The following is a 57671-nucleotide window of genomic DNA, read 5'->3' as shown; positions in this document are numbered from 1 at the left end:
TGTGTTGTCTCAGTCATTGGCGCAGGCGTATCGGTTACTGGCATATAGTGTGGTTCTGCTGACAGACACCACTGTTGATAGCGCTGATAAAGTTGCTGGTAGCGAGCAACCTGGCTGGCGTTCGGTGTCAGAGTGCGCTCAATCTTACAGGCCATCTGACGCTGCGCAGCAGGGACATCGCTATATATGCCTGCGGCCACGGCAGCAAAAATTGCCGCTCCCAGCGCACAACATTGATCAGAGGCAACAATTTGCAGAGGCCGATTCATCACATCGGCACAAACTTGCATGATAACCGGTGATTTACGCGCGATGCCGCCCAATGCCAGCACGTTCTCAACAGGAATATCCTGCTGTTCAAAACACTCCATAATAGCGCGCGCACCAAAAGCGGTCGCTGCGATAAAACCACCAAACAGAGTAGGGGCATCGGTTCCTAAATTCAGATCAGCAATAACCCCTTTCAAACGCTGATTCGCATTTGGCGTGCGGCGGCCATTGAACCAATCCAAGACCACTGGCAAGTGATCCAGTGAAGGGTTCTTTGCCCATTCAGCTGTGAGTGACGCGAGGAGGGTAGACTCAATCTGCTTTAACTGGGGTTGCAATTCAGGTTGTGCTAAGGCAGCTTGACGTAATGGCCAACTCAGTAAACGACTGAACCAGGCATACATGTCACCAAAAGCTGACTGACCCGCTTCCATACCAATCCAACCGGGTACCACGCTGCCTTCGACCTGACCGCAAATGCCGGCAATGGCGCGTTCACCCACCAATTTGTCATCGGCAATCAGAATATCGCAGGTAGAAGTACCGATAACCTTGACCAACGTATAAGGTTGAGCACCCGCGCCCACGGCACCCATATGGCAATCAAACGCACCACCAGAGAGCACCACGCCGGTCGGTAGCCCCAAACGTTCAGCCCATGCAGCAGTAATCAAACCCACCGGCCGTTCAGCCGTGTAGGTATCAGTAAACATCGGGTAATTAAGGTCGTCCACCAGATGGGTATCCAGTGCTGCCAGGAATTCACGCGGCGGCAAACCACCCCATGATGGATGCCATAGGCTTTTATGGCCCGCGCTGCATCGCCCCCGTTGAATATCCTGTGGGGCAGTGGTGCCGGATAACAGTGCCGGTACCCAATCACACAGTTCAATCCACGATACCGCAGCATCGCGCACGGCGGCATCGGCGCGTGTCACGTGCAGGATTTTTGCCCAGAACCATTCAGAAGAGTAGACACCGCCAATATAGCGGGAATAGTCGGTAAACTCACCACTGCGGCATAAGCGATTGATCTCTTCCGCTTCTTCTATTGCCGTATGGTCTTTCCACAGCACAAACATCGCATTGGGATTATCTGCAAATTCAGGGCGCAGAGCCAATACCTGCCCTTGATCATCAATTGGCGCGGGTGTCGACCCCGTGGAGTCAACACCAATCCCGACGATTTGCTGGCGCTGCTCTTCTGACAGGCGGCTGACGACCTGACGGATCGCCTGTTCCATCGCTTCTATATAGTCCAGGGGATGATGACGAAACTGGTTTTGTGCGGCCTGACAATAAAGGCCCTGCTGCCAGCGAGGGTAGTAGACAACTTCGGTATCGATCTCGGTGCCATGTTGACAATCTACCGCCAATACCCGGACGGAATCGCTGCCAAAATCTAATCCGAGCGCTATAGCCTTATTTGTCGACAAAGGACGGTCTGCCGATACAACGCTGGTTGTCATAGTGGTTGCTCCTAACATTTGCAGAAAACAGGAATTCATTGCCAATAACCATAGGAGTGAGTGACGGCAATATGTGAGGAGCAGATAGCTGGAAGTATGCACTTTTCTGCTTCCTACAGTGTTTTTGTGATGTCAGTCAAAAGTTAGAGAGAGGTTAAATTTGCTGAATATATGGATAAACAAACTGTAATTCCTGGATGTGATAGCGCTCTACATTCTGAAGCATAATTAACGTTAAAACTGTCACCGTCTTACTGGGTGTGGTGAGGTTAGGTGGCTTTTAATAAAGCATACAACTGCACTGGAACTGAAAAACAGCATTGATAACGTTTCCACTAAAAATCGAATGATTTAGGTGGTTGATGATTAAATGCACAAAAAACATCTCTTCCTACAAAAATAGTTCGGAGAACACTATGCATAAATTAACTAAGGCGCTGGCAGTGGTTGGGTTAGCGGCAGTTATGTCACATTCAGCTATTGCCGAAAGCATGAAGTTGGGTTTTCTGGTAAAGCAACCTGAAGAACCTTGGTTCCAGACCGAATGGAAGTTTGCAGATAAAGCAGGGAAAGATTTAGGTTTTGAAGTGATAAAAATTGCAGTGCCCGATGGCGAGAAAACCTTGAATGCTATCGATAGTCTCGCCGCCAGTGGTGCGAAAGGCTTTGTTATCTGTACACCTGATCCGAAACTGGGGCCGGCCATTGAGGCGAAGGCGCGCAGTTATAACCTGAAAGTGATTGCGGTAGACGACCAATTTGTGAATGCCAAAGGCAAGCCGATGGACAGCGTTCCATTGGTCATGATGGCGGCGACCAAAATTGGTGAACGTCAAGGGCAGGAACTGTGGAAAGAAATGAACAAACGCGGCTGGCAACCGGGTGAAACGGCGGTAATGGCAATTACCTCTGATGAACTGGACACGGCGCGCCGGCGTACCAGTGGGTCAATGGACGCGCTGAAAGCCGCTGGCTTCCCAGAAAAGCAAATCTATAAAGTACCGACCAAATCCAATGATATCCCTGGGGCATTTGATGCCGCCAACTCCATGTTAGTTCAGCATCCTGAAGTGAAAAACTGGCTGATTGTGGGCATGAATGACAACACCGTGTTGGGCGGCGTTCGTGCCACCGAAGGTCAGGGCTTTAAAGCACCAAATGTGATTGGCATTGGTATCAATGGTGTCGATGCGGTAAGTGAACTGTCCAAAGGCCAGGCCACGGGTTTCTATGGCTCCCTGTTACCAAGCCCGGATATTCATGGTTATAAAAGTATCCAGATGCTGAATGACTGGGTGAGCAAAGGTGTTGAACCACCGAAATTTACCGAAGTGACTGATGTGGTGCTGATCACTCGGGATAACTTCAAAGTCGAGTTAGAGAAGAAAGGCTTGATGTAATTCCGCTATACCTAACGCCATTGGCGTGGCAGTTAACACCCATTGCCGCGTCAAGTTTGAAGGGTATACAGACTATGGCGCACGGGGGCAGGCTACCGCTTGCCCCAATGGACCACGCAGACAGGTGGTGCCGTGCGAACCAAACTTTATAAGGAAGCCATCATGTCAGCACTCCATTCTGCGTTACAAGCCGAGCTGGAAGCCGAACAGTCACCTTATCTGGCTTTTTGTGGCATCGGAAAAAGTTTCCCCGGTGTTCAAGCGCTGGATGATATCAGTTTTACCTGTCAGGCCGGGCAAATCCATGCCCTGATGGGAGAGAACGGCGCAGGGAAATCTACCCTGCTGAAAATTCTCAGTGGTAACTATTCACCGACTCAGGGTGAAATTCACATTAAAGGCAAAGTGGTTAACTTTGCCAATACCACTGATGCGCTTGATGCGGGTGTCGCGATCATTTATCAGGAACTGCATTTGGTACCGGAAATGACTGTGGCCGAAAATATCTATCTGGGCCAATTGCCTACCAAGATGGGCATGGTTGATCGCAAATTACTGCGTTATGAATCCAGTTTGCAGCTCTCACATTTGGGGTTGGATATTGACCCCGATACCCCACTGAAGTATCTCTCCATCGGCCAATGGCAGATGGTGGAAATTGCCAAAGCGTTGGCCCGTAATGCCAAAATTATTGCTTTTGATGAACCGACCAGTTCGCTCTCTGCCAGAGAGATAGAACAATTGTTCCGGGTGATCCGCGAATTACGCGCCGAAGGGCGGGTCATTTTGTATGTTTCACACCGGATGGAGGAGATTTTTGCACTGAGTGATGCCATTACGGTGTTTAAAGATGGCCGTTATGTGCGCACGTTTGACGATATGTCTCAGGTGAATAACGACTCTCTGGTGCAAGCCATGGTTGGGCGCAATTTGGGTGATATTTATGGTTATCAGCCGCGTGAAATAGGGCCAGAGCGCCTGACACTACAAGAAGTGAAAGCCATTGGTGTGAAATCACCGATCAGCCTGACCGTCCGCCAAGGGGAAATTGTTGGCCTGTTTGGTTTGGTGGGGGCGGGGCGCAGTGAGTTATTAAAAGGGTTGTTTGGTGGTACCAGGCTGACAAGTGGTCAGGTTTTGCTGGATGGCAAGGCACTGACGATTCGCTCACCCATCGACGCCATCACCGCCGGGATCATGTTATGCCCGGAAGACCGCAAAGCGGATGGCATCATTCCAGTCCATTCGGTACAGGACAATATTAATATCAGCGCACGGCGCAAAACACTGACGGCTGGCTGTTTAATCAACAACCGCTGGGAGCAGGAGAATGCGGCACTGCGTATTCAGTCCTTGAATATCAAAACACCTGGCCCCCAGCAACTGATTATGAATTTGTCTGGCGGCAACCAGCAGAAAGCCATTTTGGGCCGCTGGTTATCCGAAGACATGAAAGTGATCCTGCTGGATGAACCAACCCGTGGCATCGACGTCGGGGCTAAACATGAAATCTATAACGTGATTTATCAACTGGCGAAACAAGGCATTGCGGTGCTGTTTGCGTCCAGTGATTTGCCAGAAGTTCTTGGGCTGGCTGACAGGATCGTGGTGATGCGGGAAGGGGCAATCTCTGGTGAGTTAGAGCACGGTTCTGCCACTGAAGAACAGGCGTTAAGTCTGGCGATGCTACGCACCCCGAATATTACTACTGATGCCGCGCCTGCGGTTGCTTGATTATGAAGGAGTTATCCATGTCCAGCGTTACTTTGAGTTCTGATAAGAAGAACCCGGCATCAACCGAGTTAAAAGGTGGAGCACACAATAGCCAGTCGCAACCACCACAGGATACAGCGGCCAAGGGTGGGCTGGGGCTATCCCGTATTTGGGATAGCTACGGGATGTTGGTGGTTTTTGCCGTGGTATTTATTGGTTGTGTGATATTTGTGCCTAACTTTGGCTCCTTTATCAATATGAAAGGGTTGGGATTGGCTATCTCGATGTCGGGGATGGTGGCATGTGGCATGTTGTTTTGTTTGGCATCCGGTGATTTTGACTTATCTGTCGCCTCGGTGATTGCTTGTGCGGGGGTAACGACTGCGGTTGTTATCAATATGACCGAAAATATGTGGCTGGGTGTGGGCGCAGGTTTGTTACTGGGTGCGCTATGTGGGCTGATTAATGGTTTTGTGATTGCCAGATTGAAAATTAATGCCTTGATAACCACGCTGGCGACGATGCAGATTGTCCGTGGCCTGGCTTATATCATCTCTGATGGTAAAGCGGTGGGTATCGAAGATGAACGTTTCTTTGCGCTGGGTTACACCAACTGGCTCGGTTTGCCCGCCCCTATCTGGATTACCATTGCCTGCCTGGCGTTGTTCGGCTTCTTGTTAAACAAAACAACCTTTGGCCGCAATACTCTGGCTATCGGGGGCAACGAAGATGCGGCGCGTCTGGCGGGGGTGCCGGTAGTTCGCACTAAAATCATCATTTTTGTTTTATCAGGGTTGGTATCGGCGGCGGCAGGGATCATTTTGGCATCGCGGATGACCAGTGGTCAGCCAATGACCTCGATTGGTTATGAGTTGATTGTTATCTCGGCCTGTGTGTTGGGTGGGGTATCACTGAAGGGCGGGATCGGTAAAATTTCCTACGTTATCGCCGGTATCCTGATTCTGGGTACAGTGGAAAATGCCATGAATCTGCTTAATATCTCGCCGTTCTCACAATATGTGGTCCGTGGTTTGATCCTGCTGGCTGCGGTTATCTTCGACCGTTACAAACAGTTGGCTAAACGGACGGTATAAGCTGCACGGTGGCAGAAAAGTCCATAAAAAGCCTATCTGGCTCACAGTTCTGTAATCACTATCGGGCAGCGTGAATTCTGCCCGATAAACTGAAGTAAGCACCATGCGTTTGAACGCCAATCAGATCAGGACACCAAGGAGGCTAAATGTACCATCGAATGGTTCAGGAACCGCAACCCAATCCCTTGTTACCAGGCTATACCTTTAACGCCTATCTGGTCGCAGGATTAACCCCGATTCTGGCCGATGGACCACTCGATTTTTTTATCGACAGGCCGGGCGGTATGAAGGGTTATATTCTAAATCTGACCATTAAGGGACAGGGCAAGATTTTTGACGGCGAAAATACTTTTTACAGCAATCCCGGTGATTTGCTGCTCTTTCCCCCTAAGGCATCGCACTATTATGGTCGCTCACCGAACAGTGATTGTTGGTATCACCGTTGGGTCTATTTCCGGCCACGGGCATATTGGGCTGACTGGTTGGAGTGGCATAGTAAAACGCATGAGGTTGGGCGGTTATCTTTGCCTAACAACAACTTATTACTGGAATTTGATCGCCTGTTTGCCAATATCGAACAGACGCAAAAATCAGGGCGGCGTTTTGGCGAAGAGTTGGGTATGAATCTGCTTGAGCGCTTGCTGCTGCGCGCAATGGAAGAAGATCCTCTTAGCCCACAACGGATTATGGACCCACGCGTCATTGAAGCGTGCCAATTTATTACCGGCAATTTAGCCGGTGAACTGCGCATTGACGAGGTAGCACGCCATGTTTGCTTGTCTCCGTCGCGCTTGGCGCATCTGTTTCGTGAGCAAGTTGGTATCAATATATTGCGTTGGCGTGAAGACCAGCGGGTTATTCGGGCTAAGTTATTACTGCAAACCACACAGGAGCCGATTGCCACTATTGGCCGCGTGGTAGGTTACGACGACCAACTCTATTTCTCCCGCGTTTTTCGTAAGCGTGTCGGTGTCAGCCCCAGTGATTTCAGGCGTCGCAGCATTGAAACCAACTACCCGCAACGCAACCTTCGCCAGCCAGAATGGCGGGACAATGCAGAGGCCATCGTGCGGCTTTAGCCGCGGCGTTGAACGTTAAGTCAAAAATTACCTCTTGTCGCGGGAATCATGATGGTGTCAAATCGATTGATCGACTGATATCAATTGGCAAATATGCTGCGCGAGAGGAAATATGATGGCTGAAAAAATCAAAGTGGGTTTACTGGGCTATGGTTATGCCAGCAAAACGTTCCATGCGCCGCTGATTATGGGCACTCCGGGGCTAGAGCTGGTAGGGGTTTCCAGTAGTGATGCCAGTAAAGTACATGCTGACTGGCCGACAATGACGGTGGTTTCTGACCCCAAAACGTTATTTGATGATCCTTCAATCGATCTTATCGTGATTCCAACCCCGAATGACACTCACTTCCCGCTGGCTCAGCAAGCCCTGGCTGCCGGTAAACATGTGGTGGTGGATAAACCGTTCACCGTGACACTGTCACAAGCAAATGAGTTGAAGAAACAAGCAGATGAGGCCCACTTATTGCTTTCAGTGTTCCACAATCGCCGCTGGGACAGTGATTTCCTGACGCTAAAAACACTGCTGGCTGAAGGCTCACTGGGGAATATTGTCTATTTTGAATCTCATTTTGACCGCTATCGCCCAGAGATCCGCCAACGCTGGCGTGAACAAGCCGGTGCTGGCAGCGGCATTTGGTACGATTTAGGCCCACACCTGTTGGATCAGGCGTTACAACTGTTTGGTTTGCCGCAGACGCTAAATGTTGATTTAGGGATGCTGCGCCCAGGCGCGCAATCTGTTGATTATTTTCACGCTGTTCTTAGCTATCCAGGGCAACGGGTAGTGTTACACGGTACGGTGTTAGCTGCGGCAGAAACTGCCCGTTATACCGTGCACGGCATGCAGGGCAGTTACATCAAATTTGGTCTGGATCCACAAGAAGATAGGCTGAAAGCGGGTGAACGTTTACCACAGGCTGATTGGGGTTACGATATGCGCGATGGAATAGTGACACTGTCACGCGATGGTGTTCTCGCTGAGAAACCGTTACTTACGTTACCGGGTAATTATCCTGCTTATTATGCGGGGATCCGTGATGCCATTTTAGGTACTGCCGCTAACCCAGTGCCGGCCTCGGAAGCGATTAAAGTAATGGAACTGATTGAATTGGGCATTGCCTCTGATCAGCAGAAAAGAACGCTGCCGGTATCGCCAGCAAGCTGATTTTCACCTCACAATACGATTATTTGATAAAAGTGATAGCCAAAGTCATTGGTGTTGCAGCCAGGTAGCCAGCAGATTTGCACGCTGTGTGCCTTGTGAGGCTCAGGGATGGGCCGCGCAACGCACACAGCTTACCCTCCTGCAACGTCAAGAACCAAGGCTATATTCAAGGAATACAGTGGCATGTCATGGTTACAACGCTTACGGATAGATAAGTTTTTATTAGTGCTGATTCTGGTGGTTATTATCGCTTCCATTTTTCCCTGCGAAGGGGAAGTTAAGGTGTGGTTTGAACACCTGACGACAGCGGCCATCGCATTATTATTCTTTATGCACGGTGCCAAATTATCTCGTGCCGCCATAGTTTCAGGCATGGGGCATTGGAAGCTGCATCTGGTGGTGTTCCTCAGCACCTTTGCCTTATTCCCGCTGTTAGGGTTGGGAATGAATGTGTTGGTTCCCGGCGTGTTAACACCAACGCTGTATCTGGGTTTCCTCTATTTGTGTGCGTTACCTGCTACGGTTCAGTCGGCGATTGCCTATACCTCTGTCGCGGGGGGTAACGTGGCGGCGGCAATCTGTAGCGCCTCGGCATCCAGTATTCTGGGGGTTTTCCTGTCACCGCTGCTGGTGGGCATGCTGATGCACACCCAAGGCGGTGATACAGATACGCTGCATGCGATAGGTTCTATTATTATGCAATTGATGGTGCCGTTCATTGTTGGGCATTTATCGCGCCCACTGATTGCAAAATGGGTTGAGCGCCATAAAAAACTGGTAAATATCACTGACCGGTCATCAATTCTATTGGTGGTGTATGTGGCTTTCAGTGAAGCCGTGGTGCAGGGGATTTGGCATCAAATTGATGGTTGGTCACTGCTGGCAATTCTGGTCTGTTCGATGGTGCTATTGACACTGGTATTAGTTATTAACACCATAGCCGCCCGCTGGCTGGGCTTCAATACTGCCGATGAAATCACCATTGTATTTTGCGGTTCGAAAAAGAGCCTCGCCAATGGTATTCCGATGGCTAACGTGTTGTTTCCTGCCTCTGTGGTTGGCGTGATGGTATTACCCTTGATGATATTCCATCAGGTTCAATTGATGGTATGTGCGGTTCTGGCACAGCGTTATGCGAAACGTGTCGCCAGAGAGCGTGCCGAGGCGACTGAATCTGTGGCATCAACGGCACGGATAGAAACCAAGTAGTCGGTTACGGCTGGCAATAAAAAACGCCCGTACTTCTATGAAATACAGGCGTTTTCCGTTAATTTCTGGCTGATTTAACCACGAATTTTATCACGCAGTGCTTGTTTTTCCTGTTCAGAGATAAATGCCATCGTCAGACCATTTTCTTGTGCCTGGCGGATTTCTTGTGGTGTTAGACCGGCAGCCGGGGCGGCGACATGATATTCATCAGCAATTTCAATCCCCTGTACCGCAGGATCATCGGTGTTGATCGATGCTATCACGCCATGGCGCAAGAAGGTGGTCAGCGGATGAGTGGCTAACGAAGAGACAGTACTGGTCTGAATATTAGAGGTCAGACAGGATTCGATGCCGATTTTGTGTTCAGCCAAATAATCCATCAATTTGCTATCTTCAACGGCTTTCACACCGTGACCAATACGTTCAGCACCTAACTCACGGATAGCTTGCCAGATACTTTCCGGGCCAGCGGCTTCACCGGCATGGACGGTAATACGCAGGCCAGCATCGCGCGCGCGATTGAAGTGACTGCGGAACAAACCGCCAGGGAAGCCCAGTTCGTCACCAGCCAGATCCAGCGCAGTAATCCCCTCGCGATGAGCCAGTAAAGCATCAAGTTCTTGCAAACAGGCTTGTTCACCAAAAGTGCGGCTAAGGATCCCGATCAGGCGGATATCAATATCAAAATCGCGACAACCGGACTGCACACCATCAATGACTGCCTCGACCACACCGGCGACCGGCAATTGGTGTTTCATTGCCATATAGAAGGGTGAAAAGCGCAGTTCAGCATAATGTAAACCCGCATTAGCGGCATCTTCGACGTTTTCGTAGGCCACACGGCGGCAGGCATCGAGTGAGGCCAAAACCGCAACTCCCCAATCCAGTTTTTGTAAAAAGCTGACCAGATCTGGCTCAGTTTTGGTGATTTGCACATGCGGTCGCAGTGCGGCTAGTTCATCAGCGGGTAGGGCCAGATTAAATTGGCGGCCCAGATCCAAAATAGTTTGCGCGCGGATATTACCATCAAGGTGGCGGTGAATGTCGGTCAGGGGGAGGCGGGGATCAATCATGCTGTGCACTCACTTTTTATCAGAAGTAGATTCTTGTAGGTAAAGTGCAGAACATTATAAAAACAAATGAATGAAAATATCCACTGCGTTGCATAAAAAAGTGATGTAAATCACTAATTGTTATGGCGGACAATATCGCCCGCCCATGACGCTGGCTTTAATTTCAACTAGTTATTGCGATTCAACTGCGACCAATCTTTTCTCAGTGCGCACTACCAGCAGATAAGTGAGGATAAATGACAGCCCAAGTGACAAGGTGACCCCCAACAGGATGTAGATAAAGTAAGGGCCAATATAGGCCGGTAGACTGAATATGCTCGATAGAATATAGCCATACAGCCTTACGCCGAAAAAGGCGATAAATGCAGAAGCAATCGAGCTGCTTATTGTCGTGGCAATAAACGCTTTTTTGTATTTGGTTAGCACGCCAAACAGTGCGGGTTCCGTAATACCCAATAAGCCAGAAACAGCAGCAGACAGCACAACGGTTTTTTCTTGCCGGGTTTTGACATGGAAATAGATCGCAAAAGTTGAACCCGCGATGGCCATGTTTGCCATAAACATCATCGGCATTAACATATCAAAACCCTTGTCGGTAAAGTTTTGCAATGCAATGGGGGTCATGGCGTGATGCATACCGGTAAGAATAGCAATCGGGCGAATGGCTCCGACAATAAAGCCAGCAAATACCGATGAGATATCAAATAATCCCTGAATACCCAATGCCAGCAGTTTGCCTAAATAAATGCCAGCAGGGCCGATCAACGTCAATGAAACCAATGCGGTGATAAAAAGGGTTAGCGTGGGAGTAAATACTGTTTTCAACACATCGGGCATAATTTTATCGACCCAACGGTGAATATAACTTAGCGCCAGAATTGAGAAAATAACGGGAATAACACTGGCAGAATAGTTAAATACCGATACTGGCACGATATCCATAAAATAGATGACATTCACCGCGCCTGGGGTATGCGTGGCGAGTGCTTTGGCAGCATCAATGAGTGTGGGGTACATCAGGCATGCTGCCACTGCCGCCGCCAGATATTCGTTAGTTTTAAATATCTTCGCCGCAGAAACGGCAAGGAAGAACGGCAGGAAATAGAATACACCGCTGGCAATTAAATCGATAATCATCACCGTGTCGCTTTTGGCTGAGATAATTTTTAAAGCGATTAACCCTGCCAGTAAGCCTTTAATCATCCCCGCTCCTGCAATCGCCGGAACGATAGGGCCGAACACCCCAGAAACGGTATCCATAAACAGTGAAATTAGACTTTTCCGTGCTTTAGGTTTTATTGCGGCAGTCGTGGCTGAGGGAGCATTATTTTCAGGTGACATATTATCAACAATATCTTGATACCAGGCATTCACCTGTGGGCCGATAATAATTTGTACCTGATCACTCTGATTTTGCGCCCCTAATACACCCGGCAATTGTTTGATTTTCTGCCACTCGACTTTACTGTCGTCAATTAAATCAAAACGCAGCCGTGTCATGCAGTGCCAGACTTTATTTATATTATCCTGACCACCGACCAATTTAATTATTAACTGACATACCTCAGTCCTTCCCATAAAACCCTCGTAGCTGAGCCATTATTTTTATTCACTGCGAACGATAATAAGTTTACTGAAAGTTAAAAACAAACCAATAAATCATGTTCTGCATCACATTATTCTACCGTTAGGGTGTTGTTGGGTGCTTTTTCTATAAATTGGTATGGTTTTTTACAGTAATTAGCACGTTTCACGAACCAAAAAAAACATTTAAATTTTAGGTTTACAAGGCCAGTGTAAATAAGGTGAAATTAGCGAATATGACATACGGATTTATTTATTTTTGCATCATCGATTGCCACGTTGAAGCGTCGCAATCTGAGTGTTGTAAAGGAGCATTACATGCAACCCACGTTGATAACTGGCATTGAATGTCAGATAACCCGCCCCGATCGCCATAATTTAGTTGTGGTTAAGATTGAAACTAATAAAGGGATTGTTGGCCTGGGCTGTGCCACCTTTCAGCAGCGCCCCCTTGCCGTTAAAGTGATGGTGGATGAATATCTCCGGCCACTATTACTGGGGCGTGATGCTAATAATATTGAAGACTTGTGGCAGATGATGATGGTCAATGCCTATTGGCGCAATGGGCCGGTGATCAATAACGCGATTGCCGGGATTGATATGGCGTTATGGGATATCAAGGGCAAGCTGGCAGATATGCCGCTCTACCAACTGTTTGGTGGCAAATCAAAAGATGCCATTGCTGCCTACAGTCATGCCGCCAGTGACTCGCTGGATGGGCTGTATGGTGAGGTAGACCATTTGCTGGCGCAAGGCTACCGGCATATCCGCTGCCAGTTGGGATTTTATGGCGGTAATGCTCAGGATCTGCATGCAACCCGCCAGCCAACACTGGGCGCATACTACGATCAAGACCAATATATGGATAACACGTTGGCGATGTTTAAAGCGCTACGCGAAAAATACGGCAATCAATTCCATATTTTGCATGATGTGCATGAGCGCCTATTCCCACAACAAGCGGTTCAATTTGCCAGGCAGCTAGAAGCGTATCGCCCTTATTATATTGAAGATATTTTGCCGCCGAATCAGAACGAATGGCTGGAGCAGATCCGTAATCAAACTGCGGTACCACTTGCCACAGGGGAGTTATTTAATAATCCGGCAGAGTGGAAAGACTTGATAATCAATCGCCGGATCGACTTTCTGCGTTGCCATGTATCACAGATTGGCGGAATTACCCCGGCACTAAAACTTGGGAGCTTCTGTCAGAGTTTTGGTGTTCGGCTGGCCTGGCATTGCCCGCCGGATATGACCCCAATTGGTGCTGCGGTTAACACCCATTTAAATATCTATTTGCACAATGCGGCAATTCAGGAGTTCGTGGCCTATCCAGCTAATACCCTTAGTGTATTTCCGGGAGCCGTTCAGCCGGAGCGGGGCTATTTATATCCGATTGAACAGGCGGGGATAGGTGTTGATTTTGATACTCGCTTAGCTGATGAATTCCCGGTGGTTTATCGGCCTCATGAGTGGACACAAAGCCGTTTGCCAAACGGGGCTATTCATACGCCATAATGAACTTTTTGCCAGAGTTGATGCGGGCCTGATTCATCTCTGGCGAAATTTCAGGTTATCCTGATTGAATGGAATAACATAGGTGCAGGAATAGTCGATATCCACGATATCGCTGAAGGTATATACCCTGCCATCCTGCAAAATCCCTCGGTTTAGAATATGCATGGCGGCAATGCCTTTTTTGCATCCGAGTAGCTCAGCTTGTTCTTTATTGATATTAATCGCCTGATAGTGGGTTAACGCATGTGACAGGCGATAGCCTTTGCTAAGAATATATTGCTGTATCGAGCTTTCGATGACTTTTTGGCTTAAATCAGGGAACGCGGATACCGGCATGCGTGAGTTCTCAATTTGAACCTTACGATTATCAATGTAACGCAAGCGTGAAAATGCCCAGATAAAATCATCCGCCGTAAGGTTGAAGATTTGTTGTTCTTCATTGTCAGGGCGACGTTTATGCAGATTAATCAAACGGAAGCTGATTTGGTTAAATTTCTTTTCCGTAATTGAATTGTATACCAGCGGGTTATTACCCACACCGGGGTTAATAAAGATCCCGGCACCTTGTACCATATGCACGGCACCAATGGCTGCCAGCTTCTCTAACGCTTTACGAATGGTAAAGCGTGACACGCCATATTCCTCTGCTAACTGGCGTTCTGGCGGCAATTTCTCAGGTAATTTCTCGCCATACTGATACATTTTACTCAGCAAGTCTTGAGCAATAAATTCTTTCTTTTTCATTCGGTTGTCCAACACATGTAACCCCTGCGGCGTGGTGGCAGTATACCCTTTATTGGTGTTATCGGCAGGGGAGAAATGATATTGGATAGGGAGATAAACGCCACTCAAGGGATTGAGCGGCGTGATACACGATATTGTTTTACTTAACTGCCGTTATTGTCCTGCAAAAAAAGAATGCCGTTAATCAGCTTATCCATACCGGCTTCGACCTTACTGCGGGAACAGCCTACATTAAAGCGTAGAAAGCCACGCCCCTCTTCGCCATAGGTAAAACCGGGCATAATGGCGACTTTCTCCTTCTCAATCAGCACCTCTTGCAACTGGTGGTCATCAATGTTCAAGGGGCGTAGGTCTATCCATGCCAGATAGGTTGCTTGCGGCGGCTGCCAGTTTAATGCCGGGAATGCCGCATTAAGGCGCTGTGCCACATAAACCAGATTGGCTTGCAAGTAACTGCGTAACTCATCCAACCACGGTTGCGCCTGCTGGTAAGCCGCAATATGCGCCACGATAGCCAGTACCGCTGGAGAGGATAGCCCATCACGGCCTTTCAACATTTGGGTGTAGATATCACGGGTTTCACTGTCACTGATTAAACCATAGGCACCCGTTAAGGCGGGGATATTGAATGTTTTGGAACCTGAAGTCAGCAACGCCCATGGGGTCTGACCTACCTCACTCCATGGTGTATGCACCTGATTGCCCCAGGTCATATCCATATGGATCTCATCGCTAATAACGCGAACCTGATGGCGTTCACACAGTTCGGCCATTTGCGCCAACTCTTGTGGTGTCCAGACTTTTCCGGTTGGATTATGCGGGCTACACAACAGCAGCACTTTTGTCTGTGGCCGCGCCAACAGCGCTTCCAGATGTGCCATATCGCATTGCCACTGGTTATCCACTTTGTGCAGCGGGCAGCTAAGTAGTTGGCGCTGATTACCGAGAATAACTTTGTAGAAAGCATCATAGGCAGGGGTGTGAGTAACGACGAAATCACCGGGTGCAGACCAACAGCGGATTAGCTGAGCGACCATATAGATAACCGACGGGCCGTAGACCGCCATTGAGGTATCAATGTGGCAATGAAACCGTTGCAGATACCAATGACGGATTGCACCAAGGAAATCTTCATGCTGCCAGCGGCTATAGCCCAACACACCGTGGGCGATACGCTGATTCAGCGCTTGCAAAATCACCGGTGCGGTAGGGAAGTCCATATCCGAAATGGTAAAAGGCAACAGGTCAGCAGCGCCAAAACGGTCTGCAATATAATCCCATTGGGTACACCAAGTGCCGTGACGATCGACAGGCGTTGAGAAATCAAACATCAGCATCTCGCTTATCAAAAATACCCTTGGTTCTTGAAGCCGCAGAGTGGGAGCTGCACACGCACCCGAATCACTTAACTGCGTAAGCTTATCGGGATGCGTTTGCTGGCGGCCTGGCTGCAACGCCAATAACCTTGGGTATAGTTTTTTATGTAACGTGTATTTAGGTAGCGGTATTTAGCGAATTACCGCCCTAAGGTGTTGCAAATTGAGCACTGCTTATCAGTGAGTCTAATTCATCTTTCACCGATTGCACCTGTGGGCCAATAACAACTTGCAGATTATGATCATTCAGTTGAATTACGCCAATGGCGCGGTTGGCTTTTAATGCTTCTTTATCCACCAGATTCATGTCTTTAACTGACATCCGCAAGCGGGTAATACAGTTATCCAACGAGACAATGTTATCCGCACCACCCAGGGCATGAAGAATAGCAGGGGAGTTATAACCAGATTTACCGGTCGCAGCGCCATAAGCGGCTTTTTCTGCATTACTGCTAGCGGTGGTTTCGCTCTCGCGGCCGGGTGTTTTGATATTGAAGTGCTGAATAGCAAAACGGAAAATCATGTAGTACGCCACGAACCAGATCCCGGCAACCACGGGTACCCAATACCATTTAGTCGCGGTGCCATGCAGAATACCAAATACCACGAAATCAATAATATTACCGTCGGTGTTACCAATGGTCACACCCAGCAACGCCATCACAGTAAAGCCCAAACCGGTCAGGATCGCATGGATCAAATACAGGAACGGTGCTACAAACAGGAACAAGAACTCAATCGGTTCGGTGGTGCCACCAATCACACAAGCCACAACACCGGAAATCAACAACCCTTTAATTTTATGTCGATTTTCAGGCTTGGCACAGTGATACATCGCCAGCGCAGCACCTGGCAGACCGCCGAGGAAGGCGGGCATTTTGCCTTGAGACAGGAAGCGAGTCGCACTTTCTGAGAAGCCGGTGGTGGTTGGGCAAGATAGCTGAGCCTGGAAGATAGTCAGTGCGCCACTCACGCTATGACCACAAACATCCATAGTTCCGCCCGCTTCAGTAAAGCGGATCAGTGCCACCAAAATATGGTGCAGGCCGAACGGCAGTAATAGACGTTCGCCACTGCCGAAAATCATCGGCCCGAACATGCCGGCACCGTTAATCAGGCGACCCAGACCGGTGATACCGGCGGCGAAAAACGGCCAGATCAGCGGGATCAACAACCCCACCAGCCCGAGCACGACCGTCGTCACGATCGGGACAAAGCGGGTGCCGCCAAAGAAGGCTAATGCATCAGGTAAGCGAATGGTGTTGAAGCGTTCATGCAGTAAGTAAACAATGACCCCGACAATCACCGCACCCAGGATCCCGGTGTCGATCGACTGAATACCTAAAATATTTTGAATGTTATGCGTTTTCAGGACTAATGGATCGGTGGTTGGCAACACACCACTGGTGGTGAGGTAAAAGTTGGTCGCCAGATTCAGCACGGCAAAGCCGACGAAACCAGAGAACGCTGCCACGCCTTTATTTTCACGCGCCATCCCTAGCGGGATAGCAATGGCAAACATCACGGGCAAGAAGCTAAAGGCAAACGAACCCACTTTGCTCATCCAGGTAAAGAGCAACTGGAAGGCAGGATGGCCAATTACCGGCAATAGGGTGATGACATCTTTACTGCTGAGCGAGCTGCCGATACCCAGCATGATCCCACAAAAGGAGAGCAAGGCGACCGGCAGCATGAAGGTTTTCCCTAAACTTTGGAAAAACTCCCACAGCGTAATTTTTTGTTTTTTTACCGCTGACATAGTGACTCCTGTTTTTCAAAACGCCTGATGTTAGAAATGTCTGCTCTAACCACCGCAGTTGTTAATCACGGTTTGTTTATCGATAAATGGCGACTATTTCGCCTCCCTGTCTGGAGGTTAAACAAGATAAAACGTTTAACCCAGATAATATGAGCGATATGTCACAATTACTGATGCTACTTCTGTATTAGAGTAAATCATCAGATTAAACGTTTAACTTGGCTTGTTTATCAGCGGTTATGACCATTAAAAAAATCACAATTACCGATGTGGCTAAATTTGCCGGTGTTTCAGTGGCGACCGTTTCATTAGCTATTAGTGGCAAAGGGCGTATCTCAGGGGCAACCGCAGACCGGGTCAATCAGGCAATCGAACAGTTAGGTTATGTGCGTAACCGCCAGGCGGCACAATTACGCGGTGGCGAGTCCGGCGTGATTGGCTTGATTGTGCGCGATATCGGCGATCCGTTTTATGCCGCAATGACGGCGGGTTTAAGTGAAGCAATTGAAGCCGAAGGCAAATTGCTGTTTCTGACGCAAAGTGGTCGTGAGGGCAAGGGGTTATTACGTTGCTTCGATACACTTATCGATCAAGGTGTTGACGGCTTGGTGTTGGGTGGCGGCGCCAAACGTGAGATGGGATTGCAGGAGAAGGCGGCAGAGCATGATATTCCATTGATTTGCGCGGCACGGTCTAATGTGTTGGAAGGTGTTGACGTTGTACGCCCAGATAATATGCAAGCGGCTAAAATGGCTACTGAGTTTTTGATTGGCCGTGGTCACCGGCAAATTGCCTATCTTGGTGGGCACTCGCACTCATTGACCCGCGCAGAGCGGTTGGGGGGCTTTTGTGCCACGTTAGTTCAATATGGCCTGCCATTCCGTTCTGAATGGGTGGTTGAATGCGATGGGCAACAGCAGGCGGCGGCAGATGCGGCACAAGAGTTGCTACGCTATCACCCCAACGTTAGCGCCATCATCTGCCATCAGGCGTCGGTGGCGTTGGGCGCTTACTTTGGTATTTTACGCACCGGACGGACTATTGGTAGTGCTGGGGTAGACACCTATCTGGATCAGCAAGTGGCACTGATTGGTTTTGGCGATGTGCCGGAAGCCGAGTTAACTGAACCGCCACTCACGTTTATCACCAGTTCTGCCAGAGAAATTGGTTACAGTGCAGGGCAGCGGTTACTACAGCGTATCGCCGGTGTTGACCTGCAACTGCAAAATGTCATTTTACCGCCGGTATTGATCCGCCGAGGGTCAGCATGATCATGCTTGATCTTGGGGGTTATTCACTGACGCCAGAGCATCGACATTGCCTGCGGTAATCAAGTGTAGGTTGTGGCTGATATCTTCTATCGGCCAGTCCCACCACGCAATAGCCTCGAGTTTAGCTATCGTCTCCGGCGGGAAGCGGCTCTTAATCACGGTTGCCGGGTTACCGCCCACAATGCTATAGGCCGGTACATCACGCGTCACTACGGCACGCGATGAAACGATGGCACCATTGCCGATAGTCACACCCGGCATGATAAGCACGTCATAACCAATCCAAACATCATTTCCAACCTGGGTATCGCCCTTATAGGGCAGTTCATCCATTGATGGCGTGACACGCTCCCAACCATGACCAAAAATATTGAAAGGGTACGTCGAGATACCTGAAATTTTATGATTGGCACCATTCATGATGAATTGAACCCCGCGTGCCAGTGCACAGAATTTGCCAATAATCAGTTTGTCGCCAATAAACGGATAGTGATAGAGCACGTTGCGCTCGAAGTTTTCCGAATCTTGTGGATCGTCGTAATAGGTATAATCCCCGATAATAATATTCGGGTTTTTCGTCGTGTTTTTGATAAAGCAAACCTGTGGGAAGCCCGCCATAGGGTGCTTGCAGTCGGGGCTGGGGCAGGTCATAAGTTTATTTTTCATTGCACCTCCCTACGTACTACGTGGTTCAATAGATAAAAAAAACGGAGCCATCATCAGGCTCCGTTTTACATTTTATGGTTGCTACTTATTGTGCAGGAACCACTGGTTCTGGCATTGCTTCTGGTGCGCTGCCGGTATCTTCTTCAGCAGGAGCACCACCAAACATACCGAACAGGCCAACAAACTCTTGCAGTGACATTTTCTGACCATTCAAATTGACCTGATTATCAGCGAAATGGAAGCTGCTGCTGATAACATCATCTTTGGTGGTGGTCAGTTTAAACATCTGGCCCATAGCGGCAACGCCTTGAACTTGTTGTTGTGCCAGCTTCTGAGCTTCTTCCGGGCTGTAGCCTTGCAGGCGTGCGGCCTGTGTGGTCAACTCAGTTGCCATTGCCATCGGGATAGTCAGGGTTGCGTCAACTTTCTTCACTGACTGCGCTAACAGTGGTTCAGCGCTCGCTTTAGCCTGCGCCGGATCAACCAAGTCGATATTTAAGGTAAAAGTACTTTCCCCTTTGGCGTTTTTCCAACTCAGTGGCGCAATGCTCACAGTTGGATTGCCTTTCAACAGCGCAGGGATGTTGGCTGTCAACATTTCGGTCATTTGCTCTTGATAAGCAACAGGATCGAGGTTTTCGCCAGCCTGAACGGCTTTCAGCACTTGCTGATTATACGCGCTGGTGAACTGTTTCAAACTCTGACCATCAAGTTTGTCAAAGGCAAAGGCCAACTTACCGGAACCAAAATCATTACCTTGAATTTTTAATGCATCCAGGGTGTAGCTCAGTTTGCCGTTCAAGTCTTTATCCGTTTCACCCAATTGGGTATTCAGGTTAAAGCCAACCAGTGTTGCCATTTCTTTGCCATCGACACTGAAACCAATTTGCTTGATGGCAGCTTGTTGGTCCCCGATGCTGAGATCAAATTTACCCATTTTGCTGTCACTTTTCAGCGTCAGGCCCTGCACACTGAATTGTTCCAGTTGGTCCCACTGATTCTTGCTGGTGAAGACGATATTTTCGCTGCTACCGCTCATCTTCACATTACGCATATCACGCGAAACATCGGCATCGATGGTGGCACCAGAGAATTTCATGCTGGTGGTGTTTTGCTGATAGTCGATAGGAATAAAGGTAATGGCGGAAGAAGTATCACCACTGTAGGAGATACGTGAGTCAGCGGTAAACGGTGACTGACCTTTGGTAACTTCAAACAGTTTTTTCAATGCCGGGGTATTGGCAAGTTCGGTATGTACCGATGCCATGCTCGGGATCAAATTGAATCTTTTCAACTGTGCGAATGGGAAGGGGCCGTGGTCGATAGTTTCGATAAAAGCGACTTCATCGCCGTCTTTTAAGGCTTTTTCACCGGCAACGCTGCTATCTGCTTGCAGCACATAGCGAACCTGGCTACGGAATAAACCCCGTTGGTAATCGGTATAGGCGAGTTTGACACCGGCTTTAGGCAGCAATGTTTTGATCTGCCCGTTTGCGTTGTTAACCAGTTCGCCCATTCGTTGTTCAATCAGTTTGCCGGTATACCATGAGGCTCCAGTCCATGCTGCGCCAAGTACGACAATGACGCTGACAGCCACTAACGATTTTTTCATTGTTCTGTTCATCCTTTTCTAATACACCAAATTCACTATGTTGAACGCGGTAATGAGTTGCTGGTGAAAAATCACCCAAGAGAATGCCTGAAAACAGTATTCACCAAATTAATATAGGCATAGATTAACCGGACACAAATATTATTGCGACGATAACCACCCGAAAATGACACGCGTGTATTCTGTGTAATAACAAAACCCCGCCATTGCGACTATGGAATCTATCTATCGCGACAGCAAAAAGCCAGTAATTGACAACAAAATGAGTCACTTCGTTCAGTCTGCGTTGTAAACACGCGCAATTGAGCCAATCCCATGCACTGTAACCGGTGATTCATTCGCCGGGATAAAACAAGATTCGCCCGGTTGTAACGTAATTTCTTGCTGCTGTTTTCTCAACACGGCCTGACCCTGTACACAGAATACAATCGCTGCACTATTTTGTGCCAACTGTTGAGGCTCAGGGGTGAGTGTATGCAGAGAAAAAGCAAAATCCTCTACTGGGATCGGGAAGGCCAGTTCGTTGCCTTGCTGTTTTGGTGTGGTCAACAGCGTATCCGCCGGTTTGGGGATAAATTGCAGATTGGCCATCAGTTCAGGAATATCGATAAATTTAGGTGTCAGACCCGCGCGTAATACGTTATCGGAGTTTGCCATCACCTCTAGTGCCACCCCATTCAAATAGGCGTGCGGGGTTTCAGCATACAGGAACATCGCTTCACCCGGTTGCAGTGTCACGACATTGAGCAACAAGGGGGAGAACAAGCCACTGTCATCCGGGTAGAAGCGCGAGATGCTGCGGACAGTATCCCAAGGCTCACCTAACTGATTATTCAAAGCCGCTTTCAAAATCCCCAGCGCGAGCGTTTTTGACTCGCCAGCCAGACTCAGTAAACTGGCAAACAGGGTTGCTAAGTGTTCGGTATCCGGTTCGCGCAGGAATGCCGCGATATCGGGATGCGCGGCCGCCAGCGGTTGGAGTAATGCCTGAATATCTTCCAAGGTACGGAAACCATTCATTGCCTGAAAGGGTGTCAAGGCATAGACCAGCTCCGGTTTATGGTTGGCATCTTTATAATTTCTTTCGCCGGCATCCAGTGGGATACCCGCCTGATTCTCTTTGGCAAAACCCATTTCGGCGGCTTTTTTGCTGGGATGAACCTGAATCGATAACGGTTGTGCCGCACAAAGGACTTTGAACAGGAAAGGCAGCTCACCAAAACGGCTGAAAACATCATGGCCCAGATTAGCATCAGGATCTTGTTCGATCACATCACGCAATGAATGCCACTGGCCGTTAGCATCAGCCACCTGAGAACTGCTCTTCGGATGAGCACCCATCCACAGCTCAGCCATAGGTTTTCCGTGCGGATTCGCTATACCATAAAGCTGAGTGAGGGCATCAGTACTGCCCCAAGCGTAGTTTTGTACTGCATTCTTCATCTTTTGCATGTTTACGTTCTGCCGTTTGTTAAGGGCCAAAATTAAGGGGTGCACACAAATTAGCTATTTTATATGGCTAATCGCGCGTAGCCCTGCCGCCCAATAAAATTGTCCCTTAGTAAACAATGGCGCTACGGGGGTTGCAAGAGGTAATCGGGAGATAGTCTGACCGCCTGGCTCTTCATGACGATATTGATCACAAAATGATATAAATGCGAATCAATCGCATAAAGGTGGCAGCAAATATGCCATGATAGCTATCATGTACCAGTGAGACTGGTATGACATACTCAACTGTTCAGTTCTACATGCTAAGGAGACCGTGATGGCGACCACCCGCAGTGAAAAAGACTCTATGGGGCCTATCGATGTACCGGCAAATCAATTATGGGGCGCGCAAACCCAGCGCTCACTGGAGCATTTCCGTATCTCGCAAGAAAAAATGCCGACGGCACTGATCTATGCTCTGGCACTGACCAAACGGGCAGCGGCGCAGGTCAACATGGATTTAGGGCTACTACCCGCTGAACGGGCAAAGGCCATCATGCGCGCCGCAGATGAAGTCTTGGATGATCGTCATCCGAGTGAGTTTCCGCTTTCTATCTGGCAGACCGGATCTGGCACCCAGACCAACATGAATATGAATGAGGTTTTGGCGAATCGTGCCAGTGAACTGTTAGGCGGCGAGCGCGGAAACAATCGGTTAGTGCATCCTAATGATGATGTGAATAAAAGCCAAAGTTCAAATGATGTGTTTCCAACGGCGATGCATGTTGCTGCGGTTATCGGGTTGCGGCAACATCTGTTACCGGAACTGAAAGTATTGCAGGAGACACTGTCACATAAAGCGGGCGCTTTTCGCGATATCGTGAAGATTGGCCGGACGCATTTGCAAGATGCCACGCCATTGACTTTAGGGCAGGAGATCTCGGGTTGGGTGGCGATGTTATCCCACAGCGTGCAGCATATTGAAGCTATCATTCCTCATCTGTGTGAGTTGGCGTTAGGGGGGACGGCGGTAGGAACCGGGCTGAATACGCATCCTGAATATGCCGTGCGAGTAGCCAAAGAGATTGCGGCGCTTACCCATCAGCCATTTATCACTGCGCCGAATAAATTTGAGTCATTAGCGGCTTGTGATGCATTAGTTCATGGTCATGGGGCTTTAAAAGGACTTGCAGCTTCATTGATGAAAATTGCTAATGATGTGCGTTGGTTGTCCTCCGGCCCTCGCTGCGGCATTGGTGAAATCGCGATCCCTGAAAATGAACCCGGCAGTTCAATCATGCCCGGCAAAGTGAATCCGACACAGTGTGAAGCCATGACGATGTTATGCGCACAGGTTATGGGTAACGATGTGGCCATCAATATTGGTGGAGCATCCGGTAATTTTGAGTTGAACGTCTTCCGCCCGTTGGTTATTCATAACTTCCTGCAATCAATCCGTTTGCTGGCCGACGGTATGCGTGGTTTCAATGAGCATTGCGCAGTGGGTATTGAGCCAAATCGTGACCGTATAGCGCAGTTACTGAATGAGTCTTTGATGTTAGTTACCGCGTTGAATACCCATATTGGCTATGACAAAGCTGCCGAGATTGCCAAAAAGGCTCATAAAGAAGGGCTTACACTCAAAGCTGCCGCCTTGAAATTAGGCTATCTGACCGGAGAACAGTTTGATGAATGGGTCAAACCGGAAGAGATGGTTGGTAGTATGAAGTAACCACCGGCCAAACAAACGATTAACGCCGGTCCTTATGACTGGCGTTTTTTACAGATACAAAGAGCGGCTAAGCACCTAAAGGAGACAGAGATAGTACCGGAAGTGATCTTGGTAAAGCATTATTTATTCAACGTCGATATACAGATGCAGTCTTGGCACCAGTAACCGCAGTGGTTTGGCATCCGGCTTATATTTATGCTTAATTTGGTTGATATCGTAGTCTGTTAACTCACCTAATTTAGGCAATTCCGCCGCTGATTGTTCCTGGCAAAAAGCAATTAACGGCATAGGGCAGGGGTGTTGTACTTGCTTTTGCTGTTCCTGATACCAAACTCGCGCTATAGGTTGCACTTTTACCGGCCGCTTAATCTTCAGGCGGGTATTTTCAGGTAAACGTTTCACATCATTAATTTCCAAGCTAATTAACGCTACCCACTGTTCGCGGCTAAAAGGTGGCACCGCGCGCCCGGCATTGAGGCTTTTATTCAATTGAGCCAATATCTCTTCACGGGTGACATTCTTAATTATATGTTTGTTGGCCCAGCCGAAACGCACAGAACTTGGATTGATGAGTGGCGTAATGGTGCGGTAAGTATTTAAGGTAATCAGCCCGTGCAAATGGGTATGCACAAACTCGAAACGTTGCTCACTCGGTAAGCCCGATTCGACGGTAATGATATGTTCCAACTCACTTTTCAACTGATTAATCTGATAAATAGTATTTTCACATTCCCCCAGTTGCTTGTCACTCACAGTGAAACAAAGTACCCCAGGTAAGCGCAGGGCCGCTTTACTACTCGTATTTTGTCCCTGATGATGAATAAACAACCGCTGGTAATGCTGTAACCCCAGATCTTTTGCCTCATTACCTACTTTCGCAGTAACGGTGATTTTCTCAATGGGTTGATGTTCTGTACCTTTTTCAATTTCAGGTAGCAAAAATACGCGGGCGGCGAGTAAGGGGAGCGTATTAAGTTGCTGGTGGAGATGCTGTAATGCAATTTCCAGTGCAGCAAAGCTGCCATTCATTCGCTCAATCAAATCATACTTAGCCATTATCTTTTCCAATTCAGCTAATTTTAGTTACAACATACATTATGTTATATCAGTAAAAAAAGCACCATGAAAGCCTGTTGTTAACTTTGATAAAGGGGAGATCTATGGGTAGTGGCAAAAGATTCAACAGCGCGGTTTTTCAGGGGGCAGGTTAATACGGGGCATTAATATCAATACCCCAGACAGATAATCAGGATAGGTGCGCTAACACAATTTTGGTGGCCGCGGCTAAAACGTCACGGCGTGGTTCTGCTTCTTTCTTAAGCTGCGTAAAGTAAATCACTAAAACCAGTGGCGCGCCTTTAGCCGGCCACAACACCGCGACATCATTTGTCGTACCATAATCACCACTGCCGGTTTTATCACCAATAACCCAATCAGTCGGCGCACCTGCACGGATAGTTGCCGCTCCTGTGGTATTTCCTTTTAACCACAAGGCTAACTGCTCCCGTTGCGGTGCGGCTAGGGCATCTCCCAGTACCAACTTGTTGACACTGGCCGCCATAGCTGCGGGGGTTGTGGTATCTCGGGGATCATTTGGCAGGGCAGTATTTAACTCCGGTTCCCAGCGATCCAGTCTGAAGGTTTGATCGCCAATACTCCGTGCAAACTGATTAACCATTGCTAGCCCGCCCAACTGTTTGATTAACAAATTGGCTGCCGTGTTATCACTATACTGAATAGTCGCTGCGCACAGCTCTGCAACTGTCATCCCTTGTGCTAAATGTTTGCGCGTAATCGGTGCATAAGCGAGTAAATCACTTTCATGATATGTAATGTGTTTACTGAGTAGATTTGGCTGAGATTGGCTGCGACCCAACACTGCGGCGGCCAGCATTAATTTAAACGTACTACAGAATGGGAAGCGTTGGCCGCCACGATAGTGAATCTTGGTACCTTTGCCGGTATTAATTAACGCTAGCCCTAAGCGGCCATTTGACGATTTTTCAAGTTCAGCGAGTTGATTATCTAATGACATTTTTGCCCCAACCGCCCAAGACGGTAGCGCAAAATTGAGCAATGGCACGGTGATACCGGCTAATAATAGCGAACGCCGCAACGGTGAATGTTTCATTCCTGAATCTCGCAAATAGTAAGCTGTGGTGAGCATTATAAGCACGATGGTAAAAGTGCCGCAATTCGGGATAAACCGTTTGATTGGAAGGGCATTGCTGTACAGGGGAAATCGACAGTAAAGGCTAAATGACCGGATAAATGGCACTTAGCCTTTTGTGATGAGGCAAATATCAAGCCAATGCTTTGGCTTTCAACTGCTGGTATTCGCTTTCGGTTATCGTTCCTTCATCCAATAATTTTTTGGCATCAGTAATCTGTTCTGCTGGTGATTTCCCCGCAACCTGACGGATATAATCATTGGTCTCAGATACAGATTTTTGTACCGTAGCGCGATAACGCTGCGCCATGCCCTTGCCTCGGGTAACAAGATACAAAAGAGAGGTTAAGAGTGGGATGAAGAGCAGAAATATAATCCATATCGCTTTATAAAAACCACTTAACTCATGGTCTCTAAAAAGGTCAGAAATGACTTGAAACAGAATCAGTAAGTAAGCAATAAAGAAGAAAATTGAAAATGTTGTCGCCAGTATGTCCCAAAGAGTAAGGAAGTGACTTGCCATATGAACTCCTGAAATCAAATAAATGAAGAAAATATTTTCGTAAAAATCCCTAAATACGTTAGGTACTTAATTTACACGCTAACCAATCGTAACTTTGTATTAAGTTTCATATTAATAATAGGTACATACCCAACAGGACGTCAAATTATAGTTTGGCTATCCTGTCGGTTTTATTTCGATAATTAAAGATTAAATTCGTGCGGCTTCTGGCAACTTACGTAATTGTTGCCCAACATACAGTGCCAACAGCAGAAGTGTCGTAATAAATACCACAACCCCAGTCCAGCCTAAATTAAGCCAGAAGATGCCGCCTAATGTTCCCGCCACGCTAGAACCAGCGTAGTAGCAAAATAGATAGAGCGATGAGGCTTGCGCTTTCGCGCGTCGAGCGCGGCGACCAATCCAGCTACTGGCAACTGAGTGGGCGGCAAAGAAGCCAGCAGTAAATATCATCATGCCGAACAAAATCGTAATCACTGGGGTAAAGCTGGTAATAATAACACCCATCAGCATCATGCATATTGAGGCTAATAATACTGGCCCACGACCATATCGGCTGGTGAGCGAACCTGCTTTCGGTGAACTATAAGAACCCGTTAGATAGACGATTGATAATAACCCCACCACCGCCTGGCTCATATAATAAGGCTGAGCCAGCAAACGATATCCAATGTAATTAAATAAGGTGACAAAGCTGCCCATAATCAAAAAGCCTTCGGCAAACAGCAGTGGCAAACCGGGATCACGCCAGTGTAACTTGAAATTGATCACCAGCGTTCTTGGCCGTAATAATGTTGGCCGGAAATGTTTAGACGGCGGAAGAATTCGCCAAAACATACAGGCGGCAGCTAAAGCGAATAAGCCAATAACTGCCAGTGCAATACGCCAGGAAAAGAAGTCACTCAGCACGCCCGTAACCAGGCGGCCACTCATCCCTCCGATGGAGTTACCGCTGATATACAAGCCCATGGAGAGTGCGACAAAACTCGGGTGAATCTCCTCACTGAGATAGGTCATAGCCACGGCGGCAACGCCGCTTAAGGACAGACCAATCAATGCCCGCATCAACAAAATCCCTTGCCAACTGGTCATAAAGGCACAAATTAAAGTACAGATAGCCGCCAGCATTAGCGCAACGACCATAACCGACTTACGTCCAATGGCATCGGAAAGTGGGCCAGTAAACATCAGGCCGAACGCCAACATCCCAGTGGCGACAGAAAGCGATAAGCTGCTGCCCGCAGGTGAGATATTAAAGTCTTGAGATAACAGTGGCAGGATGGGTTGTACACAATAGAGCAGGGCGAATGTAGCTAATCCTGCTGAAAAGAAAGCCAGAGTCACACGGATAAATTCGGGTGTACCACGTTGAATATATGGTCGTTTAGTTAAACGTGTAACTTCGGGGGGCGGAGCTAACGAAGTTGCATCATCATTTGCTGCGGATGTCGGCGCTACGGTGGACGTAGTGCGCAAAGAGGTGGTCACGGTATTTCCTTATCAATAACCCAATTAAAGACTGTCTGTTTCGATCTAGCCACTATTTAGCTCAATAAGAAGAGCATAGAAATAGCCAAGTTTTTTGTCTAATATATTAATCATTAGAAATGAGACTTTAAACATATCAATGGAGCGCAATGAGTATTGAACTCAGACATTTACGTTATTTCATTGCCGTAGCAGAAGAATTGCACTTTGGTAGAGCGGCAGAGCGCTTGCGCATTTCTCAGCCGCCACTCAGCCAGCAAATTCAGAGTTTGGAAGAGCAAATTGGTGCCCGACTCTTTGCACGTAACAACCGTAATGTCAGCCTGACCCAAGCCGGCGCCTTGTTTTTAAAGGAGTCTTACCAAATTTTAGCCCAAGTGAATTCGGCATCAGAAAAAGCGGGGCGTTTGCATCGCGGCGAATCCGGCGAACTGACTATCGGTTTTACTTCATCGGCACCTTTTATTAGCACGGTATCTAAAAATTTACAGGCATTCCGGCAACTGCATCCTCAAGTGCATATCAAAATGCGGGAAGTTAACAGTAGACAGCAAATTGAACCTTTACTGGATGGGCGGCTTGATCTTGGCGTAATGCGCAATACACGGCTGCCGGAGGCATTACAATATCGGCTGTTGTTACGTGAACCTTTGGTTGCCGTTGTTCACGAAGAAAGTCCCTTAGCGAATTTACCTTCAGGGAGTGTTAAATTCAGCTCACTGGCAGAACAACCCTTTGTTTTCTTTTCGCGTGAAGTGGGTACTGCGCTGTATGACGAAATCCTCGCACTATTAACCCGCGCGGGTATCACGCCTTATATTACGCAAGAAGTGGGAGAGGCGATGACCATCGTTGGTTTGGTATCCGCTGGTTTGGGCGTATCAATATTGCCTGCCTCATTCATGCGGGTAAAAGTGGATGGGGTTAAGTATCTGCCTTTAGCTGAGGCTGATGCCACCACCGAGGTATGGCTGGTTAATCATAAGAATCGCCCGGTAACCGCACCGGCAGAAGCATTGATTCGCTTGATGGTACAGGATACTCAAGCGACATCAGCCCGCTGACTCCGTATAAATAACCACCAGTAGCCCTTGGAAAACTGGTGATTATGTGCAGTAAATCACATAACTAATCAAATAGTTGACGCCATATATTAAAAGCCCCAACATAGCCGATAATCTTTATTTAGAAGCGCGAAAAATACTCGGTTGGCAGAGAAGGAGCCGGTTCAGTGATAACGGATGGACAACCTGGGCACATTGATCAAATCAAGCAGACCAATGCAGGAGCCGTTTATCGGCTGATTGATTTGTTCGGCCCGATATCCCGGATTGAACTGTCTAAACGGGCGCAACTGGCCCCAGCCAGTATTACCAAGATTGTGCGGGAACTGGTTGAAGCTCATCTGGTAAAAGAGACAGAATATCAAGATGTTGGTAGCCGTGGGCGGCCTGCAATTGGTTTGGTTCTTGATACCGATGCCTGGCATTATGTCTCCGGGCGCATTAGTCGCGGTTCTATCACTCTCGCCTTGCGCGATCTCAGTAGCAAACTGGTGGTTGAGGATCAAATTCCGCTACCGGATAGTCATCCTGAACCTCTGCTTACACGTATTCTCAGTGAAGTTGATCAATTCTTTATCCGGCATCAAGGCAAACTCGAGAGGCTGACTGCGATTGCGATTACTATGCCCGGCATCATTGATGCACCGGCAGGTATTGTGCATAAAATGCCGTTTTATGATGTTAATGAGATGCTTCTTGGCCCAGAGCTAGAAAAACGAACGGGATTACCCGTCTATTTACAACACGATATCTGCGCCTGGACTATGGCTGAAGCGCTGTACGGTGCTTCACGCGGGTGTCAGAATGTTATTCAAGTGGTCATTGATCATAACGTTGGTGCCGGTGTTATCACTGCGGGTAGGGTATTGCATGCAGGCAGTCGCAGTGTGGTGGAGATTGGTCATACTCAGGTTGATCCCTACGGTAAACGCTGTTATTGCGGCAATCACGGCTGCCTCGAAACAGTAGCCAGTATTGAGAATATCCTGGAAATTGCTCAGCAACGATTAAATGGCTCAATGAGTTCGCTATTACACAGCTCGCCACTAAATGTTGAGTCTTTATGTGATGCGGCGCTGGCGGGCGATCAGTTAGCGAAAGATATTATTTTAGGCGTTGGCCACAGCGTTGGGCGAATTATAGCCATTATGGTCAATTTATTTAACCCAGAAAAAATTCTGGTGGGTTCGCCATTAAATAAAGCAGCATCTATTCTACATCCGGCAATTGCATCATGTATTCGCCAGCAGGCATTACCCGCTTACAGTGAAAATATTTTGGTTGAACCAACGGCATTTTTTAATCAGGGCACAATGCCAGGTGCTGCATTAGTGAAAGAAGCATTATATAACGGTTCATTACTGGTTAAGTTACTGCAAGGGTAAGGTATTAACACTAGTAATTATGGGTTAATTATTAGTGGGTATGTACGATGTATTCCTCCTATTATTTGGTGTTATCCGTTAAAAACCTCTCTCAGTTCGGCAAAATCTTGCGCTAACGCAAGCTGTCTGTTGTCGGCATCGCCTAGACTTTTATCCATGTTGCCAATTTCGCTAATGTTAGGCGGAAAGACTTGAGTCTAAGTGGCCAGATTGCGGAGTATTGTTATGTTAACGCGTGTATTTGTGACGGGTACCGACACTGCTGTCGGTAAAACCGTAGTGTCACGGGCCTTACTTCAGGCCTTAAGCCAAAATGGCAGAACAGCGGTAGGCTATAAGCCGGTAGCGACAGAAAGTAAAGAGACGCCTGATGGGTTGCGTAATCAAGATGCGCTTATCTTACAAGCTTCATCATCTATAATGCTTGAGTATCAGGAGGTTAATCCGTTTCCCCTGCAAGGGGATGTTATCCATGCTTGTACCGATACGCTGATTAACTACGGTGAAATGACGGCCGGATTACAACGTTTATCCGCCAAAGCCGATACGGTTGTGGTCGAAGGATGTGGTGGCTGGAAAGTTATGATGAATGACCAGCGATTCTATTCTGATTGGGTGATTCAAGAACAATTACCGGTTATTTTAGTTGTCGGAATTAAATTAGGCTGTATCAACCATGCATTATTAACAGCACAAGCCATTATCAATGATGGATTGCCGTTATTAGGTTGGGTAGCGAATCGAATTAATCCCGGATTAGCACATTACGCCGAAACAATTGCTATGCTTCGCGAACGGTTACCAGCCCCACAATTAGGGCAGTTACCTTATCTTCCTCATCCAGAAGAAAAACCTCTGGCAAAATATTTAGATCTGACTGCGATCGGCAGATAATTAATTTATACCGTTATTAATTATGGTTAGCAGCTATTGTATTGATCGCCTATTTTAGCGCGAATGATATACCGAGGTGGGGCGTAACCATCGAGCTATTGTTGTCGAAATAACACAAGATAATAGTAGCCCAGGGAGTAGGGTGTATTCGCCCGTCATTTCGCAAACCATTAATGCCGCCATGATAGGGGCGTGCGTGGTTGCGGCCAGTAGGGTCGCCATGCCGGTCAGCGCCATTAATAATGCAATATTGTCGCCAAGAACAGGCCACCAGGCGAACATTTGCCCGCATAACATACCCAAAGCAGCCCCGACAAACAGTGTCGGGGTGAATACACCGCCCGGAGCACCTGATCCGCTACTGGCTAACACCGCTAACAATTTGCATATGAGTATGCCAGCAATCAATAGAACCCCTGGCGGAGTCGTTAGCAGTGACTGCACCACACTGTAGCCATTGCCCCAGACTTCGGGGAAAATCAGCGATAGTAACCCGACAATTATCCCCCCCAGCGCAAGTTGCAGCGGAGGAGAGAGATTAAGTGAGCGAAAGGCATGCCCACTGGCGGCCATACCTTTTAAAAACAAAGGGCCGCTGATACCAGCTAACACCCCTAACAGCGCCATAAGGAAATATTGTATTGGCCACGGTGATGGTAGCGCTTGCACTTGATAAAGCGTTTCCTGACCACCGTGTAACAGGTTGGTAGTGAGCAATGCACTGACGGCGGCGATCACTACTGGCCCAAGTGAGGCCAGCATCAACGTACCAAACAGAATTTCTGCAATAAATAGACTTCCCGCCAGCGGCGCATGATAGGCGCTGGCCATCCCGGCAGCGGCACCGCAGGCAACCCAAAGCTTCCATTCGCTAGGTTTGGCGTAGCGCTGAGCAAAAACAGACGCAAACAAGGCCGCTAATAGCACCATTGCCCCTTCACGACCAATTGCGCTACCACTGGAAACAACTAATAATGAAGCGAGGGACTTGACCAGACTGGCGGAAACATCTAACCGGCCGTCACCGATCTCGATGGCTTCCATGTAGTCGGTTGGTGCACTACTGGTTTTTTGATTCTGGTAACGCTGGTATCCCCAAAGTAGAGCACCGGCGGCCAAACCGCCTAATGCCGGGGTTAATGCGCGTCGCCAGCCAGTAATAGAAGAGGCTGCGGCCACCAGGCTACCATCGGTTCGGGCAAATAATAGCCATTCCAATCCCAACATTGCCTGATGAAATAACCAAACAATCAAGGCTGCCATCATTCCGAGCATCACCGAAATCAGCAGACGGCGCAGCATGGCGCGATAGTAATACAGGTGGGCAGGCCGTTTCATGCAACGCTACTGACTGACATATTGAGGTAAACCCCATACTTTGGTGATTGATAGGTAAGTTGGCGCAGAGATTGTAATTTGTCATCAATTGTTACTTGTCATCAAATGAATGACCAGTAAAGATTGAGAAATGCAGAAATAAATTTTTGATAAAACAGAAGGGTGCACCGAAAGGCACACCCAGACTGGTGACGGCGAGATTACTCGCTGTCGGTTATACGGGTATAAACAATTTTCTGGCTGTCATTTTCGCAATGCCCGACCACCTGACCGCCAGCTTGCTGAACTTGATCATTAGGAACGATATCCAGTTTAAAACCGGATTCAGGCACTCCATTATTGATAATCTTCTGTGTGATATCTGCTTTCACACTTTCACAAGATGCCAGTGCAGCCATAGGGGCCAGCGATAACAACAATGTACTGATAATAAGCGTTTTTTTCATCATAAAATCCTTATGTGGATGAATAGCTTGCCTAACATATTGATTCTTAAGCCGTGCCTAAAGGATAGCCCAGATTCTCATAACCTCAAGTAAATCTGAGCCATAGCCACTCATTACGGATTAATCTGGCGGCCTGATAGCCGATCCAGGCAGCGCTGGGTGTTAGGTTCCCAATAGGCGTTCAAATTTTCACTGCGGTCACAGTTGTCTTTCGCATCTTCAGCCCGATCAAACTTATCAAAGTTCTTTTCAACCCGAGTGTTAACTTTATTGCGCAGGCGATGAGTATCATCCCATTGCTGTTGGCTTTGGCGAGCCTGTTCTTTGGACATCGAATCATTGCCACCACCAACAGAAACACAGGTACTGCCTTGGGTGCAATTGGTTGCCTGTGCCAAGGCCGGTGTTTGCCAGGCAAACATAACCAAGGCTAGCGGCAGAAACGCACTTATCAGGCGTGGCAGGCTAGTTATTTTCATCGTCTTAAGTCCTTTATGAGTCGGTGATGTTTAATCATCATGTAGTTTACTGACACGCTATTAGCGGATAAAAAATTATATCATTGCTTTCAGTATATAAACCAGTCGGCGACAGCGCCGTAGGGAAGATGTAGAGTAACCTAATGTTAATTTTAAACATTTGCCTTAGGGGCAATATCAAGAGTTCTGGCTATGTTAAAGACGTCGCTACTGTTTTTTGTTACTGCACTGGCTGAGATAATGGGCTGCTTCTTGCCCTATTTGTGGCTACGCAAAGGCGGGACGTTCTGGTTGCTACTTCCAGCCGCAGGCAGCCTGGCACTGTTTGTTTGGTTATTGACACTCCATCCTGCGGCCAGTGGGCGTGTTTATGCCGCATACGGTGGCGTTTATGTTGCGACCGCATTAATTTGGCTACGGGTAGTCGATGGCGTGAAACTTTCCCTGTTCGATTGGGTGGGAGCAGGTGTCGCTCTGGCTGGAATGCTGATTATTGTCGCGGGCTGGCGGGTAAATTAAGGGTGGGGCGATGATGGCCCCTCGTTTTCTTCATTGAACTAAATGTGATTATGATGATATTAATTAAAACTAATAAGCAGCCATTGATATTATATATAATAAAGTTTCGAGTATGCTTTTAGTTGATTTGTCTTTTGGTATTTATATGGATAAAATACCTAAGCGCAAAACACTCTTATTACAATGATTTTGTTAGAATCACCACTTCAATATGATAGCATCCATTAATCTTCATGCAGTAATGAATATTCGAATGGCTTTGCCTATAATTATTTTCTAAAATAATGTTACGGCAGGGAATTAATTCACTTAAGATTAATAAATAATAGACAACTAAAATGCCCTCGACACCATCTTGATATCGCGGATTCTGTTGAGTATACTTTAAAGGGTTGCACTCAATGGTCATATTCTTTTTTTATTAAAAATAACTTGAGAGGCTGAGCTGATCATGGATGAAAAAAATAAGCCATCGGATTCAAAAAATTTAGTCGTAAAATCCCTGAATTCACTTCCGCTGATTTCCATTATGGAGCACAGCCATGAACCGTGGGTTGTGAGAGATTGCCAATCACGTTACGTGTACGTAAATCAAGCCGGTCTGGATTTTTTAAATTTACCTGCTGGTTTTGATATAGAGGGCCGGTTAGATAACGAATGCCCGGCCGATTGGGCAGAATTTGCTGAACAATATCAAGCAAATGATAGAAAAGCCGAAAGAAGTGGAAAACGCGTGGTCATTATTTCAACCAATTTTTATGGTCGAGATAGAATACTAGAACCCTACTATTTACCCAGGTTTCCTATTTACAATAAAATCGGTGAATGTATAGGAACATTAACAAATGCCAGCAAATTAAATTTTATTTCTCTTTCTCAATATATAGACCGCCGTACACCTTCAGTATTAACACTAACCCCGCCAACAGACCTGTTTAGCGAGAAAGAACTTGAGATAATTTTTTTCATATTACAACCCATGACGACTAAAATGGTAGCGAAGAGGCTTTCTTTATCACACAGAACAATAGAGAATAGATTAGGTATAATGTACGAAAAATGCGGTGTTGGCTCTATAAATATGTTTAGAGAGTATTGTGGAAACTTAGGTTTTGATTTATATATCCCACCTAAGTTTGTAAGACCTAATGTTCAAAATCAGAGTTAATTTTCCCAACGCCAAACATGCTGATTATTGTCGCGGGCTGGCGGGTAAATTAAGGGTGGGGCGGTGATGGCCCCAGCCAGATTTTACCCGATAACGCCTGATATTAACTTTCGCGATGAATACTCAACCCGGCAAAAGATTGGCTGACTGGCATCATCTCCAGTGAGTTAATATTGACCCGTGCTGGCAGCGTAGCAACCCAATAGACGGCTTCAGCGATATCCTCAGGTATCAGTGGATTAGCGCCATCATAGGTTTTATTGACTTTGTCGCCATCGCCTTTAAAGCGAACTGCTGAGAATTCAGTGCCACCAACCATACCAGGTTCAATATCCGTCACACGAATACGTGTACCGTGCAAGTCAGCACGCAGACCCAGACTAAATTGTTTCACAAACGCTTTCGTGGCTCCGTATACATTACCACCGGCATACGGCCAGTTGGCGGCAGTAGAGCCGATGTTAATCACGTGGCCAACATTACGGGCTACCATTGCAGGCAATAAAGCACGCGTCATATTCACCAAACCTTTGGTGTTGGTGTCAATCATCGTATCCCAGTCTTCAACATTGGCTTTATGTGCAGGTTCCAATCCCAATGCTAAACCGGCATTGTTAACTAACAGATCGATATCTTTTAGTTCGGTAGGCAGTTCATCGATAACTTGCTGAATAGCCGCTCGATTCCGTACATCTAAACGTACAATATGTAGCTGTTCGCCCAATTCGTCCTTCAATTCTTCCAAACGTTCCTGACGGCGACCCGTTGCGATAACCTGATGCCCGTGGCTAATAAATTTCCGAGCTATTGCCTCACCAAAACCTGAGGTTGCACCAGTGACGAAAACGATCATACATATTCCTTATTTTTCTTTGCTAATAATATAATTAACATACTGTTAACTATAGGAGGAAGCTATTCCGACACAATCCATCACGCATAAAATTTCCTAGCATATTTTGAGCATACCGGATCTTAATAGGATTAAAAAGAGGGTTATTAGTGACAGTGTAACGGAATATCGCGCCGTAGAAGTATTCAGTCGACCTGCTGCCTTTAGGATTCCTGCACATCAGAGCAAGAATATCACCTGGTTGAAAATATAAGATAATTTACTTAAAATGGGTCAAAAGGTGATCGTAATGAATATGAATTGTTTTCTCTGCCCGCTGTTGCTCCATCCCCGAATAACTGAATGCAGTGATTATTTGAGCGTGTAGTCACTGCCACGAAATTAAAACGTTCCGTGGCTTTCTTGTTGAAAGGGAAAAGTCATGAAAGAGAAACATTGGTCGAGAGTGGAATATCTCCACCTTACTGTTAAAAATCCAAATATTGAGATCAAAGGCCAACATAGCTACTACAGCGATAGCTGGGATCAGGGATTTGAAAAATCGGTAGTTCGATACCTGCATGGAGATACTATCAGTCAGGAATGGGTGCCGCTTGGGCATACAGATCGGCTTATTATCGGAAATTATGTTTGTATTGCGGCTGAAACTGTCATATTGATGGGTGGGAATAATAATCATTGCCCTGATTTTATTAGTCTTTATCCATTTATGAGCATGATAAAAAACTCATATCAGCCTCGGGGGGACACAGTGCTGAACGATGGTTGCTGGCTCGGTATGCGTTGCATGATTATGCCTGGAATTACGGTCGGTGAGGGTGCCGTTATCGCGGCCGGGAGTATCGTCACAAAAGACATTCCGCCATACGCTGTCGTTGGTGGTAATCCGGCACGCGTTATTAAATTTCGTTTCCCACAAGATGTTATAAAACGCATTCTAAATTTAAGTATTTACGACAATTCTGAAGACGAATTAGCACGGTTAATTCCCATACTCAGCTCTAATGATATTTCTGCATTGGAGGTAGCTTTAGCAAAGTGAAGCGCCTTAATATCACATTTTATCAATGATCCAACCACAGTACTGGAAGGCAATTTCAGTGCTGTTTTAGTGAAACATAGAGCCTCAAGTCGGTTCACTCTTATCGTTCCAGTTCTTTTCTGAACTTAAAAAAACCAGTCAAAGATAGATGAATCATTGAAACTTTAATGCGTGGCGAGACGTAATACACTGGATTGAATATTGAATAGTTCAACTGGGAAGGCAAGTTTTTCCTCAAGTTGGTGGGCGTACCAACAAAGAGATCTAAATGAGAGCAACCATCCATGATAAAGACTAAACCCTCAGATTTTACCTATCGTCACCTTGGTGCGCATAATGTATATTATGTTAAATTGAATGCATTGGTTTAAGACTTCATCTCTTTCAATGACATCACAATAAATCAGTTGGTTATCTTTCATGGTCCCTCTCTCTAATATGAAGGGTAACCAACTGGCGAATCGGATGATTTTTGTAGATTGGTGTTTACCGCCGGGTCGCTCTTATCGCTCCAGTTCTTTTCTGTTGTTATGTTCATAGTGTATTTACCCTATCTCGTTCATACTCATCAAGTTCGATACTCTTGGCCGTCAACCGCTGTAGATCGTGTTATGTGAAAAGTCATAGCCAATCCCTTTGGGATTTTTTGCTGAATTCTGATCAATAATGAGTGCGACTCTGAATGTCTAAAGACATTGACTCAAATTCGAATAATAAGAGAATGTTTCTTTGCCAAGCAACTACCAGAAAAAATCGGAGAATATCATCGCCTGTTCTCATCATTTTCACCCTGCCACTAAAGTTATACCATTGGGTGCACTATTTGCTTGTGCTCTTATACTTGCCAGTTGTTCCTCTGAACCGCCGAGATCTCTAGTCACCCCGCTACCTCCGGCGGCTAAATCTCAGCAGAGTCACGAACCGGTGCGCGGTGTCTGGCTGGCAACCGTTTCCCGCCTCGACTGGCCACCGGTGACGTCAGTCAATCTCAACAATTCTGCCACTCGCATCAGCCAGCAACAGAAAGCGCTGACCGATAAGTTGGATAAGTTAAAAAGTCTTGGTATCAACACGGTCTTCTTCCAGGTTAAACCTGATGGCTCTGCGCTTTGGGCATCAAAAATTTTGCCATGGTCAGATGTCATGACGGGTAATATTGGTGAGGATCCTGGATACGATCCGCTGCAATTTATGCTGGATGAAGCACACAGTCGTGGTATGAAAGTCCATGCCTGGTTTAATCCCTATAGAGTATCTGTTAATACTAAGCCAGCTACTGTTACAGAACTGAACAGTACATTATCGCTGCATCCGGCTAGCGTATTTGTGCTACATCGCGATTGGATCCGCACAGCAAACGAGCGCTTTGTCCTCGACCCTGGTATTCCTGAAGTACGGGATTGGATCACCAGTATCGTGGCCGAAGTTGTTGCACATTATCCTATTGACGGTGTGCAATTTGATGATTACTTCTACGCCGAGTCACCGGATTCAGCCTTGAACGACAACCAGACGTTCAAAAAATATGGTCAATCATTTGAATCAAAAGCAGACTGGAGACGGCACAACACACTACAACTTATTCAACAAGTTTCGCACACTATTAAGCAGTTGAAACCTAACGTTGAATTTGGCGTCAGTCCTTCTGGCGTCTGGCGTAATCGTTCACACGATCCGGCAGGTTCCGACACGCTAGGAGCAGCGGCATATGATGAAGCTTATGCAGATACCCGCCTCTGGGTGCAACAAGGGTTACTGGATTACATTGCCCCGCAGCTTTATTGGCCCTTCTCACGTAAAGTGGCCCGTTATGATGTGCTAGCCAAATGGTGGGTCAGCGTGGTGAAACCTACCAAAACACGCCTCTATATTGGTATTGCGCTGTACAAAGTGGGTGAACCTTCAAAGAATGAGCCAGAATGGTCTAACAATGGGGGCGTACCAGAGCTGAAAAAACAGCTTGATTGGAACGAGTCAGTGCCACAAATCAACGGGACTATTCTGTTCAGAGAGAACAACCTCAACCAACCACAAACCCAAGAAGCAGTCAGTTATATTAGAAGCCGCTGGGGTAGCTAATACATAATTTATGCAATTATTTGGCCCAGCCTTTGTATTCCTGCCACGATTTCTGCAGGTGAATGAGCTGCAAAGCCTAATAAAATAGCGTGGCCTGCTGAGTTTGTTTGGCAATAACGGGAAAGGGGTTGTGCTCCTAACCCTATTTTACGGCATTTATCGATAATATCCTGCTCTTTTAAAATATCGGGTAACCAACAGACAATGTGAATACCTGAATCAGAGGGTTCAATCCTAAAATTATTTGGCAGATACTGTTGGATGGCTTCCGTTATTATTTTTTTACGTTCGTAGCAGGCTTTTCTGACCCGTCTGACATGGCGGGCATAATGACCATCAGCAATAAACATGGCAAGAGTGGCTTGTTCTAAATAAGATGTGCGCGTATCCGCATAGTATTTGGCGAGCTTAAATGACTCAATGAGATTGCTCGGTATAACAAGGAAACCTAAGCGAAATTCGGGGAACATCATTTTTGAAAAGGTTCCAGCATAAATCACTCGCTGTTGCTTATCCAACCCCTGAAGAGCTTGTATCGGCGGAGCTGTATATCGGAATTCACTATTATAGTCATCTTCAAAAACCCACGTTTTATTTTCAGCCGCCCAGTCAAGTAAAGCCATTCTTCTTGATAAACTCAACGTTCCACCCAGAGGAAATTGATGTGAAGGCGAGGTGAAAATCATTTTTGCATTTGGCCACCGCCTGATGCCATAGGAAATATCCATACCGTCTTTATCACTGATTACAGGGCATATTTTAGCACCCATGGCAGTAAATGCCCCTAAAGCACCATCATATCCCGGCTCATCTAACCAAACCTCATCACCCTTTTGCAGCAGAACTTGTGCTGCTAAATTTATCGCTTGTTGTGTTCCATTCACAATAAGTATTTGGTCTTCAGTACAATTTAAACCACGCGTTGTTCGAACATAGTCAGATATTGCTACCCTTAATGGCTGAAATCCTAAAGGCTCGTTTAATTGTCCAATCTGCTTACGAAACTGCCGCCACGCGCGCCCTAATAACCGCCCCCAAAGTTCATGGGGAAATAAATCGATACACCCTATTCCAATACTAAATATTCGACTTTGTCCTGAATAAGGTAAAGATTTATCCCAAATTGATGACATTAATTTCATCTGCGGATTAATATTCAGCTCGATGTTTTTATCATCAACACGTTGGTGTTGAGCAGTGGTTTGTATATGAATCATTTCATCAGGAATAATGGATGAAACATAAGTACCCGCGCCCTTCTTTGTAATGAGATAGCCTTCATCAATCAAGCGATCAAAACCAGAAATAACAGAATTCCGAGAAATCGACATCATTTCAGAAAGCGTTCTGCTGGACGGGAGTTTAGTTCCCGATTTTAATTGCCCATTAAGTATCAATTCTTTTAGAGCCAGATGAAACTGCTCTTTAATTACGCCTTTCTTAAGCAATAAACTGGGGAAGTTGGCATCGTTCTTTTTCATTATAAAAGTGGATCCATGAAAAATGAAGAAAGTGTACCTTATGTAAGACCACTATAAAAACTATGATTCAATCTCTAAACGATTTTATTTTTACCTATGAATACAAGAGGTTGATATGATTGATAATATCCACACTATCTCCGTGAGCCCAGTACAAGCAGATGAGTACGCTAAATGGCTACCCTATTGGTTAGACTACCAGCAATTTTATAACGTTGAGTTGCCGGAAGAGACAACGCTTGTAACATGGAAGCGTTTCTTTGACGCAGAGATCCCGATGTATTGTGCAGTTGCGCGAGAAGGTTCGAAAATTCTTGGCTTCGTTCACTATGTTTTTCACGGTTCAACTTGGGCTATCAATGACTTTTGTTACTTAGAAGACCTGTTTGTTGCTCCTGCGTCTCGAGGGAAACATATTGGTAAGCAGCTTATTGAATATGTGAAACAGCAAGCTGAGGAACGCCAATGTGCCCGATTATACTGGCATACTCAGGAGAGTAATTTGACGGCTCAGAAATTGTATAATTGGATTGCCGAGAAGCCCGGAGTCATTGAATATAGGCTGCCCATTTGAATAGCAAATGCTGAACATTTCAACCTTATATAATTGATGTAATAACAGATAGCCAAGTGGAATTTAAAGCATCGAACGGGTTAATCGTCGATGCTTTTCTTTACCTTTAATAATTCACTACTTTGCTTCTTCTTTCCATCAACATAACATCCCGCCACACACCTCTCATCTCGCCGACTTTTTCCCTGATGCCTATCACGCGAAAGCCCGACTTTTCATGCAGCCTGATACTGCCTGTATTTTCAGGGAAAATACCCGCAATCAGTGTCCAGATACCCACCGCTTCAGACGCATTAATCACATGGGACATCAATCTATAACCAATGCCCTGACCACTGATCTGTGGATTCACGTAAATGCTCACTTCAGCGACACCGCGATAAGCGTGACGTTTAGAAAAAGCAGATAATGCAATCCAACCTTCAATTTTACCGTCTATGAGCGCGACATAGCGGCACTGATCCATATGGCTGTCGTTCCAATCATGCCAGCTCGGCGATTCGGTTTGAAAGGTAGCATGACCGGTATCAATTCCATCTTGATAAATAGTACTGACTGCAAACCAATCGTTTTCAGCCATTTCACGAACATGCACTTCCCTCATTGGCTATCCTCGGTGGGTTATTTATTATCCTAAGTGCCATACACAAAAAGGAGCACTCAGTGCTCCCTTCTGGCGCTATCTGGTTATTTTTCTATGCGTTTGCCCTGTTCATCTATCACGGGTTCGCCATCTTCCTTGTTGAACGAGCCTCGTTGCGCATCGGGCAAAATCTCTAACACCACCTCAGAAGGTCGACACAATCTGGTACCTAGCGAAGTGACAACTATCGGGCGGTTGATCAGGATAGGATGCTGCAACATAAAATCAATTAGTTGGTCATCGCTGAAAGTCCCTTCAGCCAACCCTAATTGCTCATAAGGCTCGACATTTTTACGTAACAACGCCCGCACCGTGATCCCCATATCCGCGATCAGTTTGACTAATACCTCGCGACTTGGTGGTGTTTCCAGATACTGGATCACCGTGGGTTCTGTGCCACTGTTGCGGATTAACTCCAGCGTGTTACGCGATGTACCACAGGCTGGATTATGATAAATAGTTACATTGCTCATCTGGATGATCTCTCGTTAAAATCCCAGCAACCGTTGCCTGCTGAGATTGTTATTAAGCCTTGTTTGTTAACAGTTGCTACAGAGGTACTGATAACCGTAGCGCTAACGCTGCCAGCGTGACCAACAGCACCGGTATTGTCATGACAATGCCCACCCGGAAGTAATAGCCCCAGGTAATGGTCATATTTTTTTGCGACAGAACATGCAACCACAATAAGGTCGCCAGACTGCCTATCGGGGTAATTTTCGGCCCCAAATCGCTGCCGATGACGTTAGCATAAATCATCGCCTGTTTAATCACGCCAGTGGCAGAGCTGCCATCAATTGACAACGCCCCCACTAACACGGTCGGCATATTGTTCATGATGGAAGACAGGAACGCCGTCAAGAATCCGGTGCCGAGCGTAGCCACCCACAACCCCTGCTCACCCAGTTGATTTAGCAAGGCAGAAAGATAGTGGGTCAGCCCCGCATTACGCAGGCCATAAACCACCAGGTACATACCCAGTGAGAAGATAACAATTTGCCATGGCGCACCGCGTAGCACTTTACCGGTGTTAATAACATGGCCTTTCTTCGCTACGACAAACAGAATCAGCGCCCCAACAGCGGCAACCAGGCTAACAGGTACACCGAGCGGCTCCAGACCAAAAAAGCCGACCAACAGTAGCACCAAAACCAACCATCCGGTCTTAAAGGTGTTTACATCACGGATCGCTTCTTTCGGCATTTTCAACAGCGACAGATCGTAAACAACCGGTATATCTTTGCGAAAAAATAGATGTAACATGACCAGCGTTGACGCAATCGCCGCCAGGTTAACCGGCACCATCACTGCGGCATATTCAGTGAATCCAAGGTTAAAGAAATCTGCCGAGACAATATTCACCAGATTAGAAACGATAAGCGGCAAACTGGCCGTATCAGCAATAAATCCGGCCGCCATCACGAAAGCCAATGTCGCGCCACGGCTAAAGCCCAGCGCCAATAGCATCGCAATTACAATCGGTGTCAGGATAAGTGCGGCACCATCATTAGCGAACAGTGCCGCCACTGCCGCACCTAATAAGATGATGTAAGTAAACAGTAAACGACCACGACCATTGCCCCACCTTGCCACATGTAGTGCGGCCCATTCAAAGAACCCCGACTCATCCAATAACAGACTGATGATGATCACCGCAATAAAGGTCGCTGTCGCATTCCAGACAATCTGCCACACCACCGGAATATCGCCGATGTGAACCACCCCACTCAGTAACGCCAGCCCCGCACCGAGCATGGCACTCCAACCAATTCCCAGCCCTCTGGGTTGCCAGATGACCAATACAATTGTCAAAACAAAAATAGCGCCTGCCAACAACATATCACCCCCGAAAGGCAAGAGTTCCCTCCTGCCTTGTAAATGTTTATACGTTATATGTCACCGGCCAGATGGCTCAAACGAGCAATGCCAATAGGCTCTTCTTCTTGCAACGGAATGAGTGCCAAGCGTGCAGACAATATGTCTCGTACTTTTTTTATTTGCTCAACTTCATGCGCTGCACGTAATTGTAACAGGGGTGATGAAGTAGCCGCTGAGGCCAGGCTGTTGTTGATGAGCCATGCCCAGGGTTCAATCCCTGCCCGACGTAAATCTTCTTGCAGAATTGCAGCTTCTAACACCGGTGTTGTTTCAGGCAACGTCACCAATAATACTTTGGTGCGTTTTTCATCCTGCAACTGCATCATTGGCGTCAGATAATGCCTATTGTCCCCCATCCGTTTTTCCACCTCACGGTGATACGCGCCAGTGGCATCCAGCAGTAATAATGTATGGCCAGTCGGCGCAGTATCCATCACCACAAATCGTTTACCCGCTTCACGGATCACGCGAGAAAAAGCCTGAAAGACCGCAATCTCCTCGGTACAGGGGGAACGGAGATCCTCTTCCAATAACGCTTTGCCCTGCGCATCCAGACTCTTGCCTTTAGTGGACAACACATGCCGACGATAACGTTCCGTCTCAGCGAGGGGGTCTATTCTACTGACTGTCAGATTATTGAGTTGCCCATTCAAGGTATTCTCAATATGGGCTGCGGGATCAGACGTGGTCAGGTGGACATCCAGCCCTTTTTCAGCCAGTTTTACTGCAATTGACGCCGCCAATGTGGTTTTACCTACGCCACCTTTCCCCATCAGCATCACCAAACCATGTTGGTCAGCGGCGATCTCTTCTACCAAAGAGGACAGCGTGGGTAATTTGGGTAATACCTCGGCCATGGGATTATCTGAGATTGAATGTTGGGTCTCGTTTTTCAACAGAAGTTGGCGCAGCGCATCCGTTCCTACCATATTCACGGATTGCAGCATCAAATCATCGCGAGGTAATCCAGTGAGAACCTCGGGGAGCTCACTCAGGGCCTGCTGCTCACGCAGATATAATGCGCGAGCCAGCGTATCTACCTGAGCTTCAGCTTCGGGCAATATCCCGTTTATCACCAAATACTGATTGCGTAAGCCAACCGCTGCCAGTTCGTAGTGGGTTCTGGCAACCTCGGATAGTGCAGATTTTTGCGCCCTGGCAACTAATATCAGGCGGGTTCTTTCCGCATCTGATAAAGCCTGTAATGCATGGGTATAACGATCACGTTGTTTCTCTAAACCTGCTAATGGCCCAAGACACGAGGAGCCCTCTGGGTTGCTGTCGATGAAGCTGCTCCAGGCTCCGGGGAGTTGCAACAAACGGATGGTGTGCCCAGTGGGAGCCGTATCGAAAATGACATGGTCAAAATCGTCAAGCACCGAGGCGTCAGTTAGCAAGCTGGTAAACTCATCAAATGCCGCTATCTCCGTGGTGCAAGCCCCCGACAGTTGTTCTTCAATACTGCGAACAACGGCTTCAGGCAGGCGCCCTCTCACCGGATCAACAATACGAGCGCGGTAAAGCTGAGCCGCCACTTGTGGATCAATTTCTAGCGCAAAAAGCCCCGGTACAACTGCGATTGCAGTAATGGTATTCCCGATAGTCTGATTAAACACCTGGCCGACGTTTGAGGCCGGATCGGTACTGACCAACAGCACACGCTTGCCTGCATCTGCTAACGTGATGGCGCTGGCACAAGAAATGGATGTTTTACCAACGCCGCCTTTCCCGGTAAAAAAGAGAAAAACGGGGGGTTGTTGTAAGAATTTCATCACTCACCTCCACTCATTGATTAACAGCAGGACGTATTACCATCACTGCAACTTTTCGCTGTGATGCTGGTGATTTCTGGTGGAAGCTTACACCAACGAGCCAGGTCAGCCCGCGTAGGGTAACGCCCTGCCATCACCAACTCGCCATCAAGCAAAATTAGCGGCAAACCTTCAACACCCGAGTTTTCCAGGAAATTTTTAACTTGAGTATTGTCGATAAAGGCCATGGGTTGCTGGGAGAGGTTGTAACGGGTAACGCTGATACCCCGCTTTTTAAGCCAGTCAACATCAGCGGAAAATGTTACCAAGGCTTGGTCAACCTCGGTGCCGCATACGCCGGTACTGCAACATAATGCCGGATCATAAACTGAGAGAGTTTTCATCGATTCCTTCCTGTGGTTAATCAATCCGCCTCTTCAGTCAAATATGAAAAAACAGATATGATTGAGTAAATTTTTTAATTCATCAGAGACAAATTGCCTTACCGCTCGGCGCTACATTAGTGCTCACCAACAGAACGATTTTATCGCGTTGGCTGAGATAGGCCTGCTCAATCACGGTTGCCGCCCAGGCAGGAATATGAGGTGACAGACGATAGTGAATCCACTTCCCTGCACGGCGATCCAGCAAAAGTCCAGATTCTCTCAACATTGCCAGATGTCTGGATATCTTGGGTTGAGACTCATTCAAGGTGTCACAAAGTTCACAAACGCACAGCTCGCCAGCCTCTCGCAATAGCAAGATGATATTCAGACGAGTTTCGTCGGATAGATTTTTGAAAAGCTGCAATGGCGTGAGTGTGATCATAAGATTTCCAAGACTGAATACTGTGGTTATCTTAGGATTCTTGGCGTCAAAGTCAACAATATATTCGATTTTCCATATCTGTTTCATCATCACCCGATTACAATCTCTGGTCTTCGCGGGCGATCGAACCCAATAGCATCAACCCACGCTGATGGCTCATCCAGTGCAAGTGCACTTCTGGCGGTGTTGAATGGTATGGCCCCTATCGGTTCATCTGGTGTAGATGATAAGAAAGTCACTTTTATGGTGTGAAATGGGTCATTCTAATGAGATAAATCCTATTCATCTGGAACAATTTGAAACCGTTGTTTAGTATGTCGCTATCCTGTCTACGCTATCAGCAAATCCGATACTTATGAAAAAACTCATTAAACGGCTGGAGATCATTAAAAGTGCTATTGAGCTTGAAGATGAGGATATTATCCGACAACAACTTCCTTATCTTAAAAGCGAATCTCAGGACGCCGTGCTGGCTTTTATTGCCATAGAAATTGAACAAGGGAAATTTACGCATGCGCTAGACGCCATTGCAGCATGGCTGGCGAGTAAACAAGCCGTCACCCAATGGCAAGATCTTGAATTGGCCGCCTGTAAAATGGAGCTGAAAGCACTGGAGGAGCAGTTACGCGAGTTAATCGATAAACGTAACGAGCGGGTTCAGTTGTTGGACGACTTTAACGATCTCTATCTGGTGCGCCTTGGCCCGCTAATGAATCGGATCTTACATTTACGCAAACAGTTGGCGGAATGTACCCTGCGTAAAGCGCAGGCAGAAGCCCGGCGCAGGGAACGTGATTATCGCAACTGCCAGCAGTATATATCTCAAGCCATTGATGAACTTGCCGCGTTAAAACAGCGCTGGTTAGCGCTCTCCGTTATTTCGAGTGAAACCATAGAGATACGGCAGCAGATTCAGCAACAAACGGATTTAATCGCCGCGTTGCTGGCGGAAATCAAAGAGCTGGAAAAGGATTTCTGCACCCGCAATACCGAGTCAACCCATAAAGCCCGAGAAGAAGCAAAAGAGAAGTACGAGAGCTATCAGGAACAGCAAAAAGATGCCGAACGGCGACACAGTAATGAGCAAAAACTCTCTGCTGATCAGCGTCAGGAACTAAAACGCCTGTGGCGGCAAGCCAGTCGGCTCTGCCATCCAGATTTAGTCGCGGATGAGTTTAAAGAGAAAGCACATCAACTGATGGTTCAGCTCAATCAAGCCCGCCAACGGGGTGATTTCCCCGCGATTAATGCATTGCTCGAGAGTTTAAAACGTGGGTTCGAACCACTGATGGCGAGCGACTGTATTGATGATCTTGAACGGTTGCGCAGAAAAATTAAGCAGGTCAGAGATCAAATTGATGCGATGTTGCGTGAACTGGAAGCATTGGAGGATGAAGACTCCTGGCAACTTGTTACCTCTCTGTCCGATAAAGATCACTGGTTCAAAGAACAGGAAAACGTATTATCCAAGACCCTCAAGCTGCTGGAGCGGCAGGTTGCAGAAGCATCCAAGGTGTTGTATGAAGTTTAAGTGGCCTCATTCTTACCGGTGATGATTCCCTTACGCCCTTTTGGCCTACGGTTACCGGCCCATGCCTGCCGCTTAACAACAAATATTATCCCTGTTATCTTTTATTATTGATGCATAATCACTATGAGTATTATTAAGTTCGTATTCATTCTCAAATAAGGTAATCAATGATGAAAGATAACGAATACCAGCCTCCAAAGGTCTGGACGGAAAATAATGAAAGTGGCGGTGTATGGTCCAAAATCAACCGCCCAACAGCAGGTGCACGTCATGAAGCGACCCTGCCGGTTGGCAAACATCCGTTACAGCTTTACTCCATGGCGACACCCAACGGTCAGAAGGTCACTATTCTGCTGGAAGAGTTGCTGGCTCTGGGCGAGAAAGGCGCAGAGTACGATGCCCACTTGATTCGGATAAGTGAAGGCGACCAGTTCTCCAGTGGTTTTGTCGCCGTGAATCCTAATTCAAAAATCCCCGCGCTGATGGATCACTCCACCCCGACTCCAGTGAGAGTTTTTGAGTCCGGGGCTATTTTGCTTTATCTGGCGGATAAGTTCGGCCATTTCCTGCCAAAAGATCACGCACAGAGAACGGAAGCCCTGAATTGGTTATTTTGGTTACAGGGCGCGGCACCTTATTTAGGCGGAGGTTTTGGTCATTTTTATCATTATGCCCCGGTAAAAATCGAATACGCGATTGACCGTTTCACAATGGAAGCTAAGCGCCAGCTCGATTTGCTCAATACTCAGCTCAAAACACATGAGTATATTGCCGGTGATGAATATTCGATTGCAGATATCGCCATCTGGCCTTGGTATGGCAATTTAGTTTTAGGCTTGCAGTATGAAGCTGGGGAATTCCTGGATGTGAAATCCTATACCCACTTGATACGTTGGACGGAGAAGATTGCGCAGCGGCCAGCCGTGCAACGGGGGCGTATTGTCAATCGCACTTGGGGAGAGCCCAATGAGCAGTTGCCTGAGCGCCACGATGCATCAGATTTCGATCACTTATAGGTCATAAGCGATAAAGTAAATTCGACTAGAAAAGGCGATAAACTCGGTTTACGCCTTTTCTAACTCAAGTGAATATCGCTAGTGCGCCCCATTAAAATGCCGAACTCACTGCATTAGACGGCGGCCCCTATCGTTTGATGCCGAGCCTTTTGGCAAGACGATGGAGGTTACCTGCGTCAAGGTTTAGCGCACGAGCACATGCTGACCAATTCATCTCATTCGCCTGAAGAACCTGCGTTATAACCTGCCGCTGAAAATCACGGGTCGCCGCTTGTAGGTCTACAGGTGTGGTGCGTTGATCCTCGCTAGCGGCTATCGGTGACACACCGGGTATGACAGTGACCGTAATATTAAATAAATCAGCATGAAGTTGCGGAGATTCTGTCGCCGGTTGTGAGGCGCGCGCCAGTACCGCAGCACGATAAATAGCATGTTCTAATTCACGCACATTTCCGGGCCACCGGTAATTCTCTAGCAGGGTGAGTGTGGTTGCCGGGATGCCCAACTGCTGCAGCCCCAGTTTCTTTCTTATCCGCTCTACAAAAAATCCGGCTAACAGGACAATGTCCCCTTTCCGTTCCCGTAACGGTGGAACATGTAATGGGAACACACTCAAACGGTGAAACAGATCAACGCGAAAGCGCCCTTCTATAACTGCTTGTTTAAGATCACAATTGGTAGCAGCAATAATACGAACATTCACCCGCTTGGTACTGTCGTCACCGACACGTTGCAAGTCGCCATACTGAATAACACGGAGTAATTTGGCCTGAAGCACCAAAGAAAGCTCGCCAATCTCATCGAGAAATAGCGTGCCATTGTCGGCAATTTCAAACTTACCGGTTCGGTCATGTATTGCACCAGTAAAAGCCCCCTTCACATGACCAAATAATTCGCTCTCCGCCACATTCTCAGGCAAGGCGGCACAGTTTAAATAGATCAATGCCTTAGTAGCGCGCGGTGATAAATGATGAATTGCCTGAGCAACCAACTCTTTACCGACCCCCGTCTCCCCAGTGATTAGCACATTCAGTTCTGAACCCGCTACCACGCCTATCTCATGTTTTAGTTGCAGTATCAACGGCGACAGGCCAATCATCTCGTCTTCCGAGCTAGAGGTGGCTTGTTTTTGGATGCTTAATGAACTAACTGTAGGGAGCGCTTGCTTCTCCAACACATCGACTAAAAGTGCATTATTCAATGCCGAGGCCGCTAATACACCAATCAGTTTAAGCTCTTCATCACTGAATCCATCAAATTGCAGCGGGTTCATACTGTCAAAAGTTAATGCACCAATAAGTGTCTGATCAGCAAACAAGGGCAGACCAATACAGGCATGGACTTTAAGCTCATCATGCCCTGGGATCAGACCGTCATAGGGGTCAGGGAGATGGCTGTCAGTCGGGAAACGGACCACATTCCCTGCGCGGGCAATAGCCTCTAATCGTGGATGGGATGACAACGAAAAACGCCGCCCCAATACATCAGGAGATAAACCGTCAATAGCCAATGGCCGGAACAATTGATGTTCATAACGCAAAAGTGCCGAGGCATCGCATTGCAGTAATTGCCGCAAGCTACTGACTAACGTCTGAAAACGATCTTGCCCTGATAAGCCGCCCTGTAGCTCAATGGCTATTTTGGCCAGTGACTGAATGGATAAACTCATATTTTGTCATTCCGACATAGTGTTAGTCATTATGACAATGACACATCAATGTCATAATGACTAATCTTAATTTTTATCTGATTAAAATCAATGTCATAAATCATGGCACGCCATTTGCTCTCTAAGATGAGGTAAATCATTTATTTTAGTTGAGGAACGGTTCATGGCGATTCAAGTTAAGAATAATATCAAATGGGTTGGGCAACGTGATTGGGAAGTGCGCGATTTCCATGGAACTGAGTACAAAACCCTGAAAGGGACCAGTTACAACAGCTATTTAATCTGCGAAGAAAAGAACATTTTGATCGATACTGTCGATCAGAAATTTGATCGAGATTTTGTTGCCAATTTAGAACAAGAGATCGACTTAAATGCGCTCGACTATATTGTTATCAACCATGCAGAAGAAGACCATGCCGGTGCATTAACCGAGTTAATGGCCCGTATCCCCAATACTCCGATTTATTGCACCGCCAATGCTATCGACTCAATCAACGGACATCATCATCATCCTGAATGGAATTTCATTACGGTTAAAACAGGCGATACCTTGGATATTGGCAACGGTAAGCAATTAATCTTTGTTGAAACACCGATGCTGCATTGGCCTGACAGCATGATGACTTACATCACGGGGGATGCCGTGTTGTTCAGTAATGATGCTTTCGGTCAGCACTACTGTGATGAGCATCTGTTTAATGATGAAGTCGATCAGACCGAACTTTATGAACAGTGCGCTCGCTATTATGCCAACATTTTGACCCCTTTCAGCCGTTTGGTAACACCCAAAATCAATGAAATTCTTGGTTTCAATCTGCCAGTTTCAATGATTGCCACCTCCCATGGCGTGGTATGGCGCGATAACCCAACCCAAATTGTTACGCAATATCTGGCCTGGGCGGCAGATTATCAAGAAGACCGGGTAACCATTTTCTATGACACCATGTCAAATAATACCCGAATGATGGCCGATGCTATTGCTCAGGGTATTCACGATACCGACCCCGGCGTGGCGGTGAAGATCTACAACATTGCCCGCCACGACAAAAATGAAATCCTCACTCAGGTCTTCCGTTCTAAAGGTGTTTTGGTAGGTTCTTCCACCATGAACAACGTCATGATGCCAAAAATCGCGGGGATGCTCGAAGAACTGGCCGGATTACGTTTCCGTAACAAAAAAGCTGCGGCATTTGGCAGCTTTGGCTGGACTGGCGGTGCGGTTGACCGCATTCAAACTCGCCTGATGGATGCTGGGTTTGATATCTCCCTCTCCTTAAAAATGAAATGGCGGCCTGATACTGATGCTTTAGCAGAGTGCCGTGAACATGGGCGTAAAATTGCCCGCGAATGGGCACTCCACCCATTGGAGACCCCCCATTCCTCTGAGGTTGACGATGCTATCGCCCTCACTCAAGAAAAGGCCCGCGCCGAGAAACAAAATCTGGGTATTTCAATGCAATGCAGTGTTTGCCAGTGGATATATGATCCGGCACTGGGTGAGCCTCTTCAAGAGGTTAAGCCGGGAACGTGCTGGGAAAATGTACCCGATTTCTTCCTCTGCCCAGAGTGTGGGTTGGGCAAATCTGTTTTCGATCCACTGTAATGGAGCATGTTATGACAGATAACATTATTATTGTGGGTTCAGGTTTTGCCGCCCGCCAGGTGGTTAAAAACATCCGTAAACTTGACCCACAAGTGCCAATCCAGATGATCGCCGCTGACAGTGGCGTGGATTATAATAAACCTGATTTAAGTCATGTATTTAGTCTTCAGCAGAGCGCTGACGATCTCACACGGTTGTCGGCCGAGAAGTTTGCCGAAGAAAATAATCTTACTTTGCATACAGCGATGTTGGTCACCGCCATTGAGCGGCACACTAAACGCGTTTTTTGTGGTGATCGAGCATTTAATTACCATAAATTAGTGCTGGCTACCGGGGCGTCCGCACTGGTTCCGACCGTGCCCGGTAGCGAGATGATCGTTACATTTAATAGCCAAAATGAATACCGGCAACATCAAGATATGTTGCAAAAGGCATCGCGTGTTTTAGTGCTGGGCGGCGGGTTAATCGGGACGGAGTTGGCAATGGACCTACAGCGTTCTGGTAAGCAGGTGATTTTGGTGGATAAGGCACACAGTTTACTGGCCTCTGTTATGCCAGTGGAGATCAGTAGCCGCTTACAACACCGTCTCAGTCAGCGTGGTGTTACTCTGGTATTCAATCAAGAATTACGCGGTGTAATGAAAGTCGCCAACGGCTTGCGAGTAGAGCTTGGATCAGGCCAAACATATACCGTTGATGCTGTCATTGCTGCGATTGGTTTAAAACCGAAAACGGCCCTCGCCGCTGCCGCAGGTCTTGATATTGGGCGCGGTATTAAGGTCAATAATCAGTTACAAACGGCTGATCCAGATATCTTTGCCGTAGGTGATTGTGCCGAGGTCGAGGGGAAAGTACTGCCATTTTTGCAACCAATATTAGTGGGAGCCATGACACTGGCAAAAAATATTCTAGGGGGAGCCACGTCTCTCACCCTGCCGCCAATGTTAGTTAAAGTCAAAACACCTGATCTACCGCTCTATTTCGCTGGCGAAACCAACCGCGAAGATCTCCACTGGGAAATATGCCTGACGCCACAGGGGATAGTGGCGCGTGGCACTGATAGTTCACATCAATTACGTGGGTTCGTCGTCAGCGAAGAACAGACCCAACAGGCTTTCCCCCTATTACGTGAACTGAGTGTTTAAACGAATGCTCATCATTAAGACTGATGCGCTATAACATCACAACGCCAACCCCCCGCCACCGGTGTAGGGGGTTTTGCCTGCAATTTTCATCACTTCTGCCCCCAACGTGACAAAAGGTGCCCGCCGACTGGCGTAGATAATGCCGCCAGCCTGAGCGCGAACCGCTTTTACCGTATCGGTGAGCGGATCAATAATTTCAGCTACCACTTCATCTTTCCCAACCCATTCACCCGGCTGGCGTAATAACAGCAAAATGCCACTGGCAGGTGCTGTCACTATCTCACCCGCCGTAAACGGCAACAGAGTGACTTCCCGCTGCGGAATAACCAAAGATTGGCCTTTGACTGCGCCACGGTACTGCAAATAGTGATAAAGGCGCTCGGCATCAGCACTGGCCAACGCGTGGCTAACATCCTGTTGACCCCGTAATTCTAGCGTCACCGCCATGCAGCCCGGTTCAAGTTTTAACGCCGGATAGTGCGCCGCTAACCGGTGCCATGGCAAGCCGCAAGCCTCATCAAAGGATCCACCCCCGCTATCTTGCGACAGTAATACGGTGCCAATATCTAAGAACCGTGCCAAGGTTTCGGCGGGTTCACGCCAGGCAGGATCAGCGTACATGTGCAAAATAGCGTGATCATCACAATGCAGATCCAGCACCAGGTCCGCATCACAAGCCAGTCTTAACAAGTGTTGGCGCAGCGCTGCGACTTCACTGCTGGCGGGCAAATCCTGCAATGCCTCAACCATGGCAACACGAACGTGTTGCCGCATACCAACACGATCAGTGAGTGACCACGATGCCAGCCGCGTTTGTACCCCTTGAGCCAGATCAGGGAAATCACGGTTGAAATTGCGGCCACTGCCCAGATCAAAACGGCCGATACCACTATTAAGGAGCACTTGCGCAATACCTACCGGGTTGGCAAGCGGCACAATAATTATTTCGCTCTGAATTTCACCGCGCCGTTCCGCCTGACTCAGTAATCTTTTAAGATAATGTAATACCAGCATGCCGGGCAGTTCATCAGCATGCAGGCCAGCTTGTAGATAGATTTTCTCACCTGAGCCTTGCTGGCCGAAATGAAAGCTGGTTAATTGACGCTGCCCACCCAGGGCATGTTCAGGTAACTTATGATTATTGATTTTCATTGGACGTCCTATCTGTGGAAAAGAAAGCCCGGCTTGACCGAATTGACAAAAAAATCCTTGAAATACTGAGCCAGGATGGTCGCATCTCTTATCAAAAGCTCTCTGAACAGGTAAACCTTACCGCTCGCCCTTGTCTGGAGCGCGTGCGGCTACTGGAGCGTGCTGGTATTATCCGCGGTTACAGCGCTATTATTGAGTTGCCGGAACCTGCGCATGCTTTTGTTATACAAGCACAAATTGCACTGGCCGACCACGGGCACTCTCAGGCGGCATTCGAACAGGAAGTGTGCAAAACGCCGGAGGTGCTGGACTGTTGGTTGGTCGGTGGCAGCTTCGATTTCCTGGTGCGCATTGGTTGTCGTAACATGGAACACTACCGGTTACTGGCTGATAGTTGGCTGACCAGTAAAAAATTCCGCGTCGATAAAATCGTCACCCTGACTGAATTACAAACCATCAAACGCACTTAAATCCGCAGTGGCACTTAATCGTGACGGGCAAATGCCAGCCAGCGCCGTTCTGCGCGTGAAAATAGGTAAATCAGCATGAAGGTGCATAACAGGTAGAGCGCCGCCGCCATCAGGAACGGTATAAACGGTGAATAGGTTGCGGCATATAACGAGCGCGCCACTCCGGTAATATCCAATAGCGTTACGGTACTGGCAAGCGAGGTGGCGTGTAGCAGGAATACCATCTCGTTATTCAGCGCCGGAATACCGCGCCGCAGCGTTGCGGGCAATACCAGCCGGCGAATAATCTGCCATTGGCTCATGCCAAAAGCTTCGCCCGCCACCCATTCCTGACGGGGAAACGTCACCATCATTCCCGCCAATAATTCTGCCACATAAGCACTGGTATTGAGCACCAACGCGAGCGTGGCACAGAAGGTGGCATCACGGAACAGCAGCCAGAACGGTTGGTCGTCCTGCCAACCCAACTGCACGATGTCAAACTGTGACAAACCGTAGTAGATCAGCATCAATTGCAGATAGAGCGGCGTGCTACGGAAAAAATAAGTTATGCTGCGGATAAACCAGGATAGCGGGCGTGGGCCAAAAGCTTGCCCTACCGCCATCAGTAGCGCCAGCAATAAACCCGGCACTACGGACAGTAAAAACAGCTTAGCGGTCATGGCCAACCCGGTAACATCCGACCCATCGCTATACAAAAATGTCGGTGCAGCTTCCAGCATGGTTTGCAGATTCATCCTTGCCTCGCTGCACTAGAGGTTGACAGCGCATAGCGCCGTGAAAGCAGACTGAATCCCCAGCTAGAAAGCGCGGTGATGACCATGTAAATCATCGCCACCAGGAAGTAAAATAAGAACGGTTTTTGTGTCGCCCGCCCTGCCTGTTCAGCCAGCCACACCATATCTTCCAATCCCAAAATGGATATCAACGCCGACGCTTTCATTAAACCAAGCCAGTTATTATTGATTCCCGGAATGGCAAAACTGAGCATCTGCGGCAACATAATGCGCCGGAAGACCTGAGCAGGACTCATACCGTAAGCGATTGCCGCCTCTAACTGACCACGATCAACGGTTTGAAATGCGCCCCGGAAGGTTTCAGTGTAGTAAGCGCCGAACACAATACCAATGGCCAACACGCCAGAGATAAAGGTGTTGAAGCGAACCGGCCCCACGCCCAATAAACTGAGGAACCCATTCACCAGCATTTCGCCACCGAAAAAGAGCAGCAACATAATCACCAGTTCAGGAATACCTCGCACCAACGTGGTGTATCCGGTTGATATCCAGCGCAACCAGCGCGGACCAAACAGTTTGATAACCGCATTGATCAACCCAAGTACCAGTGCCACCGCCAGTGACAGCAGCATCACACACAGTGACAACCCCGCCCCCTGTGCCAGTAAAGGCAAATATTCTGCTACCATTATTGGCCCCTGTCGCTGAAAAACCGGTGCCGGGCGCGTCAGTCATCGGCCCGGCGGGTTTACATCACAAAAAATGGTGGCACACTCAGTTGCCGTAAATATCGAAGCTGAAATATTTTTTCTGAATGGCGTCATAAGTACCATCAGCACGGATCGCCTTAATCGCTCCATTCAATGCATCGCGTAACGCTGGATTGTCTTTACCGACGGCGATCCCCACATCAGATGAGATAGTTTCGTCTTGGATAACCGGGCCAGCAAAAGCAAACTTCTGCCCACGAGGGGTATCAATAAAGCTACTGGCAGCCTGAATGTTATCTTGTAACGACGCGTTGATGCGCCCGGACATCAGATCCAGATAGACATTGTCCTGATTGGCGTAAGAGACGATTTTCACCCCTTGCCCACCCCAATGCTTTTTCGCATAGGTCTCATGGATTGAACCGGTTTGTACGCCCACAGTTTTGCCTTTCAAGCTGGCGGTGTCCGGCAACAGCGGGCTGCCTTTGCGCGCCACTAATTGCGCGGCACTGCGGTAGTAGCGATCAGTGAAATCCACTTCTTTTTTGCGTTCTTCCGTAATGGTCAGCGACGCAATAATCGCATCGAACTTACGGGCATTAAGTGCCGCAATCATACTTTCAAAGGGTTGTTTAACGAATACACACTTCGCATGCAGGTTTTCACACAAGGCATTTGCAATATCGATATCAAAGCCGGTGATTTCGCCACTGGGGGAAAGGACATCAAAAGGGGGATAACCTCCGTCTACACCAAAGCTAATAGTGTCAATGCCCTGAGCCGCCACGGGCGCGGAAAGTATCAAGCCGGTCAGTATTGCAGCTAATGTCTTTTTCATGGTTAAAATCCCGATGTTGGCAAGTAATAGAA

The 57671-nt window shown here is 47.5% G+C and carries 51 protein-coding genes (1 of these 51 cut by a window edge); 22 read left to right on the top strand and 29 right to left on the bottom strand.

Features of this window, described 5'->3' with window-relative positions:
- Positions 1-1739: the 5' portion of a ribulokinase gene (locus A6J67_RS14885; protein ID WP_042569749.1), read on the bottom strand. The gene continues 4 nt to the left of window position 1, outside the view; only the first 1739 of its 1743 coding nucleotides appear in the window; its start codon is at positions 1737-1739; its stop codon lies beyond the left edge, outside the window.
- Between the two features lie 416 nt (positions 1740-2155).
- On the opposite strand from A6J67_RS14885, the gene A6J67_RS14880 reads away from it, so the two are divergent.
- From A6J67_RS14880 to A6J67_RS14855, 6 genes are all read left to right on the top strand, one after another.
- Positions 2156-3139: an arabinose ABC transporter substrate-binding protein gene (locus tag A6J67_RS14880; protein WP_042569750.1), complete on the top strand. Its 984-nt coding sequence runs from the start codon at positions 2156-2158 to the stop codon at positions 3137-3139.
- Between the two features lie 162 nt (positions 3140-3301).
- Positions 3302-4873, top strand: coding sequence for an L-arabinose ABC transporter ATP-binding protein AraG (gene araG / locus A6J67_RS14875; RefSeq protein ID WP_005184086.1), 1572 nt, complete (start codon positions 3302-3304; stop codon positions 4871-4873).
- A gap of 17 nt (positions 4874-4890) precedes the next feature.
- Positions 4891-5946, top strand: a complete 1056-nt coding sequence (araH, locus tag A6J67_RS14870; protein ID WP_032906040.1) for an L-arabinose ABC transporter permease AraH — start codon at positions 4891-4893, stop codon at positions 5944-5946.
- A 146-nt stretch (positions 5947-6092) separates the two neighbouring features.
- The gene (araC, locus tag A6J67_RS14865) at positions 6093-7025 is read left to right on the top strand and encodes an arabinose operon transcriptional regulator AraC (RefSeq protein WP_032906041.1); all 933 of its coding nucleotides are present in this window, start codon (positions 6093-6095) and stop codon (positions 7023-7025) included.
- Positions 7026-7140: 115 nt separating this feature from the next.
- On the top strand, positions 7141-8190 hold the full coding sequence (locus A6J67_RS14860) for an oxidoreductase (RefSeq protein WP_032906042.1): 1050 nt from the start codon (positions 7141-7143) through the stop codon (positions 8188-8190).
- Positions 8191-8373: 183 nt separating this feature from the next.
- Positions 8374-9399, top strand: coding sequence for a bile acid:sodium symporter family protein (locus A6J67_RS14855; protein ID WP_080608242.1), 1026 nt, complete (start codon positions 8374-8376; stop codon positions 9397-9399).
- 74 nt (positions 9400-9473) lie between these two features.
- Here the strand turns inward: A6J67_RS14855 and add are convergent, their stop codons facing one another.
- Together add and A6J67_RS14845 are read right to left on the bottom strand one after the other, a co-directional pair.
- The gene (gene add / locus A6J67_RS14850) at positions 9474-10472 is read right to left on the bottom strand and encodes an adenosine deaminase (RefSeq protein WP_050296968.1); all 999 of its coding nucleotides are present in this window, start codon (positions 10470-10472) and stop codon (positions 9474-9476) included.
- A gap of 171 nt (positions 10473-10643) precedes the next feature.
- Positions 10644-12050, bottom strand: coding sequence for a PTS transporter subunit EIIC (locus tag A6J67_RS14845; protein WP_042569754.1), 1407 nt, complete (start codon positions 12048-12050; stop codon positions 10644-10646).
- A gap of 324 nt (positions 12051-12374) precedes the next feature.
- Here A6J67_RS14845 and A6J67_RS14840 point away from each other — a divergent pair, with 324 nt between their 5' ends.
- The gene (locus tag A6J67_RS14840) at positions 12375-13574 is read left to right on the top strand and encodes an enolase C-terminal domain-like protein (protein WP_050296969.1); all 1200 of its coding nucleotides are present in this window, start codon (positions 12375-12377) and stop codon (positions 13572-13574) included.
- Positions 13575-13607: 33 nt separating this feature from the next.
- Here A6J67_RS14840 and A6J67_RS14835 read toward each other — a convergent pair whose 3' ends face one another.
- From A6J67_RS14835 to malX, 3 genes are all read right to left on the bottom strand, one after another.
- Positions 13608-14318, bottom strand: a complete 711-nt coding sequence (locus A6J67_RS14835) for a GntR family transcriptional regulator (protein ID WP_032906044.1) — start codon at positions 14316-14318, stop codon at positions 13608-13610.
- A gap of 143 nt (positions 14319-14461) precedes the next feature.
- Positions 14462-15649, bottom strand: a complete 1188-nt coding sequence (locus A6J67_RS14830; protein ID WP_042570165.1) for a MalY/PatB family protein — start codon at positions 15647-15649, stop codon at positions 14462-14464.
- Positions 15650-15842: 193 nt separating this feature from the next.
- On the bottom strand, positions 15843-17453 hold the full coding sequence (gene malX, locus A6J67_RS14825) for a maltose/glucose-specific PTS transporter subunit IIBC (RefSeq protein WP_005184115.1): 1611 nt from the start codon (positions 17451-17453) through the stop codon (positions 15843-15845).
- A gap of 239 nt (positions 17454-17692) precedes the next feature.
- Between malX and malI the strand changes: the two genes are divergently transcribed.
- Positions 17693-18724, top strand: coding sequence for a Mal regulon transcriptional regulator MalI (malI, locus tag A6J67_RS14820; RefSeq protein WP_005184118.1), 1032 nt, complete (start codon positions 17693-17695; stop codon positions 18722-18724).
- On the opposite strand, the gene vat(F) is transcribed toward malI, so the two are convergent.
- The 3 genes from vat(F) to manA form a co-directional block, all read right to left on the bottom strand.
- Complete coding sequence (vat(F), locus tag A6J67_RS14815) at positions 18725-19375, bottom strand: streptogramin A O-acetyltransferase Vat(F) (protein WP_404810562.1); 651 nt, start codon at positions 19373-19375, stop codon at positions 18725-18727.
- Between the two features lie 100 nt (positions 19376-19475).
- Positions 19476-21002 carry a YdgA family protein gene (locus tag A6J67_RS14810; protein ID WP_005184125.1) on the bottom strand — a complete coding sequence of 509 codons (1527 nt, stop codon included), beginning with the start codon at positions 21000-21002 and terminating at the stop codon, positions 19476-19478.
- Between the two features lie 276 nt (positions 21003-21278).
- The gene (manA, locus tag A6J67_RS14805; RefSeq protein WP_050288212.1) at positions 21279-22454 is read right to left on the bottom strand and encodes a mannose-6-phosphate isomerase; all 1176 of its coding nucleotides are present in this window, start codon (positions 22452-22454) and stop codon (positions 21279-21281) included.
- Between the two features lie 316 nt (positions 22455-22770).
- Between manA and fumC the strand changes: the two genes are divergently transcribed.
- Positions 22771-24165, top strand: a complete 1395-nt coding sequence (gene fumC, locus A6J67_RS14800) for a class II fumarate hydratase (protein WP_050073312.1) — start codon at positions 22771-22773, stop codon at positions 24163-24165.
- A 123-nt stretch (positions 24166-24288) separates the two neighbouring features.
- Here the strand turns inward: fumC and tus are convergent, their stop codons facing one another.
- The 4 genes from tus to A6J67_RS14780 form a co-directional block, all read right to left on the bottom strand.
- Complete coding sequence (gene tus, locus A6J67_RS14795) at positions 24289-25221, bottom strand: DNA replication terminus site-binding protein (RefSeq protein ID WP_050073314.1); 933 nt, start codon at positions 25219-25221, stop codon at positions 24289-24291.
- 190 nt (positions 25222-25411) lie between these two features.
- On the bottom strand, positions 25412-26296 hold the full coding sequence (bla, locus tag A6J67_RS14790; protein WP_042569760.1) for a class A beta-lactamase: 885 nt from the start codon (positions 26294-26296) through the stop codon (positions 25412-25414).
- Between the two features lie 172 nt (positions 26297-26468).
- Positions 26469-26858 carry an SHOCT domain-containing protein gene (locus A6J67_RS14785; RefSeq protein ID WP_032906046.1) on the bottom strand — a complete coding sequence of 130 codons (390 nt, stop codon included), beginning with the start codon at positions 26856-26858 and terminating at the stop codon, positions 26469-26471.
- 189 nt (positions 26859-27047) lie between these two features.
- Positions 27048-28346 (bottom strand): MFS transporter, encoded by a 1299-nt coding sequence (locus A6J67_RS14780; RefSeq protein WP_032906047.1) that lies wholly within the window; start codon positions 28344-28346, stop codon positions 27048-27050.
- 149 nt (positions 28347-28495) lie between these two features.
- Between A6J67_RS14780 and A6J67_RS14775 the strand changes: the two genes are divergently transcribed.
- From A6J67_RS14775 to bioD, 3 genes are all read left to right on the top strand, one after another.
- Positions 28496-29410: a LysR family transcriptional regulator gene (locus tag A6J67_RS14775; protein ID WP_005184147.1), complete on the top strand. Its 915-nt coding sequence runs from the start codon at positions 28496-28498 to the stop codon at positions 29408-29410.
- A 167-nt stretch (positions 29411-29577) separates the two neighbouring features.
- Complete coding sequence (gene mlc / locus A6J67_RS14770; protein WP_005184149.1) at positions 29578-30795, top strand: ROK family transcriptional regulator Mlc; 1218 nt, start codon at positions 29578-29580, stop codon at positions 30793-30795.
- Between the two features lie 225 nt (positions 30796-31020).
- Complete coding sequence (gene bioD / locus A6J67_RS14765) at positions 31021-31689, top strand: dethiobiotin synthase (RefSeq protein WP_005184153.1); 669 nt, start codon at positions 31021-31023, stop codon at positions 31687-31689.
- Between the two features lie 54 nt (positions 31690-31743).
- Here the strand turns inward: bioD and clcB are convergent, their stop codons facing one another.
- The 3 genes from clcB to A6J67_RS14750 all read right to left on the bottom strand — a co-directional run bounded on the left by clcB (position 31744) and on the right by A6J67_RS14750 (position 33952).
- The gene (clcB, locus tag A6J67_RS14760; RefSeq protein WP_005184156.1) at positions 31744-33027 is read right to left on the bottom strand and encodes a voltage-gated ClC-type chloride channel ClcB; all 1284 of its coding nucleotides are present in this window, start codon (positions 33025-33027) and stop codon (positions 31744-31746) included.
- 200 nt (positions 33028-33227) lie between these two features.
- The gene (locus A6J67_RS14755; protein ID WP_032906049.1) at positions 33228-33473 is read right to left on the bottom strand and encodes a DUF1161 domain-containing protein; all 246 of its coding nucleotides are present in this window, start codon (positions 33471-33473) and stop codon (positions 33228-33230) included.
- Between the two features lie 113 nt (positions 33474-33586).
- Positions 33587-33952, bottom strand: coding sequence for a DUF1283 family protein (locus A6J67_RS14750; protein WP_005184161.1), 366 nt, complete (start codon positions 33950-33952; stop codon positions 33587-33589).
- A gap of 192 nt (positions 33953-34144) precedes the next feature.
- On the opposite strand from A6J67_RS14750, the gene A6J67_RS14745 reads away from it, so the two are divergent.
- Both A6J67_RS14745 and A6J67_RS14740 read left to right on the top strand, forming a co-directional pair.
- A complete protein-coding gene (locus A6J67_RS14745) occupies positions 34145-34471 on the top strand; it encodes a YnfA family protein (protein WP_005184163.1) in 327 nt (108 codons plus the stop codon).
- A 451-nt stretch (positions 34472-34922) separates the two neighbouring features.
- The gene (locus tag A6J67_RS14740; RefSeq protein ID WP_050296970.1) at positions 34923-35639 is read left to right on the top strand and encodes a helix-turn-helix transcriptional regulator; all 717 of its coding nucleotides are present in this window, start codon (positions 34923-34925) and stop codon (positions 35637-35639) included.
- A gap of 103 nt (positions 35640-35742) precedes the next feature.
- Here the strand turns inward: A6J67_RS14740 and ydfG are convergent, their stop codons facing one another.
- Complete coding sequence (gene ydfG / locus A6J67_RS14735) at positions 35743-36492, bottom strand: bifunctional NADP-dependent 3-hydroxy acid dehydrogenase/3-hydroxypropionate dehydrogenase YdfG (protein WP_005184166.1); 750 nt, start codon at positions 36490-36492, stop codon at positions 35743-35745.
- A gap of 421 nt (positions 36493-36913) precedes the next feature.
- On the opposite strand from ydfG, the gene A6J67_RS14730 reads away from it, so the two are divergent.
- Positions 36914-37534, top strand: coding sequence for a CatB-related O-acetyltransferase (locus tag A6J67_RS14730; RefSeq protein WP_050073323.1), 621 nt, complete (start codon positions 36914-36916; stop codon positions 37532-37534).
- 765 nt (positions 37535-38299) lie between these two features.
- On the top strand, positions 38300-39613 hold the full coding sequence (locus A6J67_RS14725) for a glycoside hydrolase family 10 protein (protein ID WP_071984977.1): 1314 nt from the start codon (positions 38300-38302) through the stop codon (positions 39611-39613).
- 8 nt (positions 39614-39621) lie between these two features.
- On the opposite strand, the gene A6J67_RS14720 is transcribed toward A6J67_RS14725, so the two are convergent.
- Positions 39622-41094 carry a PLP-dependent aminotransferase family protein gene (locus A6J67_RS14720; RefSeq protein ID WP_050296971.1) on the bottom strand — a complete coding sequence of 491 codons (1473 nt, stop codon included), beginning with the start codon at positions 41092-41094 and terminating at the stop codon, positions 39622-39624.
- Positions 41095-41209: 115 nt separating this feature from the next.
- Between A6J67_RS14720 and A6J67_RS14715 the strand changes: the two genes are divergently transcribed.
- Positions 41210-41668 (top strand): GNAT family N-acetyltransferase, encoded by a 459-nt coding sequence (locus A6J67_RS14715; protein ID WP_005184184.1) that lies wholly within the window; start codon positions 41210-41212, stop codon positions 41666-41668.
- 106 nt (positions 41669-41774) lie between these two features.
- Here A6J67_RS14715 and A6J67_RS14710 read toward each other — a convergent pair whose 3' ends face one another.
- From A6J67_RS14710 to A6J67_RS14685, 6 genes are all read right to left on the bottom strand, one after another.
- Positions 41775-42272 (bottom strand): GNAT family N-acetyltransferase, encoded by a 498-nt coding sequence (locus A6J67_RS14710; protein WP_042569768.1) that lies wholly within the window; start codon positions 42270-42272, stop codon positions 41775-41777.
- A gap of 83 nt (positions 42273-42355) precedes the next feature.
- Complete coding sequence (gene arsC, locus A6J67_RS14705) at positions 42356-42784, bottom strand: glutaredoxin-dependent arsenate reductase (RefSeq protein ID WP_005184189.1); 429 nt, start codon at positions 42782-42784, stop codon at positions 42356-42358.
- Between the two features lie 76 nt (positions 42785-42860).
- On the bottom strand, positions 42861-44150 hold the full coding sequence (locus A6J67_RS14700) for an arsenic transporter (protein ID WP_042569769.1): 1290 nt from the start codon (positions 44148-44150) through the stop codon (positions 42861-42863).
- Between the two features lie 50 nt (positions 44151-44200).
- A complete protein-coding gene (arsA, locus tag A6J67_RS14695) occupies positions 44201-45961 on the bottom strand; it encodes an arsenical pump-driving ATPase (protein WP_080608240.1) in 1761 nt (586 codons plus the stop codon).
- A 20-nt stretch (positions 45962-45981) separates the two neighbouring features.
- Positions 45982-46344, bottom strand: coding sequence for an arsenite efflux transporter metallochaperone ArsD (arsD, locus tag A6J67_RS14690; protein ID WP_005184198.1), 363 nt, complete (start codon positions 46342-46344; stop codon positions 45982-45984).
- An 82-nt stretch (positions 46345-46426) separates the two neighbouring features.
- Positions 46427-46768 carry a metalloregulator ArsR/SmtB family transcription factor gene (locus A6J67_RS14685; RefSeq protein ID WP_074010368.1) on the bottom strand — a complete coding sequence of 114 codons (342 nt, stop codon included), beginning with the start codon at positions 46766-46768 and terminating at the stop codon, positions 46427-46429.
- Positions 46769-47123: 355 nt separating this feature from the next.
- Between A6J67_RS14685 and A6J67_RS14680 the strand changes: the two genes are divergently transcribed.
- Positions 47124-48299 carry a hypothetical protein gene (locus A6J67_RS14680; RefSeq protein ID WP_005184203.1) on the top strand — a complete coding sequence of 392 codons (1176 nt, stop codon included), beginning with the start codon at positions 47124-47126 and terminating at the stop codon, positions 48297-48299.
- 170 nt (positions 48300-48469) lie between these two features.
- Positions 48470-49315, top strand: a complete 846-nt coding sequence (gene yghU, locus A6J67_RS14675; RefSeq protein WP_032906052.1) for a glutathione-dependent disulfide-bond oxidoreductase — start codon at positions 48470-48472, stop codon at positions 49313-49315.
- A 127-nt stretch (positions 49316-49442) separates the two neighbouring features.
- Here the strand turns inward: yghU and norR are convergent, their stop codons facing one another.
- Positions 49443-50984, bottom strand: coding sequence for a nitric oxide reductase transcriptional regulator NorR (gene norR / locus A6J67_RS14670; RefSeq protein ID WP_050073330.1), 1542 nt, complete (start codon positions 50982-50984; stop codon positions 49443-49445).
- Between the two features lie 163 nt (positions 50985-51147).
- On the opposite strand from norR, the gene norV reads away from it, so the two are divergent.
- Entirely contained in the window at positions 51148-52587 is a 1440-nt protein-coding gene (gene norV, locus A6J67_RS14665; RefSeq protein WP_005184231.1) for an anaerobic nitric oxide reductase flavorubredoxin, read from the top strand.
- A gap of 11 nt (positions 52588-52598) precedes the next feature.
- Positions 52599-53732, top strand: coding sequence for an NADH:flavorubredoxin reductase NorW (norW, locus tag A6J67_RS14660; protein WP_032906053.1), 1134 nt, complete (start codon positions 52599-52601; stop codon positions 53730-53732).
- A gap of 36 nt (positions 53733-53768) precedes the next feature.
- On the opposite strand, the gene A6J67_RS14655 is transcribed toward norW, so the two are convergent.
- Positions 53769-54884 (bottom strand): succinylglutamate desuccinylase/aspartoacylase family protein, encoded by a 1116-nt coding sequence (locus A6J67_RS14655; RefSeq protein WP_080608239.1) that lies wholly within the window; start codon positions 54882-54884, stop codon positions 53769-53771.
- A 14-nt stretch (positions 54885-54898) separates the two neighbouring features.
- Between A6J67_RS14655 and A6J67_RS14650 the strand changes: the two genes are divergently transcribed.
- On the top strand, positions 54899-55354 hold the full coding sequence (locus A6J67_RS14650; RefSeq protein WP_005184236.1) for an Lrp/AsnC family transcriptional regulator: 456 nt from the start codon (positions 54899-54901) through the stop codon (positions 55352-55354).
- Between the two features lie 14 nt (positions 55355-55368).
- On the opposite strand, the gene A6J67_RS14645 is transcribed toward A6J67_RS14650, so the two are convergent.
- From A6J67_RS14645 to A6J67_RS14635, 3 genes are all read right to left on the bottom strand, one after another.
- Positions 55369-56091: an ABC transporter permease gene (locus tag A6J67_RS14645; protein WP_032906055.1), complete on the bottom strand. Its 723-nt coding sequence runs from the start codon at positions 56089-56091 to the stop codon at positions 55369-55371.
- Positions 56088-56780 carry an ABC transporter permease gene (locus A6J67_RS14640; RefSeq protein ID WP_005184240.1) on the bottom strand — a complete coding sequence of 231 codons (693 nt, stop codon included), beginning with the start codon at positions 56778-56780 and terminating at the stop codon, positions 56088-56090. The genes A6J67_RS14645 and A6J67_RS14640 overlap by 4 nt, the downstream gene beginning before the upstream one ends.
- Before the next feature lie 85 nt (positions 56781-56865).
- Positions 56866-57639: an ABC transporter substrate-binding protein gene (locus A6J67_RS14635; RefSeq protein WP_032906057.1), complete on the bottom strand. Its 774-nt coding sequence runs from the start codon at positions 57637-57639 to the stop codon at positions 56866-56868.
- Positions 57640-57671 lie beyond the last annotated feature (32 nt).

It is taken from the genome of Yersinia sp. FDAARGOS_228 (genome assembly GCF_002073315.2).
Lineage (GTDB): Bacteria > Pseudomonadota > Gammaproteobacteria > Enterobacterales > Enterobacteriaceae > Yersinia > Yersinia intermedia.
This window is presented reverse-complemented; position numbering and strand designations above follow the sequence as displayed.

Bases quoted from the DNA above. Each gene is read 5' to 3' on its own strand.
- A6J67_RS14880 (WP_042569750.1), top strand. From the start codon at position 2,156: ATGCATAAATTAACTAAGGCGCTGGCAGTGGTTGGGTTAGCGGCAGTT.
- araG (WP_005184086.1), top strand. From the start codon at position 3,302: ATGTCAGCACTCCATTCTGCGTTACAAGCCGAGCTGGAAGCCGAACAG.
- araH (WP_032906040.1), top strand. From the start codon at position 4,891: ATGTCCAGCGTTACTTTGAGTTCTGATAAGAAGAACCCGGCATCAACC.
- araC (WP_032906041.1), top strand. From the start codon at position 6,093: ATGTACCATCGAATGGTTCAGGAACCGCAACCCAATCCCTTGTTACCA.
- A6J67_RS14860 (WP_032906042.1), top strand. From the start codon at position 7,141: ATGGCTGAAAAAATCAAAGTGGGTTTACTGGGCTATGGTTATGCCAGC.
- A6J67_RS14855 (WP_080608242.1), top strand. From the start codon at position 8,374: ATGTCATGGTTACAACGCTTACGGATAGATAAGTTTTTATTAGTGCTG.
- add (WP_050296968.1), bottom strand. From the start codon at position 10,472: ATGATTGATCCCCGCCTCCCCCTGACCGACATTCACCGCCACCTTGAT.
- A6J67_RS14845 (WP_042569754.1), bottom strand. From the start codon at position 12,050: ATGGGAAGGACTGAGGTATGTCAGTTAATAATTAAATTGGTCGGTGGT.
- A6J67_RS14840 (WP_050296969.1), top strand. From the start codon at position 12,375: ATGCAACCCACGTTGATAACTGGCATTGAATGTCAGATAACCCGCCCC.
- A6J67_RS14835 (WP_032906044.1), bottom strand. From the start codon at position 14,318: ATGAAAAAGAAAGAATTTATTGCTCAAGACTTGCTGAGTAAAATGTAT.
- A6J67_RS14830 (WP_042570165.1), bottom strand. From the start codon at position 15,649: ATGTTTGATTTCTCAACGCCTGTCGATCGTCACGGCACTTGGTGTACC.
- malX (WP_005184115.1), bottom strand. From the start codon at position 17,453: ATGTCAGCGGTAAAAAAACAAAAAATTACGCTGTGGGAGTTTTTCCAA.
- malI (WP_005184118.1), top strand. From the start codon at position 17,693: ATGACCATTAAAAAAATCACAATTACCGATGTGGCTAAATTTGCCGGT.
- A6J67_RS14810 (WP_005184125.1), bottom strand. From the start codon at position 21,002: ATGAAAAAATCGTTAGTGGCTGTCAGCGTCATTGTCGTACTTGGCGCA.
- manA (WP_050288212.1), bottom strand. From the start codon at position 22,454: ATGCAAAAGATGAAGAATGCAGTACAAAACTACGCTTGGGGCAGTACT.
- fumC (WP_050073312.1), top strand. From the start codon at position 22,771: ATGGCGACCACCCGCAGTGAAAAAGACTCTATGGGGCCTATCGATGTA.
- tus (WP_050073314.1), bottom strand. From the start codon at position 25,221: ATGGCTAAGTATGATTTGATTGAGCGAATGAATGGCAGCTTTGCTGCA.
- bla (WP_042569760.1), bottom strand. From the start codon at position 26,296: ATGAAACATTCACCGTTGCGGCGTTCGCTATTATTAGCCGGTATCACC.
- A6J67_RS14785 (WP_032906046.1), bottom strand. From the start codon at position 26,858: ATGGCAAGTCACTTCCTTACTCTTTGGGACATACTGGCGACAACATTT.
- A6J67_RS14775 (WP_005184147.1), top strand. From the start codon at position 28,496: ATGAGTATTGAACTCAGACATTTACGTTATTTCATTGCCGTAGCAGAA.
- bioD (WP_005184153.1), top strand. From the start codon at position 31,021: ATGTTAACGCGTGTATTTGTGACGGGTACCGACACTGCTGTCGGTAAA.
- clcB (WP_005184156.1), bottom strand. From the start codon at position 33,027: ATGAAACGGCCTGCCCACCTGTATTACTATCGCGCCATGCTGCGCCGT.
- A6J67_RS14755 (WP_032906049.1), bottom strand. From the start codon at position 33,473: ATGAAAAAAACGCTTATTATCAGTACATTGTTGTTATCGCTGGCCCCT.
- A6J67_RS14750 (WP_005184161.1), bottom strand. From the start codon at position 33,952: ATGAAAATAACTAGCCTGCCACGCCTGATAAGTGCGTTTCTGCCGCTA.
- A6J67_RS14745 (WP_005184163.1), top strand. From the start codon at position 34,145: ATGTTAAAGACGTCGCTACTGTTTTTTGTTACTGCACTGGCTGAGATA.
- A6J67_RS14740 (WP_050296970.1), top strand. From the start codon at position 34,923: ATGGATGAAAAAAATAAGCCATCGGATTCAAAAAATTTAGTCGTAAAA.
- ydfG (WP_005184166.1), bottom strand. From the start codon at position 36,492: ATGATCGTTTTCGTCACTGGTGCAACCTCAGGTTTTGGTGAGGCAATA.
- A6J67_RS14730 (WP_050073323.1), top strand. From the start codon at position 36,914: ATGAAAGAGAAACATTGGTCGAGAGTGGAATATCTCCACCTTACTGTT.
- A6J67_RS14720 (WP_050296971.1), bottom strand. From the start codon at position 41,094: ATGAAAAAGAACGATGCCAACTTCCCCAGTTTATTGCTTAAGAAAGGC.
- A6J67_RS14715 (WP_005184184.1), top strand. From the start codon at position 41,210: ATGATTGATAATATCCACACTATCTCCGTGAGCCCAGTACAAGCAGAT.
- A6J67_RS14710 (WP_042569768.1), bottom strand. From the start codon at position 42,272: ATGAGGGAAGTGCATGTTCGTGAAATGGCTGAAAACGATTGGTTTGCA.
- arsC (WP_005184189.1), bottom strand. From the start codon at position 42,784: ATGAGCAATGTAACTATTTATCATAATCCAGCCTGTGGTACATCGCGT.
- A6J67_RS14700 (WP_042569769.1), bottom strand. From the start codon at position 44,150: ATGTTGTTGGCAGGCGCTATTTTTGTTTTGACAATTGTATTGGTCATC.
- arsA (WP_080608240.1), bottom strand. From the start codon at position 45,961: ATGAAATTCTTACAACAACCCCCCGTTTTTCTCTTTTTTACCGGGAAA.
- arsD (WP_005184198.1), bottom strand. From the start codon at position 46,344: ATGAAAACTCTCTCAGTTTATGATCCGGCATTATGTTGCAGTACCGGC.
- A6J67_RS14685 (WP_074010368.1), bottom strand. From the start codon at position 46,768: ATGATCACACTCACGCCATTGCAGCTTTTCAAAAATCTATCCGACGAA.
- A6J67_RS14680 (WP_005184203.1), top strand. From the start codon at position 47,124: ATGAAAAAACTCATTAAACGGCTGGAGATCATTAAAAGTGCTATTGAG.
- yghU (WP_032906052.1), top strand. From the start codon at position 48,470: ATGAAAGATAACGAATACCAGCCTCCAAAGGTCTGGACGGAAAATAAT.
- norR (WP_050073330.1), bottom strand. From the start codon at position 50,984: ATGAGTTTATCCATTCAGTCACTGGCCAAAATAGCCATTGAGCTACAG.
- norV (WP_005184231.1), top strand. From the start codon at position 51,148: ATGGCGATTCAAGTTAAGAATAATATCAAATGGGTTGGGCAACGTGAT.
- norW (WP_032906053.1), top strand. From the start codon at position 52,599: ATGACAGATAACATTATTATTGTGGGTTCAGGTTTTGCCGCCCGCCAG.
- A6J67_RS14655 (WP_080608239.1), bottom strand. From the start codon at position 54,884: ATGAAAATCAATAATCATAAGTTACCTGAACATGCCCTGGGTGGGCAG.
- A6J67_RS14645 (WP_032906055.1), bottom strand. From the start codon at position 56,091: ATGAATCTGCAAACCATGCTGGAAGCTGCACCGACATTTTTGTATAGC.
- A6J67_RS14640 (WP_005184240.1), bottom strand. From the start codon at position 56,780: ATGGTAGCAGAATATTTGCCTTTACTGGCACAGGGGGCGGGGTTGTCA.
- A6J67_RS14635 (WP_032906057.1), bottom strand. From the start codon at position 57,639: ATGAAAAAGACATTAGCTGCAATACTGACCGGCTTGATACTTTCCGCG.